This is a genomic window from Achromobacter sp. ACRQX (genome assembly GCF_022346505.1).
GTDB lineage: Bacteria > Pseudomonadota > Gammaproteobacteria > Burkholderiales > Burkholderiaceae_B > Achromobacter > Achromobacter animicus.
On record NZ_JAKRML010000021.1, the window covers coordinates 1 to 57,671 of the forward strand.

Sequence of the window (57,671 nt, forward strand, 5' to 3'; positions counted from 1 at the left end):
CGCCAGCCCCCCCCGAACGACCAGCTTCTCCGAGTCAGCCAAAAGCAGACCGAGCCAACTCCGACCCACCCGAGCCGTTCCCGACCCGATTTTTTCCGCTTTATTTTTAAAGACTTACCAAAGCACCGAGCCACAACTGACCCGAATCCCCGCAGAAAAAACCACTTTCCCGTTTTTCGAGCAATCCGTAATCAACGATCAGCCCCGAAACCATCAATTAAGCCTTTGATAAAAAAGAGAAAACCAGCATTCAAACAAACCCTGGCACGGACTTTGCAATTAACCGGATGTCATCCCCGATGACACACCGGCCAATAAGGCCATCACGCAAAAGAAACCAAACCAGGAAACAGCAAATGCCGACTCCCGCCTACATCAGCATCCAGGGCAAGACCCAGGGCAACATCACGCAAGGCGCCTTTACCGCCGACTCCGTCGGCAACGTCTACCAGGAAGGTCATGAAGACCAGATCCTGGTCCAGGAAATCGAACACCTGATCGCCACCCCCACCGACCCGCAAAGCGGCCAGCCTTCCGGCCAGCGCGTCCACAAGCCCTTCGTCTTCACCGCGCCCCTCAACAAGGCCACCCCCCTCATGTACCAAGCCCTCGCCTCCGGCGAAATGCTGCCCGAAGTCGAAGTCAAGTGGTACCGCACCTCCACCGAAGGCAAGCAAGAGCACTTCTTCACCACCAAGCTCGAAGACGCCACCATCGTCAACATCAACACCGTGCTCCCGCACGCCCAAGACCCCACCAAGGCCGAGTACACCCAGCTCGTCAAGGTCGCCATGGCCTACCGCAAGATCACCTGGACCCACGCCATCGCCGGCACCGAAGCCTCCGACGACTGGCGCAAGCCGCAAGAGGCCTGATCCCAGGTTTCTTAAATAACAAGGCCGGCGCATCACGCGCCGGCCTTGTCCGTTCTGATCCGACCTCGATCGACACGGGGCTAATCAACAGCCCCAAACGTCAGGAAGCCAATCATGAAACCCATCGTTCTTGTAGGTCATCGCCATAGCTGCCCCACTCACGGCACCGGCACCGTCGTCACCGGTGCAAGCGAAGCCATCGTCAACGGCCGCGCCGTCGCCCGCATCGGCGACCGCATCAGTTGCGGCGCAATCATTCAGACCGGCTCGCCCGGCACCATCATCGAAGGACAACCCGTTGCGCGCCAAGGTGACAAAACCAGCCATGGCGGCACGCTGATTGAAGGCGAGGCCGGCTGGCTGGTCGAATGATCCATCCAGGCGTGGCAGCGCGATCGCGTTGCCACGCATCCCTTACCGGACCACGCCTACCGGCACCCCCACCTGCCGAGCCACCCGCGCAGGCACGCCACCCGCCGAGGCAGCCTGCTTCCCGCCAGCCTTGCCCCCTGCACTCTGCCCTCCTGCATCGTTACCGCGCACGCCATCCTCTAGAAGCGTCTTCGGCAAGGCAAACCCCTTGAACAACGGCTGCGTGAACGGATTGTTCGCCTTCTCCGTACTGATGCGATAGCGCATACCGCCGTCCGGCGCAGCAAAGCTGATATCAACGCTCGAGCTCGTCGCACCGTTCAGGCGGGCCTGACTGAGCAGCCGGTATAGCGACCACGGACCGCGATATGCCAATCCGCTGCTGCTGCCCCCCGCATGCACCAACGTCATGCGGCTTTCATTGCTTGACGCCAACGTGTTCGGCCAGATCAACGCCGTACTGGTCGTCGGACCGTGGTTGTAAGTCACCAACTGCCCTTCCACGCTAAGCGAGCTGCTGCGCTTGCTCGGCGCCATTCCCAACGGCTCCACATGGAACTGCACACCCAACGTGCCGCGGCTATTGAAGAACGCGTCCCGGATCTTCTCGGCCGCTTCAAGCTGCGTCAGCACGTCATTGCGCACCAGATACCCGCCCAACCGCTCCGAGTACAACGCCTCAAGGTTGTCCTCGATGAACAGATTCAGGTACTTCTCGCGAAACTGCTGCAAACGCCCCTGCGGGCCGAAAAACGCCGTGAAATCGTCCAACGCCACTTCCTCACGGCTCGCCGGATTGAACGGATAACGATTCGCCAACCGCTCGCGATAAAAGCGATACACGTCGATGTCCCAACGACGCTCAAGCTCACGCAATGCCTCCACCAGAATCACCCGCGACGACTCGTCGGCCAACTTGCCCACCTGACGGTTCAGCGGTTCGGGCAGACCCGCAGCAATACGCTGCAGATTGCTGATCGGATCCGGCCCTTTCAACCCGAAGCGCTCCAGCACCACGTCAAGCGCCGTCTTGCCGCGGTCCGGGCTGTCGTGCACCGTGCGGACCTTGTCTTGCACGCTACCGACCGCCACCAAAGTTTCGTCCAGGTACGACGCCCGATCGCCCTTCGCCTGCAGCAGTTGGCTCATCGGCGCAAACGCCCGCGCAATCCCGAATATCGCGCCGGTTTCGTCCTTGCCAGCTGCCACCTTTTCCGCCACGCCAGAAGCCTGCGCAACCGCTGCGCCCTTCCCGTCGAGCGCGCCCGTGACTGCAGGGGTGTTGGCGCCAAGTTCACTGTTGTCGCGCACGGTTTCCACCAGCCGGCGCAACGGCGCCGCAGGACTCGTCACCGTGCCCAGCACATTGACCGCCTCGGCAAGATCATGAAAATCCCGAACCTCAAGCTGGTTGAGGTTGCGCTGCCAGGTGTCGATGTAATCACGGCCGTAGATGGCCTGGATGCGCTCGGCCAATGCGCGCTTGTCGGCCTCCGAATAATCGATATTGCGCCGCTCGCCCAACGCCCACTGATCGATCATCGCCAGTTCGGTCAGATCCTGGCTGTGCGGCGCGAAGTAATTGTGAAATCCCTTGGCCGTCAACAGCGCGTCGATACGGCCATCGGAAGCGGGCTGTCCCGTTTCTGCCTTGGCCGCAGCCGCCGGCTGATAGACCACATCAAAGGCCGGGCCGATTTCATTGCGCAGATCCAGCGGCGCCCTGAGAAATTCGCCCGCCTGACGGCGCATCGTCATGTACACGCGCTGCGGCAACGGAATCTGCCGCAGGTCGCGCTGCACGACGGACACGCGCTGCTGGAACTGCGGCAGCAGCGTGTCGGCATACTTCATCGCGTAGTCCAGATGCCGCATCAACGCACGCTGCACCTTGTCCTCGCCGGGGAAAGCCTGTGCCCACTGCCGCCCCATCCAACGCTCTACCACCGGCGGCCGGCGGTTGGGACGATCCTCAATCATGCGGTAAACGCGCAACGCCTCAAGCTGCGCATCGCTGTCGATCGAGGTGCCGTCAAGGTGCTCCATCACCCCATCGGCCAGCGCAGGCAGGAATCGCTGGGACAGCAGCGTCAAATAGGCCTGATCGACCTTCGGACCAATCTGCCATCCCTGATACAGACCCATGTCCGCCACAAGCGGCCACGCTTCCCGGTAATCGCCATACACCGCCACCGCGCTGCTGATCTGATCCAGCGGCTGAAGCAGATTGCGGCCTGTCGTGTCCAGCTTGCCGTCGATGGCGTGGGCGCTATAAGCGCGGCTGCGCTCCAGAACGCTCATGGCCTTGTCCCGGTTCACTGCGTAGTAGTGATACCAGCCGCCGAGGATCACCGCGCTGCCCAGCGACGCCACTCCGAAGCGCAAGGCCAGCGCGCGGCGCTTCTCGGCACGCACACGCGGGTTGTCGCCCGCCAGGCCGGATTCGGGATAGATGACGCGCTGAAAAAGCTGCTGGGCGAAGTAAACCATCGCGCGGCCGCTGGGATGCGTGGCCGGCACGGGCTCGCGGATATCGTAGTTCTGCGAGGCAGACGCCACGAACGCGTTGGTCAGCACGCCCTGCTGATAGACCGACGACAGAAAGACGCCACGCGGCAGCGCCGGCGTGATGTAGCGATCGCTGCCCAGCACATCGGTCAGGAATTCCATCAAGAGCGGCCGCATGCCGGTCAGCTGCCGCACCAGCGAATACAGGGCTTCCCGTTGACGCAATTCGCGGACGTCGGCCAACGCATCAAACACCTGCTCGTTCAGGCGCGTCAGGAACTCGTCGTACCGCGCGCCCAGTTCATCCCGCCACGCATCGTAACGCTGCACCGAGTCCAGCGTGAACGTAAACCCAAAGATGTCCTCGCGAGCGGACTTGGACAGCCGCGCAAACAGCGGCTCGAACCCTTCAAGCAAGTCGAATTTGCTCAGCACGACATACAGCGGCGGACGCGTGCCGAGCTGTCGGCTCAGTTCGGCCAGCCGCGCGCGCAGCAACGAGGCCAGCGCCTTGCGGTCGCTGGGTTGCTGATTCAGCAGCGTGACCAGGCTGACCATCAGCACCACACCATTGAGCGGACGGCGGCTGCGATTGCGCCCCAGCCAGCTCACAAAGCTATCCCACAGACGGGAATGAAGCGCCTCGGGCAGGAGCGCGGGTCCCGCAGCGTCTCCCGGCCTTGGCGCTTCCGTACTTCCGGACGCCGCAGACGCTTCAATTTCCGCCGTCACTCGCGGCTGGCTGATCAGTTCGCCTGGCGGGTCGATCAGCACCGCGTCATCGCCGATCCACCAGTCAATGCGATAGATCCGGTCCGGGTCGTCCTGCAGGCGCTGACTGCCCGCCTTGACCTCACCGGTCAACGAAAACGTCTGGCTAGACCGGTTGACGAAGCTGGTTTTGCCCGCGTTTTCCTGTCCCAGCACCAGGTACCAAGGCAGTTGGTAAAGCGCGTTGCGGCCCTTCAGGTTTGCCTGCAGCACGCTCAGGCTCTTGTCCAGATCCCGCTCCTGCGCCTGCACGTAGCGCAAGCAGGGATCGTCTTGCTGCTTCTGCGTCTGCGCCCGCTCGGCTTCCAGCGTCAGATTCCGTTTGCGCAGCCTGATGGCCCAGACCAGCAAGGGCAGCGCAATCAGCACGAGCGTGGCCAGCACGCGCGCGGTCAGACTTGCCAGCGGTTGGTATTCATCCCAGGTCCACATCGGCCCCAACCACCAGATGGCGGCCAAGGCGAGCGCCAGCATCAGCAGCAACGCCACTGGCATGCCCTGCTTTGTCCATTTCAGTAGGGGCTGGCCATAGCGTTTCACTTTCGACCAAATCTTAAACATGGGGTTGCTCCTGTTTCTTGCATTCGATTGCGGCGTTGACGTGGCGCCCCAGCAGGCCGAACAGACTGGGCTCCCATTGCGCCGCGGATGCGTCTTGCATGATCTGATGGGCGCGGGCATACAAGCCATCGGCCAGCCACGCCAAACCACGCGCGCCGAGCAGTTCGGCGGCGATCGTGATGACATGGCAACCATGGCGCGGATCTGCTGACGTCTTCTGGATGGCCTCCAGCCGCCTGAGCATCGATTCCACCCCTGTGGCTTCCAACACCTCGCGCAGCTCCTCGCGCAACGCCGGGTACTCATGGCCGGCGCCCAGCTTCGCGGTGTCCGCATCCGCCCCACTGATCCACGACTGCGTTTCGCCATCGACGAAAGCGCGGCCATCAGCAAATTGCAGCTTCACCAACGCGGGCAGCTTGGCCACAAAGCGCTCGGTGGACTGGCGGATCGCCTCGGCGACGTTCTGCATCTCCAGGCGGCGGGCGATACCGGCGGCCAGAAAGCTGCCGCGCAGCCAGTACGGCGACGAAGTGACACTTTTTTCGACGCGCTGCAGAAGCGCCGGATCGACCGCATTCGCTTTCAGCGCGTCCCAATAGGCCTCGGCGGTCTCGGCGGGAACGGCCATCAGCTCCGTCCGCATCGTGTCCTTTCGAGTCGATGGCGCAATGCTCAGGTGCGCCCACAAGGCGAAGCGGCGCAGCAGATAGCCGGTCGGGTCATAGGCGTCTTGCTGGTTGATGAGGTCCGCCACGGCCAACAGCGATCGGCGCGTTTCACGTTCGTTGCCCTGCGCCATGGCCATCGGCGTGAAGAAGGCCTCGGTGATCCCGGTGGGTTGCGCCGACAGCTCCATGTGCGCATCGGCCAGCTCCGGCGCGCGTGTCGCCTCCGCCTTCAGCCGTAGCTGCGCCTCCAGGCGAGTCAGCGTCGGCACGTCCAGCTTGGATTCGCTTGCACAGCCTTGCAGCGTGTCCAAGGCCCGTTGGCCAGATTTGTAGAACTCGTCGGCGTATCCCTTGCCGTCCAGTTTGGCCAGCGCCTCTCCCAGGCGCTCCAGCTGCTGGGACATCAGGCGCCGCTTGGCCGTCAACCCGGCCGCGCCCGGCTTCGGATGGCTGGTGCTCCAGTACCGGCTGGTCATGCCGGCCAACACGCCCGCCGCCTCGGCCCAGCCGCGCCAACCGCCTGAACGCATGCGAGCGGTCGCCAATTGCGCGGCAATGCGCAGGTGCTTGCACTGCGACTTCAGATACTGTCGCGATGCCGAATCCACATAGCTCCAGTCGATGGTCGCCTCTTGCAGCCCGCCGAGCTTCATCATTTCGCTTTCGACACCCTGGTAGGCGTTGTCTTCCTCGTCGAACTCGCCGGCCGGCTGATGCGGCGAGATGGGTGACAGGATGGCGTCGAGGTCCAGCGTGGGAAACGTGCTCACCAATGACAAGCCTCGCGTTGTTGCGCCATCAGCTCGTGAAGCGCCGCGGTGTCGAACGACAGCCCGTGAAACGCGGCATGGTCGCTTTCAAGCTGCATCTGCTGGGACGCGCGGGTCAGATGACGAAGCTGTTCGATCGCGACCAGGCCGCGACCCGCATCCGTGACCGTGCCGTCCTCCACGACCTGCCACGGCCGGCGGTCGGAAATCGGCCGCCCGTCCAACAGCACGCGGATGCTCACGCGGCTGACGTCCAGCGGCTCGGCGGTGATGAGCTGCAAGCGAGAAATGTTCTGCAGGCAACTGATTGCCAGCAGCGGCCGCGGCTCGCTGCCCGCCAGGGCCGGCGCCGAGATGACGACCTTGTCCTGGCCCGGTATGGCATCGCCGACGCGCAACAGCAGCACGCCGGCGTGATCTGCCTTGCGGCGGGATTCGTTGCGTTGCACCAGCCCGACAATGTCCGGCACCCGAACCATGGAAGGCGCGGTGGCCGATGCCTGGGCAGTCGGCGCCACGGTGGACGGTGTCGCCATTTCCGCAGCAGGAACGGGCGGTGTACCCGCTTCGGCGTCAAAACAGGCCAACCGTTCGATTGCCGACACGATGGTCCTGCAACTACGGCCCGCCGCCACCGCGTCCGTGGCCGCGTCGCCGCCCGCGAGCACGGCGGCAACCAGCAGGAGCGCCCCGAATGGCTTCATATTGCTTCCTCTCCAGTCAGATTCATATCAAGGCACTTGCGCGCCAAGGTGCGTTTGGGAATCCCCAGGCTTTGCGCGGCTACCCGACGGGAGCCCGCGGCCTGACGCAAGCGGTCTTCCAGCAGCAAGCGCTCGAACGCGGCTAGCGCGTCGGGAAGACTTTCGGTACGCCACAAGCGCTGCAGGCGGGCTTCGCCGGAGTCATCGATTACGGGTTTGTGCGCGCCATCTGTCAGCTCGACCAGCCGGTTGGTCTGGATGCGCTTGCCGGGCGGCGTTCGCTCCGCGGCCGCAAGCACAAGACTGCGCAGCTCGCGGACGTTGCCGGGAAACCGATGACGTTGGAGCTGTGCAATCGCGTTGTCGGAAATGCCGGCGACGCGGCCGGGGAATGCCCGGTTGTGCTCGAGCAGAATGTGCGCGACCAGCGCCGGAACGTCTTCAAGGCGCTCGCGCAGGGGCGCAATGTGCAGCGTCAGTTGGCAGACACGGAAATACAGGTCCTCTCGGAACCGCCCGTCCCGCACCAGTTCGAGCAAAGGCCGATGGGTGGCGCAGATCAGCCGAAAGTTGGACGGCAGCTCTCGCGTTGCCCCCACCGGCCGGTACTTCTTTTCGTTCAGCAGGCGCAACAGCGCGCCCTGCAGGCTCAGGGGCATATCCCCGATTTCGTCCAGAAACAACGTGCCGCCATCGGCTTCCGCGACCAGCCCCGTCCGCGCCTGCGTGGCCCCGGTGTAGGCGCCACGGGTTGCGCCGAAGAGTTCCGCTTCAATCAGGTCCTTCGGGATGGCCGCGCAGTTCACCGGCACGAACTTGCCCTTGCGCGCGGATGCCTGGTGGATCAGCCATGCGGCATGGTCCTTGCCCGAGCCCGTTTCTCCGGTGACCAGCAACGACAAGGATGAGTCGGCGAAACGCAGCATGTCTTCGCGCAGCCGCCGCGCAATCTGTCCGGTGCCGACAAAGCCGGTTGACAGCAGACGCCGGCGTCCGCGCGTCTCGGACTGCTGGTGGTGCATGGTCTGGCGCGTCTGCGTCAGCTCGACCGAACCTAGCCGATCGAGCAGACCATTCAAGACGGCGTCATACAAACTGCACAGTTCCTGCCACGCGGGGTCCGCCGTCCAGGACCTGAGCCCGGACGCCGTTCCCGCCAGGAATAACACCGCCACAGCCTTCTGACGCGCATCCAGCAGCGGCACCACCAGCCATGCCTCTGCGGCAGCGAGCCGCTCGCGGAGTTCCTCATAGCCGCCCGCGACGCCGAACATGCTGTCCAGACGCGCGACATGACGGGCCTGAGCGGTGGTCAGGCAGTGGGTGATGGGGTTGTCGAGATCGAGCAAGGAGTATGCCGGCAACAGGTCCAGCGCGACGCCATGACTGGCGATCGGCCGGATGCTGTCGCCGGCCGCCTCGCGCCAGTAGCAGACCCCGTAACGTATCCCCGGCGCCGAACAAACGGCTTTGAGGAATCGGTCCGCCAGGGACGCAATGCCGCTGGCCTGAACCAACGTCCGGGCGAGCGCGGCGGCGCCTTGAGCACTTAAGGACATCGCGCTTACTCCACCACGGCGTCGAAGGCCGCACCATTCCAGCTGATTGCGGAACGGCGGAAGCGCTGCCCGCTGGCCAGGCACTTCAGCACGGCCAGCGACAACGGCGGCAGCATGTCGCCGTCGATGCTGGCATCCAGCAGCCGTGCGCCATTCTGGTGACGCAGGCAACGCGCGCGCAATTCATCCCGTGCTGATGTCTCGATCGTCAATTGCGCGCTGTAGCGGTCGCTGAACTGTCTTTCGATGCGCTGCAGGCGGCTTTCGACGATCTCGGCAAGCGTGGCCTCGTCCAGATAGCAAAATGGCACGACCTGCATGCGCGCCAACAGTGCCGGCTTGAAGAATCTTGCAAGGTGTTCGCGCAGCGCCTCGGTGTCGAGGTCGGCAAGCGGGCCGCCGTCCTGATCGAAGCCCAGATTAGACGTCAGGAAGAACAGCACGTTCTGGCAGTCGATGCGACGGCCTTCGCCGTCGGCAAGCTCGCCTTTGTCGAAGGCCTGATAGAAGATGTTGAGCACCTCCGGGTGCGCTTTCTCGACTTCATCCAGCAGCACCACCGAATAAGGCCGCTTACGGATGGCCTCGGTCAGTACACCGCCTTCGCCGTAACCGACGTATCCCGGCGGGGCCCCCAACAGGCGCGACACGGTGTGCTTCTCTTGATACTCCGACATGTTGATGGTGGTCAGGAACTGCTCGCCGCCAAACAACGCGTCGGCGACGGCCAAGCCAGTTTCTGTTTTCCCCACCCCGCTCGGCCCCACCAGCAGGAAGGCGCCCATTGGCGTCCCGGGGCGCCGCAGATCGGCCATGGCGGTCAACAGGCGCCGGTGCACCGTGTCGATGGCGGCGTTCTGCCCCTTGACGCGTTGACGTAGCGTCTCGGGCAGCTTGTCCAGGCGGTGGAACTGGTCGCTGTTGATTGTGGCGGCGGGAATTCCGGTCCAGTCCGCAATCACCTGTGCAATCTGCTCGGCGCCCACGTCTGCATGCAACAGGGCGCCGCTGCGTTGAAGGTCGGCCAATTGCGCGACCAGCGCTTCCAGCCGCTGTGACGTGTCTTCCTGGATCTCGCCCGCGCGCAGGGAAATGATCTCGTCAATCAGCGTCTTCTGCCGCTGCCACGCGGCCTGCAACTGTTCGATGGAGTCCTGAATCTGCTGCCGCGCGACATCCAGCGCGGCCAGCCTGCCGGTATCCGGCTTTCGTCCGGCGCGGGCATCCCGCCAGAGCTGGTCGGCCTCGGCATCCACCTGCCGCAGTTCGTTTTCCAGTGAAGCGAGGCGTCGCGGTGATTCGGCCAACGCCGTCGCGACGCGCGCGCAGGCGGTGTCGAGCACGTCGATCGCCTTGTCCGGCAATTGGCGGCCAGAGAGATAACGTGCCGACAACGCCGCAGCAGCCTTTAGCGCATCGTCGGCGATATAGACCTGATGCGCGTCCTCATAAATGCCACGCAGGCCGCGCAGGATATGCACGGCCTGCTCCACGCTGGGCGCGTCCAGTTTCACCAGTTGAAAACGCCGCGTGAGCGCAGGATCCTTTTCGAAGTATTTTTTGTATTCGGACCAGGTCGTGGCGGCGATCGTGCGCAGTTCTCCGCGCGCGAGAGCGGGCTTCAGGAGATTCGCCGCATCGCTGCCGCCTGCCGCGTTACCGGCCCCGATCAGCGTGTGCGCTTCGTCGATGAACAGGATGATGGGCTTGGACGCATGCTTGACCTCGTCGATGACCGCCTTCAAGCGCTTTTCGAACTCGCCTTTGACAGAGGCGCCGGCTTGGAGGGCGCCTAGATCCAGCCCCCACAACGTCACGTCGCGCAGCGGCGCAGGAACGCGCTGCTCGACAATGCGCCGTGCCAGGCCCTCGACCACGGCGCTTTTTCCGACGCCAGCTTCACCCACCACGATAGGATTGTTTTTGCGGCGGCGCGAAAGAATGTCGATCATCAGATCGATCTCGGCATCCCGGCACAAAACCGGATCGATTTTGCCCGCGCGCGCCTGGGCCGTGAAATCTTGGCCGTATTTGCTGAGCGCGCTGTCGGAGGCCGCCGTTGCCGATTGCGTTGGCGAGGAATCTTCCAGGACGGGCGCTTCCGACGAACCGGCCAGCAATTCGCGAAAACGTTTGCGCAGCGTTTCGCGATTAATCGATTCGAACAACCGGATCGCGGGAAACGGCAGGTATCGCCCCGGATTCAGCAACGCGGCCAGCAGCAGCGCGCCAGTCCGTATTTCGGTTTGCTCCAATTCCACCGAGCTTAATAGCCAGGCGTCCTGCATCAGTTCGAGCAGCAAGGGGGAAAACGAGGGATATGCATGCCCCAGCCCTGCGTCGAGTTTCGGAAACGTGCTGGCTAATGCCTCACGCAACGCATCCAGATCGAATTCCGTATTTGCCAGAACGCAGCGCACATCACATTTTGGCTGTTCCAGAAATTTATAGAGCAGGTGGGCAACCGTGACCTCTGCGCCGTGCTGGCGGATGCAGAGACTGCCGGCTTCCTCAAGCGCGTGACGCGCCACCGGGTGCAATCGGTCAAGCAAGGCAGACAGATCAACGGAAATCATGCCGGATATTCCTCGTGGCCATGGGTTTTCTCACCATTTATGGTTTAAGCGCTACAGAAACCGAGCGCATTAAGAAACCACAGCCAGAGGAGCGCATCAATCGGACTAATTCGAATATCAGCCGGCCGAATTTCTTTTCTTATTGCCGCGCATATTTCCCATATGAATCCGAACAATCCCAACAGCTTTTCGAACTTTTCATATGTTCGAAGCTTTAACCCGCGGATCAGAATAGGCAGCTTTTTTTCTTCATATCTCCATGCGCTAGCGTCGTTTGAATATCTAAAAGGAGTGACCCATGGCATCGAAAGTTGGTTCAGTTGCACCAAAAGAACGGATCAATATCCGCTATATCCCCGCCACAGGCGACGAGCAAGAGGAAATTGAACTCCCGCTCAAAGTGATGGTGCTCGGAGACTTCAAGGGGCATGCCGACGAAACGCCGCTGGAAGATCGCCCCGCTGTCCAGATCAATAAGGACACCTTCAACGAAGTCATGGCCGAAGCCGGCCTCAGCCTCAAAGTCGACGTCCCGGCCACGCTCGAAGAAGGCAGCGAAAGCGACACGCTCAGCGTCAACCTGCAATTCAAGAACATCAAGGATTTCGGTCCTGACGCGATTGCCCGCCAGGTCCCCGAACTGAAGAGCCTGCTGGAACTGCGCGAAGCGCTCGTAGCGCTGAAGGGCCCCATGGGCAACATCCCGGCGTTCCGCAAGCAGATCCAGACCTTGCTGGGTGACGACAGCGCACGCGGCAAGCTGGCCCAGGAACTCGACCAACTCCTGGCGGCGCCGCAGGCGTGATGCCCGGCACCGTCTCAACCGCACTCTTCAGGTTTTCAAGGACGCACCGATGACCAAAGCCCAAACCGCCGAGATCCAGGAACACGCCGCCAGCCAGCCCCCAGGGGGATTGCTGGCGCAAATCATGGCCCAGACCCGCATCGAGCCCAGCCAGGAGGGCTATGCGGTCGCCGAGCGCGGTGTCGCCGCATTCGTGTCCGAGATGCTCAAGTCCGACTCCCGCGAGCAACCGATCAACAAGCAACTAGTGGACCAGATGCTTGCCGCGATCGACCGCAAGCTCAGCAAGCAGATGGACGCCATTCTTCATCAGCCGGAATTCCAGCAGCTTGAATCCATCTGGCGCGCCTTGTTCGACTTCGTGCAGCGCACGGACTTCCGCGAAAACATCCAGGTCGTGTTCGTGCCGGTCACCAAGGACGAACTGCTGGAAGACTTTGAAAGCGCTGCCGACATCACCCGCAGCGGCTTGTACAAGCATGTGTACACCGCGGGCTACGGCCAGTTCGGCGGCCAGCCGATCGGCTGCATGATCGGCAACTACAACTTCGGTCCCTCCGCGCCCGACATCAAGCTGCTGGGCTACCTGGCCTCCGTCGGCGCCATGGCGCATGCACCGTTCCTTGGCGCGGCCGGACCCGAAATGCTCAACCTGGAATCCTTCGAAGAGCTGCCCAACCTGAAGGAAGTCAAAGACATCTTCGAAGGCCCGCGCTTTGCCAAGTGGCGCAGCCTGCGTGAATCCGAAGACTCGCGCTACCTGGGCCTGACCATGCCCCGCTACCTGCTGCGCCAGCCGTACGACCCGCTGGAAAACCCCGTGCGCAGCTTCGCCTACGAAGAAGCCATCGACGGCGATCACCGCAACTACTTGTGGGGCAACACGGCATTCCTGATGGGCAGCCGCGTCACCAACAGCTTCGCCAAGTTCCGCTGGTGCCCGAACATCATCGGCCCGCAGTCCGGCGGCGCGGTGGAAGACCTGCCCATGCACCTGTACGAATCCTTGGGACAGCTGCAGGCCAAGATCCCCACGGAAGTCCTGGTCTCCGACCGCAAGGAATTCGAACTTTCCAGCGAAGGCTTCATTCCGCTGACTATGCGCAAGGACAGCGACAACGCCGCGTTCTTCTCGGCCAATTCGGTGCAAAAGCCCAAGGTGTTCCAGAAGACGCCCGAAGGCCTGGCCGCGCAGACCAACTACATGCTGGGCACGCAGCTTCCCTACATGTTCATCATCAATCGCCTGGCGCACTACATCAAAGTGCTGCAGCGCGAGCAGATCGGCAGCTGGAAGGAACGTCAGGACCTGGAGCGCGAACTCAACAACTGGCTGCGCCAATATGTCGCCGACCAGGAAAGCCCCACCAGCGACGTCCGAAGCCGCCGTCCGCTGCGCGCCGCCCGGGTCGTCGTGCAAGACGTGGCCGGCAATCCTGGCTGGTATCAGGTTGCACTGTCGGTTCGCCCGCACTTCAAGTACATGGGAGCCAGCTTCGAACTGTCGCTGGTCGGCCGCCTGGACAAGGACTGACAGGGAGCTGAGCCATGCCCCGGTCCCCAGGGCGCGGAAGCCTGTTCGAACGCCTCGATCCGGACCTTCCGCCGCGGCGCACCCGCACCCGCCAGGAAATGGCGGCCGAGCGTATCCGCGCCATCAAGCGCCAGTTGGAATGGATCCTCAATTCCCGCCAGGGCAGCTCGCAGAGCAGCCCTGGTTTGGGATTGCGCGATCTGAACGACGCGGCCATCGGCGCCGTCGACCTGCGCCAACAGGTCTGTCTGGACATCCACGCCGCGGTGGCCGCCTACGAGCCACGCGCGCGCGTTGTCGAAGTCAGGCCGCTTCCCGGGACGGACGCGTCGCTGAACCTCGGCTTTCGGCTGGTCTGCCGGGTGCCGGTGAACAACCTGGAAGAGCAGGTGGAAATCAGCCTGCTCTTTCACCATCAAGGCCGACAGGTCAGGGTGACCTAGCACGTAGCCATGGGAGGCTGACCGGATGCCACTGAAGGGAAAATTCCGCGAGGAACTGGATTACCTGCGCCGCTTGCGGCGCGTCTTCGCACGCAACAACCCGCAGCTGGCGCCGTTTCTTGGCGAGGAAGCGACCGACCCCGACGTCGAGCGCCTGATGGAAGGCTTTGCCTTCCTGACCGCAAAGCTGCGCCTCAAGATCGAGGACGATTTTCCTGAATTGACGCATTCGATGCTGCAGATGCTATGGCCCAACTATCTGCGGCCCCTGCCCAGCGCCACCATCATGCAGTTCGAACCCACCGACCATTCCATCACCGGCCGCCAAACCGTGCCGCGCGGCACCGGCATTCAGTCGCGGCCCGTGGACGGCGTGCAGTGCCGGTTCCGCACCTGCCAGGACGTGTCAATATTCCCGTTCGACGTCGCGGACGTCAATGACGGCCATTCGCTCGAAAAGTCGATTGTCCGCGTCGACCTCGCCACCCTGAGCCAGAACCCGCCCAACACCTTTGGCTGCGACAAACTGGATTTTTATCTGAGCGGCAGCGATTACACCGCGCAGACGCTCTACCTGTGGCTGGCGAAGTACCTGGGCGAGATCCGCATGGAGTCCGCAGGTACGGTGCGCCACATACCGGTCAGTCAGATCGGCTTTCCCGGATTCCATTCCGACGCTGCATTGCTGCCGTACCCCAAGAACGCCATGGATGGCTACCGCATCCTCCAGGAATATTTCCTCTTTCCCAGGCGCTTCTACTTTTTCTCCCTGACGAACCTGCTCGAATTTTGGCCGGACCAGCCCACGACAAACGTGCGCATCGAGTTCCACTTCACGCGGCCCATGCCGGCGGACGTGCGCGTACGCAAGGGCGACATCGCGCTGTACTGCACGCCCGCGGTAAACCTGTTCGAACACGATGCCGAACCCATCCGCCTGACCGGCAAGGCTGCCGAGCACCGCCTCATGCCCGGCGGGCAGCGGGCCGATGCGTACGAAATCTTCAGTATCGACAAGGTCGATGGATGGAAGAACGGCAACAGCGCGCAACCCGGCGAATGGCTGCGCACCTACGAACCCTTTGAATCGCTGCGCCATCAGATCGAACACGAACGCGGCCGCACCACGCTGTATTACCGCACGCGCCTGTCGTCATCCCTGGTCGATTCCGGCGTCGAGCACCGCATCGCCTTCGTGCGCGGAGACGATCACCACTACATCGGGCGGGAAGAGGCGGTGTCGCTCGCGCTGACGTGCACCAACCGCGATTACCCGCTGGCGCTGGGCGTGGGCGATATCCGCGAGGGGTTGCGGGACACCCCGGCGTTTGTCCGCTTCAGAAACCTGACCACGCCCACGCCGCCGTACCGTCCGGTCCTGGATGGCGATCTGCACTGGAGCCTGATCTCCAACCTCTCGCCCACTTACCTGTCGCTGCTGTCGGCCGAACCGCTGAAGGCGATCATCGGCAACTACGACTTCTCGGCACACCACGATATTCAGCGCGCGCGCACCACGCAAAAGCGCCTGGACGGCCTGCAGGAAGTGGTCAGCGAGCCCATTGACCGGATGTACAAGGGCCTGCCGATCCGGGGCACCCGCACCCTTTTGAAGCTGGACCAGAACGGCTTCTCCTGCGAGGGCGATCTCTACCTGTTCGGCACGGTGCTCAGCCACTTCCTGTCGCTGTACGCCAGCCTGTCGTCGTTCCACGTGCTGGAAGCGATCAACACCACCAATCAGGAGCACTACGCATGGCCCATGCGCAGCGGCACGCAGCCCCTGATCTAAGCGACGCATTGCTGGCCGAGGCCAAAAGGCATGACTTCTTCTGCCTTCTGGAACGCCTGCATGCGCTGCACGAGGACGATCTGGAATCGCCCGACAGCTTCGATGCCGATCACCAGCGCGTCCTGCTCGGCAATCACGCCGGGCTTGGCTTTCCGGCCTCCGACGTCGCCCTGGCCGAACGGCTGGAAAATCACGTTCCGCACCAGTACCGGGTGCAGGCCACGTTCTTCGGCATGCACGGCACGGATTCCCCGCTGCCCAGCTATTACCTGGACCGTCTGGCCTACGAGGCCGGCCAAGGCGTGGGCATCCGCCCGGCATTCCTGGACTTCTTCAACCATCGCCTGCTGACGCTGCTGCACCAAGCCTGGCGCAAATACCGGTACTACATCCGCTTCCGGCGCGGTGCGGACGATCAGTTCTCGCGGCGGATCTTCGCGTTGATCGGCCTGAAGCATGACGCGACCCGCGGCGACACGCCAATCGCCTGGAGCCGGCTGCTGAGCTTCGCAGGCGCCGTGGTCCTGCGCAGCCGCTCGCCGACCATGCTGGCCGGGCTGATCGCGCATTGCTTTGATCTGAAGGACGTGCAGATCCGCGATTTCGAACTGCGCCACACACTCATCGACGACTCCGACCGCATCCGGCTCGGCCGGCGCAACGGCCAGCTCAGCGAAAGCTTCCAGATCGGCGACAGCGTCCGCACCCGGCACTGCAGCTTCGTCATCGTGATATCGGGCCTGAGCCAGGACCGCTTCCGTGAGTTCCTGCCGGCAGGTGAAAACTTCGAACGCTTACGTCAGCTTGTCGTGTTCCTGCTGCGAGACCCGGTGCCCTGCGACCTCGAACTTGGCCTGCGTCAGGACGAAGTTCCTCCCTTCAATCTTCGGCACGCCGACGGCACCCAATTGGGCTGGACCAGCTTTCTTGAACAGCCGGCCACGACCCTCCCGCCGCCCGTCAAAGTCACCCTGCGCACATGAAACCCACACCCTCCAATCATCGCCTTGCCCTGGTGGTCGACAATCCGCAAGCCCTGCAAAAGGGCAGCCAGCCCCGGTGCATGTTTGACACCGCCGGCGGCACGATCGGCGCTCACGGGGCGGACTGGATCCTGCATGACCGGTCCGGCCGCGTGCAGTCCATCCACTGCGAAGTCCGCTACGAAGACGGCAGTTACTTCGTCATCGACCGCTGCGGCCAGACGAGAGTGAACGACCAGACGGATCCGCTGGGCGCACTCGTCGGCGCCCGGCTGCGCGGGGGAGACATCCTTCATGTCGGCCCCTATCGCCTGACGGTCAACCTGGATGACGAGACCTTCAACCTGCCCGACCCTGCCCGGCACCTCGCTGAACATGATGTGACCGAGCTGCTGGGGACGTCGAATGAACCTATCGACGCCCTGCCCCCACACCGCAACGATGTCCCTGCGCCAAACCAGACCCACGAGCATGGCTGGCGGGAATTCGACGCCTTGTCGGAGACGCCGCCGCAGGGACGCCTTGATCCCTTGCTGGCGCTTGAAGAGGCGGCTCGCTCGGATTCCGCCTTGTCCAGCGACGCCGCTGTGCTGGATTCCCGCCACTACGGACAAACCCAATTGGCCGCGCAGGCCGACCTGTCCACCACCCGATTCGAAGCCGTATCCGGCTCCCCTTTGCATGCCTTCGGAGATCCCCCCATGTCGGGACACCCCCCTTCTTCTGCAGCCCCTGGCGCTTCCGATCAATGGATCCAGAGTCAGTTCAATCAGACTGGCGATGCGGCCGGCCTTGTGGGACCGCTGGTCGAGGGTCTGGGCGCGCCAGTGGGTGCGTTGGACCCGCACGCCGCGCATGCCTTGCTGTTCGAGGCCGGCACCACCCTCGCCGCGCTCATCCGCGGACTCGCCGCGCTGAACCGCACGCCGGAAGGCCAGGGACTGGCGCTGGCCAAACGCACCCTGCAGCCCATCGAAGACAATCCGCTGCGTCTCGCGCAGACCTACCCGGAGACCGTGCGCGCGCTCTTCTCCCGGGACCGCAGCATGGTTCACCTGTCGCCTACCGCCGCCGTCGAGGAATCGCTGGAGCAGATCGGCGAACAGCATCGCGCGATGCTGACGGCAGTTGCTGCGGGCCTGAACGCATTGCTGCAGGCATTCGCGCCCGACCAGCTTGAACGCCGCTTCGCCCGGTACCGGTCCGGCCAGCACCCCGAGGCGTTGCCCGGCGATTGGGCGTGGCAGATGTACCGGCATTACTACGAAGAGCTCAAATCCAGCCGGCAGCAGGGGTTCGACAAACTGTTCTGGGAAGTCTTTGACCAGGCCTACGACCAGGCGCTGCGCAAGGAAGAACCATGAGGCCAGCAGTTGGACTCTTGTGCATCGTGGCGTTGCTGTCCGGCTGCACCACGGTCGGCAACGTGCTCACGAAGACGGGTCAGGTCCTGATGGATCCGAGCATTCAGGTGGGCCCGCCCGAAGATCAGCCGACGCAAGTGGCGCTGAGTCTGTACGCCGCCAAAGACGTAAATCCCAACCCCGTGGCCGAGCCGGACGTCGATCCGGCTTCGTCTATGTCGGATGAACGGTCGTTCTCGGTCAATGTGCAGGGCGAATCCCGCGAAGACCTGGTCCACAGTCTGCAGACGTTGCTAGATCACTTGCATCAAGAGGCCTCGACGGCAGCGGCATCTGAAGACCGGCCAAGTACGTTGGTCAGGTCCGGATTCACCAGAACATTCAAGCCGCGCTCCGTCGCCGTCAGTAGCGCGCTTGAACGCCTGTGGGCAGACAGCGTGGCGACGAGCCGGGCCCCCTTTCCTGTGCAATGGCACTTGCGCAAAAGTGAAGACGCGCAGGATTCGGCTGCCGGGATCGGCATTGGCGCGACCAGTCCCGATCTCGATGTCGCGTTGGGCCAATATCGCGATGGCATACCCCTTGCGCCCGCCGCAGCGCTTGCGGTCCAGGATCACGTCAACGCCACGCCCATCGCCTTTCGCGTGATTCAGCTCAAGGACGATTCGCTGCTTGAGAACGCCGATCCCGACCTGGTCCGCAGCGCCCCGAAAAAGGCGCTGGGAAGCACGTACATCACGGCCGACGACTACATGCTCGCGCCCGGTCAATTCAAGTTCATCAACTATCACGAGCTGGACGAAGACACCCATTACGTCGCCGTTGTCGCAGCCTTCAACGCACCCGACGCGCAACGTTGGTACGACGTTTTCCGGGTCGAACCGCGCAGCCGCAAGTACGCCTTGCTGGTCACCCTGCAAGACACCCGCGTCGCCATCACCGACGAAAACCACCGGCCCGAAAAGACCTCCCCGCGCGCCCGCATTCAAGCGAGAAAACAGCCATGACCAGCCGCAATCCCGTCGTTTGGGGCGAAGGGCAATTCGTCAAACCCCAGCATTTCCAGCAGACAGACCGGTACCTTGAGCACTACATCAACGTGCGTATGGGCAGCCGGTACTGCTATGGCTTTTCCGAGCTGGAGCTGAATCAGGAGTTCCTGTCGTTCGGCAAGATCTCCATCGTGCGAGCCCGCGGCATCATGCCCGACGGCACCGCCTTCAACATTCCGCGCGACCAGCCGCCGCCCGAACCGCTGTCGATTCTGGACGCAACGGCCGCCAACCAGACGGTCTACCTGACCTTGCCGCTACGTTCGGACGGCATATCCGAGGTCCGCTGGCCTGATACGCTGGGCAACGCCCGCTACATCCATCGCACGGAAGACATCCGCGACACCCATAGCCATCAGGGCAATCACACGCCCATCGCGCTGGCCGTGCCCAACCTGCAACTGGCGCTGGAACGAGACGACCGCAGCGCCTTCACCGGCCTGGCGCTGAGCCGCATTCTGGACCGCCGCCCCGATGGCAGCCTGTTGCTGGACAGCGACTTTCACATCACGGGCATGTATCTGCAGGCCATCCGGCCGCTGGCGCATTTCATGGAAGAGATCGCCGCGCTGATGCACGAGCGCGCGAAAAGCATCGCGCACCGGATCGGGTCTCCGGGCCAGTCCGGGGTCGCGGATATCACCGACTTCAACCTGCTGCAGGCGCTGAACCGCTGGCAGCATCTGTTCCGACACCTGGCCCGCGACCCGGACGTTCGTCCGGTCGATGCATATCTCGCCTGCGGCCAGGCGTGCGGTGAGCTGACCACCTTCACCGACGAGGGCCGGCTGCCGCAGGACTACCCCGCGTATCAGCACGACTCGCCGCAGACCTCGTTCCGTATGCTGAAGGAGACCCTGCGCCGGGTCCTCAGCACCGTGCTGCAGCCACGCGCCGTGTCGCTGCCGCTGGACATGCAGGGTCACGGCGTCTACACCGCGCAAATCCACGACCCCAGCCTGCTGCAGAGCGCCGACTTCATCCTGGCGGTCCGCGCGCGCATGCCGCTGGAGCAGATGCGGCAACAGTTCGTGCGCCAGGCCAAGGTGGCGTCGCATCAGCTGCTGCAGGAGCTGATCCGCCTGCAACTGCCCGGGGTTCCGTTGATGACGTTGCCCGTCGCGCCGCGCCATCTGCCGTTCCATGCCGGCTTCACCTACTTCCAGCTCGACCGGTCGCATCCCCATTGGCAGCGTTTGATGCCGCAAGGATCAACTGGCTTCGGCTTCCACATTACCGGCGACTTCCCGGAGCTGGAGCTGCAGTTCTGGGCCATTCGGAGTCAATGAGATGAGCCAAACCATAATGGTCGGCAACGACCGTATCGACAATCCTTCCAAGGGTTCCGCCCTGCCCGACGTGCCCGACGATTTCATGCGCGCGCCGCGTGATCCCATCGTTCATGACCCCGAAAGTGTCCTGTACGACGGCGTCTTTCGCATCAATGCGGACGAGGACCTGCAGTTTCAATTGCGCGGCCATAGCATCAACCCGCTGGTGGACATCGCCCAGCCGCTCTTCGGTCTGGTGATTCGACTACGCCGCATGATGGACCTGCCGCAGGAAGATGTCAGCCGGCTCTATGAGAACGTGCGGGACCATATCACTGCGCTGTCCGAAGAAGTCCGGCAGCTTGGCTACGACGGGGCGACGCAACTGTCATTCCGCTATGCCCTGTGCGCCTTCATCGACGAGGCGGTGATGGCCACGCCGTGGGGGGTGGGATCGCGCTGGAAGGGCCGGTCACTGCTCAGCTACCACCACAACGAAACCTGGGGCGGCGAGAAGTTCTTTACGGTGCTGGCGCGCATGCAGATGGACGCGGCCAAATACCGCGATGCGCTCGAGTTCAAGTATCTGTGCCTGTGCCTGGGTTACCAGGGCAAGTATGGCCAGCAGCACAACAACAAAGACACGCTCAACGCCATCATCACCAAGCTGCATGAGCAGCTTCGGCAACTGCGAGGAGACGCGCCCGAACGGCTGGTGGACGCACCCGCCAACATCGCCAGGCTTCGTCGCAAGCTTCACCGCCAGTGGCCGCTGTGGACGCCTTGGGCGGTGGCGGCGGCCGTTATCGCCGGCGCCTATCTGTACTTCTCCCTGAAACTCGGCGCCGCCACGCAGATGGTGCTGGATTCGCTAGAGAGCATCCTCAAGCAGTGACCTGGCTCGCACCGAAACGGAGATAAAGACACCATGCCCACGCAATCTGATCTGCGCTTTACATTCGCCATCGGCGACGAGTCCTTTGAGGTGGTCGAATTCACGCTGCAGGAGGGGTTGTCGGAGACCTTCCTGCTGGAAGTGGACCTGGCCAGCGGCAACCCCGCCATCGATTTCGGCGCAGTTCTGGACCGCGCCGCGTTGCTTACGATCTGGCACGGCCCCACGCCCGTGCGCTACGTGCACGGCGCGGTCTCGTCGTTCGTTCAGGGCGACACGGGCTTTCGGCGTACGCGCTATTCCGCCATCGTCGAGCCGCGCCTGGCGCGCCTCAAGCTTAGTTCCGACTGGCGCATCTTCCAGTCGCTTAGCGTCCCGCAGATCACCGAGGTTGTGCTCAAGGCGCATGGTCTTACCCAGGATTACGAGCTGCGTGGCACCACCGAACATCTGGCGCGCGAATACTGCGTGCAAGCGGGCGACACGGACTACGACTTTGTCGAACGCATCATGCGCGAGGAAGGCTTCTTCTATTCTTTCCGACATAGTGCCGAAGGCCATCAACTTATCCACAGCGACCGCCTGTTCATTCACGGCCGCGTGGGCGACGAGCCAGTGCAGTACAACCCCACACCCGGCGGCGACCAGCCGCAGCCAGCGCTGCGGCGATTCTCCTACACCGAGAACGTGCGCACCGCGCGCCAGACCCAGCGCGACTACACCTTCCACCATCCGCGCTACACCCACCAGCACAGCCGTGACGGACGGGATCTGGACCATCAAGGCCGCCGCTACGAACGCTATGACTACCCGGCCCGCGCAAAATTCGACGAAGCCGGCAGGCCTTTCGCGGAGAACCGCCTGCGCGGCCATCGCCGCGATTCGCGCGTCGCTTTCGTTGAAGGCAATGACCCGCGGCTCCAGCCGGGCATTTCATTTAGCCTGACCGGTCATCCGCGCGAAGACCTGAACCGCGGCTGGCGCCCGGTGCGCATCGTCCACCGTGGCATCCAGCACACAAGTCAGGCCGAGGAAAGCGCACAGGCCCAGCTGGGAACGCACTACAGCTACGAGGCGGAGCTGGTCCCGGACGACGCCGAATGGCGCGCGGAACCGCTACCCCGGCCGCGCATCGACGGTCCGCAGAACGCTGTGGTGGTCGGCCCGCCCAATGAAGAGATCTATACCGACGAATACGGCCGAGTGAAGGTCCAGTTCCCCTGGGACCGGCTAGGCACGGAGGACGAATACAGCTCCTGCTGGATTCGCGTCTCGCAGAACATCGCCGGCGCCACTTGGGGCCACATGGCCATCCCGCGCATCGGTCAGGAAGTCATCGTCTCTTACTTCGACGGCGACCCCGACCAGCCCGTGATCACCGGCCGCGTCTACAACCGCCTGCAATTGCCGCCCTACGAACTGCCGCGCCACAAGACCAGGATGACGATCAAGAGCAAGACCCACAAAGGCGAGGGATACAACGAACTGCGTTTTGAGGATGAGAAGGACCAGGAAGAAATCTACGTCCACGCGCAGAAAGACCAGAACATCCACGTCAACAACGACGAGTCGACGTTTGTGGGGCACGACCGCAGCGAGCAGGTCGAGAACGATGAAACCATCACGATCGGCCACGACCGCAAGGAGACCGTGGGCAACGACGAACAGGTCAACATCGGCCAGGACCGGCGGCACGACATCGGGCGGGACGACTTTTTGACCGTGGGGCGCAATCACACGATCTACACCACCAAGGACCGTACCGAGGAAGTGGGCAATAACCGCCGCGACAAGACCGCGGCGAATCATTGGGTGAGTATTGGCGGGCACCAGGAACTCACCGTCGAAGGGCATTCGGAACTGCAGGCCGGACAGGCGATCCGGCAGCGCACGACGGCTTACGAGGTGCAGGCGGCGGAGAGTCTGACGTTGAAAGGGCCGGGGGGAACGATACGGATCGATGGAGCGGGAATCACGCTTGACGGGATCGCCATCGTGATCAAGGGGCCGATGAGCCAGAAGGGGGGTGGCGGTGGTAACCCGTTTTCGATCCAGGGTAGGCCTGTGGCGGGAAAGCCCATCGATCGCCTGTGCGGTCGCCGTCCCGACGGTACATGCCCCTTATCCGACTGCCGCTGCCTGGGAGGGCTTGCGCGATGACGCTTCCCAAAGCTCCGCCCTGGATCACGTCACTGGGCAAGGACATCACAGAGGAAACGCTTCCTCGCGCGCCATCTCGTTATCTGCTGCTGATGACGGTGCCGCTGCAAAACTGGGCCTACCGGCCTGTTCCGCAAGAGGGCGAATATCGCCCTGCGTATGCGCCGGGCGTATTGGATTTAGTCAAGGAGTTCGATCCCCTGCCCTGGCATGCCTGGGTCTGGCAAGGTACGCCACTGGATGAACAATATGACCGAGGCCCGCTGCTGGTTGACGCAACGAACCAACCCTCGCTGATGCAACATGCATTTACGCACTGGGCGCCCGCTGGCGGCGCGATGTTCATCGGTTCGGCAGCCGATCTCAGCGATCTGGCGGCACACCTTAGCGGGTTGGTGCAACTAGACCTGTCCTGTGAGGGCGAGGCCACCCTCGACGTCCAACCGCATCACCTGGCCGCCTGGCTCGAAGCGTTGGACGATGACCATCGCGCTGCGTGGCTCGGACCGATCAGCACTTTGCTTTGGCGCGCCACTTGGGGCCCCGCTTACGACTGGCGCCGCCTTGACCGGGACGCTTCTGGATATGTTGGCGGCAAGACGGTGCCACTGACGCTGCGCCCTCACGAGCTCGCCCGCTTTGACGCCAACACCCGGGAACACTTCGTGCAAAGTCGCGTCTACGAAGTGCATTCGATTCCCGATCACAGCGGCCGCAGCCTCGAAGAGATTCGCCGATGGGTCGAGCAGCTGCTTCAACTGGGCGACCGTCTGAACTTTCACGATGAAGCTGTCGCGACCCAATACATCAGCTTGCTCGCCCATGATCCATGGCTGCTTCAGAGCGATGAGGCGCGCGGCATTCTCAACGACTTGACTGAGTCTCCTCAGGCGCGCCTGCGTCAGTTGGAATCGCTGGTACGCGCACGGGGAGCCCCCCGTGGCTAAGACGACTGTCGGCGGCGCCATTTCAGCACCGGCGTGCAGCGCACGCATTCCGATCCTTCCCGTCCGATATGCGATTGTCCCGAACGCGGACGGCGCTTCCCCGTACCGGTATGCCGCGTCCGGCTTCAAGCTGGAAGCCGCCTTCCCGCGCCTGCAATTGTCGTCGTATACCTTGCGCGCCATTCGCCCGGGATACGTCTATGTCTTCATGAAAGGGGCCAAGGGCGAAAAGCTTGTCATCCACGAGTACGACGGTGAAGGTCATTATCAGGAACTGACCTACACCGGACTGGAGAACTACGGCAGGAAGGATAAGTACAAGGCGGGGGCCCGCATGGGGTGGGTGTGGGCAGACACCTGCCCCACGACTGCAGCGGAGGTGTGGATAGGCTATAGCCCGCACCTCTGGACCAATGACATGACGGCCAGGATTTCTGCAGATCCCGCGGTGCGGCGGCTTCACATGCGTCCGCTGGACATGGCCGAACTGACCTCGGGCGACAAATCGCCTTCCGGCCAGCCACATGTGCTGCCGGCGGATGCGTTGACCCAGTGGGTCGAGGACTTCAAACCACGCCAGGAGCGTTTGCCGCTCGAATGGAGCAGCCATGCCAGCAAGGATGATCTGCCCATTGGCACGTTTCTGGCACAACGACATCACTATCGGTTTACGCAAGCGCGGGTGCCCGCGGTCGTGGTGCTCAACGACGCAGAGGGACTATGCCAGGATCTCAGCCTGTCCGTCGCCGCGTATCAGCATCAGACACGCGACCTGATGCCCGCCGAACATATCCATCCGGCCACCAGCACGGACAACGCGGGGTACGACGCGAGGGGGTTTCCAGAGGCGTTTAGCCGGGACGTGGAGGTCTTGAGCGCCAAGAGCCAGAGCTACCACGACCGAAATCTGACGGCTTTGCTACTTGAAAAGACCTTGCGCACCATGTACCCGGGCGACAAGCATGCGCCAGCGCAGTTGGCAAAGTCGCGCTATGAGTATCAGCAAAAGCAGGTTGGCCACCACCGGCGCCTCTCTCCCTCCGAAATGGCATTCGAGGTGCTTACGAACGAGCGCGTTTCGCCCGAAGGCAGCCGTCTAGAAAAGCGAATCGACAAGGCCAAGTATCGCGGATTCCTGGCGGAGCGCGACGAGGTGGAGAGCCGACTGGGACGTCTCCACGCCATCGTGGCCAAGGCCAGCGAAGATCACGATCATTGGCTTGCCACTGCCGAAGCCGCGCATGAGAACGATCCGAACAGCCTTGCGGCTCCCCTGACCGCTTACGATCGCAACAACCGAATATCAGCGATAGGACTGGAAGTGTCCCTGTCCATGCTGATTCATCCCATGAGCCAATCATTGCCCGGCACCGAGGACCACTGCCCTCGATTCATGCGGTTGAATGCGTGGATCGACAAGGATGACAGCCCGATTTACACCGCGTTGGCGCCATTCAACACCTTCAAGGAAAAAGCCGATGCGGTCGGGTCCTTGCTGGGCGCCGCGGATTACCTCATTGAGGATCTGGCGGGACGCTTTCCCGCCACGGCTGGCGTCACCGACCTGACAGCACAAACGGTGACCACCGTGGTGCTCAAACGCATGCACGGAAAAACCCGCCGGGGTGCCAGCCGCACCCTGCGGCAGCAAGTACTTGCTGCCGCTGAGGAGGCGAATGCAAGCAAGGCCATGGGCTTGATTGGCGCTCGCTACCGCATCACCGACGAGGTGGTACGCGCGGATGCCTTCAGCAGAGAAGTCGACAAGCTCATCGAATCTGGCATGGCGAAGGTCGAAGAGATAAAGAAGGTTCGCGTGCACGGCAGCCGCACGGTGACCATTGAGGAGACTTTGACACGGCGTGTGAAGCCGAATGTTGCATCGCTGGTCAACACGACGGGCGGAGGAGCGTTGAATGCAGGCATGCTCTGGTTCAACATCGTGAGCCTTAGGACCGCCTATGCCAACATGCGGAGCGATCCGACTTTCGAATACGCGGCCGGCTTCGCGTCCGCGCTTTTCGGGTTGGCGGGCGCCGCAGTGGCTGTACTGGTCAGCGCGCGGGCTTCGCACAAAGTCATGATGTTGCGAGTCAGTGCGACTGCGCCGGGAATGGCGTTTGGGAATGGCCACATTCGGCTTATCAGCAGCAATTTGTTTACTCGGCTGGTGGGTTATCCAGCCATCTTTCTCGGATTCTCGTCCGACGTTCTGAAGGCCATCCGCCAAGCGCAACAAGGGGACATGGCAGCCGCCAGCCTCACATTTGCAGGAGGGGTAGCAGCAACCCTCGGAGGAGTCGCGCTCTTGGAAGGAACCCTGGCTATCGCCGGGGCAACGGCTGTCATCCCCTTCGCCGGCTGGGCCGCCGCGGCATTCGCTCTACTTGGCGCAGGCGTCCTTGCGATAGGCCTTGAACTGCATGCCCGCGCGAAGGAGCGCGTCCATCGACCTATTGAATTATGGGCCGCGCGAGGCACGTTCGGTTCAAGGCAGAACGACGGGGAGAAACGGAAGGGAATCAATCTAGACCAAAACGATCAACTGCCGCCTTATTCCGATGTACGAGAAGAGGTCAAGGCTTGGTACTCCGCCAATTTCGCGCCCGTATTACTTGACGGACACCAAGCAAAATTGCTGGGAATCACCGACGTAGACAGTCGCTGGCACGAAAACACCGCGTGGTCGATACCCAACTGGGGGCAGATTACAACCGATAGCGTGCCGAAAGAATCTAGCGTTGCGGAGTTCACCGTATTGCTTCGAGGCTATATCACTGGACAAAGTGACTGGAAGTACAAACTGAGCGCTTCGGACGCTGGCCATGAGAGCGCTGCCAATCCCGCCACAACCACTTTTTATTTCACACCTGATGGCCTGGTAATCAACTTGAAGACTAAAGCAAAGAACCAGTACGGCGTCGAATTAACAATTGAGTACCAGCCCAATCAAGGATTTGATGATAGCGCCGTCGCATCCACAACTTTTCAATTAATGAGCTGATTTATGGCAATTACTTGGTTGTTTTCACAGCACGAGAAATCAATATCAGGTCCTGCGATCAACGACCAACTGGCGAACATGGATGCAGAGGTCCTTTCTCTGCGCAATCCGTGGGCGGTTGATTCCGTCTTCATGGGAAAGATGTATGTGGCCGTTAACACACTTGCAACTCTGTTTTTGATATGGATGTACTTCAAAATCCCATCGTCCTCTACAAACTCATCGGAAAGGCAGCTATTTGTCCTAGTTTTTGTATCGGGCGGCGTGGTTCTATTCATTTTTTTTGCCTTGCTGACTTGGTACCGTATTTTCCACATTACCCGATTATCAAATTTCTACTTCAACCGCAGACTCAAAAAAGTTTATTACCAACGCAACAAGACCCTTATCCAGTTCGACTGGGCGCAGACTGAGGGTGGCGTATTCGTACGCAATGAATTTGGCGGCGCTGGATTTACCACCAACTTTGCCCTCGCCTTCGGCCCCAAGCCTGCGGCCGATCAAGAGAAGGACCGTGTCGTCCTCTGGGTCGACAGTAACAACAGCAGCGACCCAGACCCGCGATACGTCGCACAGGTGTGGGAATACATCCGGCAGTTCATGGAAGAAGGCCCCGACAGGTTGCCCGCGCCGGAAGAGCCCAACTGGTGGTACGCCCCGCTCCACCGTATCTGCATGACCCCAGCCGAAGCCTGGCGCCACTACGCGCCTTGGCGCACAGGCGAACCGGGCGAGCTGCAAGGCAAGAAAAACTGGCTGCTGCCCATGTGGTTTGTGCTCTTCCCCTACAACATGTTCTCCGCGCTGTGCTGGTACACGGTGTGCCGCGTCTTCAACGTCCGCGGTGCGCCGCCACCGCCAGAAGCGTTCGGGCGCTAGGCGATGCCGCGCATTGCGCGGCGCCTTTCACGCGACAACACCGATGGCCCGTGATCGCTATCCCCTACGAGCCAAACACCGCAGCGCCACCCGATACCCCACAAACACATAAAACCCCGAAGAGTTCATCACCAGCCAGGCGCCCAATCCGCCAAGCACCGCAACCACCGGCCCCACGGCCCTGACGTCGCCCTGCGTCCAGGCGATGCCGCCGAAACTCCCCACCACAATCAACCCGATACAGACCCGCTTCAACAGCACCACGCCCTGCACCCGTCCCGCCATCATCAGCACCATCCCGATCGCTAGCGCGAGCGCGGTTCCCGCGCACACCGCCACCAGCGCGAACGCCGCCATTGCCGGTCCGACGAAACGCAGCAGCAGGCTCAACAGTTCAATCCCGACGCCCAGTCCGCCCGCCATCACCAGCACGGACAGCACCAGCGGCGACCACGTTCCAGGCGGCGCGCGGCCCTCTTCCGCTTCCATTTCCGCGACGAAGCGATGCATCGACGCCACCGTCCCCGGGTCCTTGCCCGCGTTCAGCGCCGCTTCCAGCCGCTGGCACTGTTCGATCAGGGCATTCAGGCCGGAGGCGGGCGCGGGAGTCATAGCCGGGTCACTCCTGGCGCGTGCTCGGCGACCGTATTTCTCAGCGCCGCCATGGCCTCTTCAACGGCAACCGGCCGGAACGCATCCTCGCGCCAATACATCGCCACCGAGCCGAATCCGGACAGCCTTACGGGGATGATGCGCATCGCCCGCATCTGCGAAAACCGCAGCGCGGCACGGTGCGACGCGACGCCGATCATGTCGCTGTTGTTGATGAGGGTCAGGTTGACCGTCACCGAGTTCGACTCGATATGGTCCGGCGGTGGCGCCTGGCCTGCTGCGGCGAGCGCGGCGTCCACCGCGTTGCGGATGGGCGTGCCTTTGGGCCACAGAATCCAGCGATAGGACAGCAGATCCTGCCAGCTTGGCTGCTCCACCGCGAACAGCGGATGGCGGGGCCGCGCCACGAGATGGATGGGCTCCAGGTAAAGCGCCTCGAAGCGGATCGCCGGATCGTGATGCTCGGGCGCGGAACGTCCCACGACAATGTCCAGATCCCCTTGCGCCAGCTGCGCCAGCAGGCGATCCGTCGTGCCCTCCACCAGCTTGACGCGCGCCTGCGGCATGCGCTCGAGCAGCTTCATCACAGCCAGCGGCACCGTGTCGGACGCGGACGCGCCCGATGCGCCGATCACGACGCGCCCACCGCCGCCCTCGCGCAGCGCCGCCATATCGGCACTGGCGCGATCCAGTTGCGATTCCACGCGCTGCGCATGTGCGATCAGCACGTCGCCATGCGGCGTGGGGCGCAGTCCGCGCGCGTGGCGCTCGAAGAGCGGCAGTCCGATGTCGTCTTCCAGATCCTTCAGCCACTTCGAAAGACCCGGCTGCGTCGTATTGAGCATGGCGGCCGAGTGGCTGATGTTGCGGGTCTGGGCCAGGCTGAGCAGCATCTTCAGATTGCGCAGCCGCAGGCGGTGGGTCCAGTCCATGCAGGCCCTCTTGGTGGGAGGTTTGTCTCGTATGTATATGGTTATTGGTATGGATAATAAGATAATTTCATTTCAAACTGCATAGCTCCTGCTCGCATAATCGTCTCCATACCAGGACCAGCTGCGAACCCACGCGGCGGCCGCCCGTAGAAGCCGGCAATAGCCGGACATACAGGAGACAACCATGCACGACGGTCATTCCACCGGCGCGGACAGCGCTGCCTCGGACCGCGCCCTTTACTACGCGCGCATCGCCAAGAAACACATGGCGCCTCTGTGGGAGTCGCTGCACAACCTGGTGCCCCGCCAGCCCGCGCCGCGCTGTGTGCCGGCGCTGTGGAAATATGACGATGTGCGCGACGACGTCATGGCGTCCGGATCGCTGATCACGGCGGAAGAAGCCGTGCGCCGGGTGCTGATTCTGGAAAACCCTGGTCTGCCGGGCCAGGCCAGCATCACGCAAAGCCTGTACGCAGGACTGCAACTGATCCTGCCCGGCGAGATCGCACCAAGCCACCGTCACACGCAATCGGCCCTGCGCTTCATCGTGGAAGGGCGCGGCGCCTATACCGCGGTCAACGGCGAACGCACCACCATGCACCCGGGCGACTTCATCATCACGCCATCATGGACCTGGCATGACCACGGCAACGCGGAAACCGTCGAAGGCGGCGAGCCCGTGGTCTGGCTGGACGGCCTGGACATTCCGCTGCTGCGCTTTCTGGACGCGGGCTTTGCAGAGAACTATCCGTCCGCCACCCAGCCCGTCACGCGGCCCGAAGGCGACAGCATGGCCCGCTTTGGCCACAACATGGCGCCCGTGCGTCACCAGGTTTCGAGCGGCACCTCACCCATCTTCAACTACCCGTACGAACGCAGCCGCGAAGCGCTGGATGCGCTCTACCGTCACGGTGAACTCGACCCGTGGGACGGCGTCAAGCTGCGCTACCTGAATCCCGCCACGGGTGGCTACCCCATGCCCACGATGGCCACGTTCATGCAGTTCCTGCCCGCGGGCTTTCAGGGTAAGACCACGCGCACGACCGACTCCACGGTCTACAGCGTTGTCGAGGGCCGCGGCACCGCGCGCATCGGCGACCAGGAATTCCATTTCGGACCGCGCGATGTTTTCGTCGCGCCGTCCTGGATGCCTGTGCAGCTTGCCGCGCTGGAAGACGCCACGCTCTTCAGCTATTCCGACCGCCCGGTGCAGGACGCGCTGGGCCTGTGGCGCGAAGAACGCGTCGCCTGACCGGCGCGTGCCGATCACCCACCTCGCGCGCCTGACTCTCGATCCCGTCTTCAAAGGATGCTCCATGTCGTTTGTGTTTGCCCCCGCCTCCCCCGTCGCCGTGCCCATCGCCGGCAGCCAGGACAGCTTTCCCGTACGCCGCGTTTATTGCGTTGGCCGCAACTACGCCGCCCATGCGCGCGAAATGGGCTTTGACCCCGACCGCGAACCACCGTTCTTCTTCTGCAAGCCCGCCGACGCCGTCGTGCCCGTTGCCGAAGGCAGCACGCTTTCACTACCCTACCCGCCCGAAACGGCCAACCTGCATTACGAGATCGAACTCGTCGCGGCTATCGGCAAGGGCGGCGCCAACATTTCCGTCGACGAGGCCCTGCAGCACATTTATGGCTACGCCGTCGGCCTGGACATGACGCGCCGCGACCTGCAGATGAAGATGCGCGAGGCCGGCCGCCCGTGGGAACTGGGCAAGGCTTTTGACCAGAGCGCGCCTATCGGCCCGCTGCATCCCGCGCAATCGGTAAAGGACATCGAGAAGGCCGGCATCTGGCTGCAGGTCAATGGCGCGGACAAGCAGCGCAGCGACATCGGCAAGCTGATCTGGTCCATTGCCGAAACCATCGCGTACCTCTCCAAGTACTTCCGTCTTGAAGCCGGCGACCTCATCTACACCGGCACGCCCGAAGGCGTGGGGCCCGTGGTGCGGGGCGACCGGATGGTCGGCGGCGTCGACGGCCTGGGCACGCTCAGCGTGCAGATGGTGTGACGATGCGCACCGACACCGATGTCATCATCGTCGGCGCGGGCGTCGGCGGCCTGGTGCTGGCGCTGAGCCTGCATCAGGCAGGCATTTCCTGCCGCGTTTTCGAAGCCGTGCGAGAGATCAAGCCGCTGGGCGTGGGCATCAATCTGCTGCCGCACGCCACCCGCGAACTGGATGAATTGGGCCTCTTGCCCGCGTTGGACGCCATTGCCGTGCGCACGCGTGAGTCCGTGTTCTACACGCGGCACGGCCAGTTCATCTATGGCGAACCGGCGGGCACCGACGCCGGTTACGACTGGCCCCAGTACTCCATCCACCGCGGCGACCTGCAAATGGCGTTGCTGGATGCCGTGCGCGAACGTCTGGGCCAGGACAGCGTCGTGGTGAACGCGCGCTGCACGGGCGTGACGCAGGACGCCGACAGCGTCACGGCCAGCTTTCAAGACAACGACGGCAATGCGCTGCCGTCCGTGCGCGGCCGCATTGCCGTCGGCTGCGACGGCATTCACTCGGTATTGCGCAAGCAGCTCTATCCGCAGGAAGGCGCCCCGCGCTACTCCGGCGTGAACATGTGGCGTGGCACGACGCGCTGCAAACCCTTTCTGTCGGGCGCGAGCATGGTGCGCGCCGGCTGGCTGTCCACCGGCAAGATGGTGATCTACCCGATTCGCGACAACATCGACGCGGACGGCAACCAGCTCGTGAACTGGGTCGCCGAGATCGAAGCCGAGCAACCTGCCGTGCGCGACTGGAACCGCAGCGGCAGGCTCGAGGACTTCTTTCCGGCCTTTGCCGACTGGCACTTCGACTGGCTCGACGTGGCCAAGCTGATTCAGGACGCAGACTCGATTCTGGAGTACCCCATGGTCGACCAGGATCCGCTGCCCACGTGGACGCAGGGCCGCATGACGTTGCTGGGCGACGCGGCCCACCCGATGGTGCCGCGCGGCTCGAACGGCGCGGGCCAGGCCGTGGTGGACGCCCGCTACCTGACCGGCCAGTTCAAGCGCCTGGGCCTGACGCCCGATGCCTTGCAGCAGTACGACCGCGCCCGAGTCGAAGCCACGACGCGCGTCGTTCTGACCAATCGCAGCAACCCGCCGGACGCGATCCTGCGTGAAGTCCACGTGCGTTCGGCGGACAAGCCTTATACGCGGATCGAGGACGTCATCAGCCGCGAGGAATTGGAAGGGATTTCCCGGCGCTACAAGCAGGTGGCGGGCTTTGACCCGGTCGCCTTGAAGGAGCGCGCGCCTTACGTGTAGCAGTAGCCGGACCTCAGTGCCCTGGCGAGCGGGTCCCAAGACCCGCCGCCCTTCAAAGCCGGCGCATGACCGGCGACAAACAAGGAGACAACCCATGTTGAAGTTGCTACGTGTTCTGGCTGCCGCGGCGCTGTCCTTTGCGGCCGCGGCGAGCCACGCCGCCTGGCCCGACCGCCCCATCACGCTGGTGGTGCCCTTCACACCCGGCACCGGCATCGACCTGATTGCCCGCCAGTTGGCGGCCAGCTTGCCGCAGACGCTGGGCCAACCCGTCGTCGTCGAGAACCTGGCCGGCGCCAGCGGCAATATCGGCAGCGAAAAGGTCGCGCGCGCCACCCCCGATGGCTACACATTCCTGGTCACGGTCAACACGTTCGTCATGAACAGCAGCCTCTACAAGGGCAAGCTGCGCTTTGATCCGCAACAGGACTTTGCGCCGGTCGGCCTGACCTCGTGGGGCTCGCTGCTGCTGGTCACGCATCCGACCAATCCCGCCAACACCGTCGCCGACGTGGTGCAGGCGGCCAAGGCCGCGCCGGGCAAGCTGAGCTACGGCACCCCCGGCGTGGGCACGCCCCATCACCTTTCGATGGCGCTGTTTCTGGACCGCACCGGCGCCAGCATGCTGCACGTGCCGTACAAGGGCACGGCGGGCGCCGTCACCGACATGCTCGGCGGACGGCTCGACTACATGTTCCTGCCCGTTCACGTGGCGCTGCCGCAGGTGAAGGGCGGCAAACTCAAGGTGATCGCCACCGGCAGCCCGAAGCGCCTGCCGCAACTGCCGGACGTGCCCACGCTGACGGAAGCCGGACTGCAGGGCGCCGACGTGGACATGTGGTACGGGGTCCTGGCGCCCAAAGGCACGCCGCCTGCCATCGTCGACCGCATGAACCAGGCGATCAACGCCATCTTGCAGACGCCCGCGACCGCCACGGCATTCGATGCGCAGGGCATGGTGCCGGCCACGTCAACGCCTGCCGATTTTGGATCCCTCATCGCCCGTGACGCCAAGCGCTGGGACGACGTCGTCGCCCGAACCGGCATCACGGCCGAATGAGTGTTTCCGGCACCAAAGTTCCTGCCCTGAACGTCCCTGAAAGATCCGCCCAAGGCCAACCGTCCTCACGAAACGCCCCACCCATGCAACTGCACAACTTCTTCAACAGTTCGACCTCCTACCGCGTGCGCATCGCGCTTGCCCTAAAAGGTCTGTCCTACGAATACCTGCCCGTGAACCTGCGCAAGCAGGAGCAGCGAGCACCAGACTATGTGGCGCGCAATCCTTCGGCCGGCGTGCCGCTTCTGATCGACGGCGATGTGCAGCTTTCGCAGTCGCTCGCCATCATCGACTACCTGGACGCCACGCATCCCGAGCCGCGGCTGATTCCGGCCGACGCGCTGGCGCGCGCGCGCGTGCTGGAGCTGTCCCACGCCATCTCGTGCGACATCCATCCGGTCAACAACATGCGCATCCTTCGCTATCTGCAGGAAGTGCTGGGCGCGACGGACGCACAGAAGAACGCCTGGTATCACCACTGGATCCGCGAAGGCCTGACGGCAGTGGAAGCGCTGCTGGCGCGTCACGGACACGGCGCGTACTGCTTTGGTGACGCGCCCACGCTGGCGGACTGCTGCCTGGTGCCGCAGGTGGCCAACGCGCAGCGCATGGGCTGCGACCTGTCCGCCTATCCGCGCATCCTGCGCATCGTCGAACACTGCAATGCGCAACCCGCCTTCCAGCAAGCCGCGCCTGCACAGCAACCGGACTACACCCAGTGAGCAAAGAACCCGACACCCACGGCGCGCCGCTGCGCGAGTACACCGATCCGGCCTATCGCCCGCTGTGCGCCAATCTGGCCGACGTGCGCGCCAATATCGACCGGCTGGACGACGAAATCGTGCGGCTGATCGCCGAACGCGCGATGTACGTGAAGGACGCCGCGCGATTCAAACGCGACGCCTTTCAAGTGAGCGCGCCCGCGCGTCAAGCCCAGGTATTTGAAAAGGCCCGGGCGCTCGCCCAGCGCCACAACCAGGGCTTCTCCAACCTGGAGCAGGTGGTGGACGCCACCTATCGCGCGATGGTCGCCGCCTTCATCGCCAATGAACAGACCTACTTCGACACCATGAAGGACGTGGGAGACACGCATGCTTGAAGCTTCGACCTTGCAGCCTGGCCGCGCAGTGGCGCGACGCATTGCGGCACTAAGCCTTGCCGTGCTGGCGACGCTGGCCGCCACCGCCACCGCCACCGCCGCAGATGCCTGGCCCACGCAGCCGCTCAAGGCAGTGGTGCCGTTCGGTCCAGGCTCAAGTCCGGACCAGGTGGCCCGCATCGTCACCGAAAAGGCGGGCGCAATCCTCGGCCAGACCATCGTTGTGGAAAACAAGCCGGGCGCCAGCGGCAACATCGGCACATTCGCCATCGCCAACGCCAAGCCCGACGGCTACACCTTCGGCGTGTCGATCACCGGCCCGCTGGTGAACAACACGCTGCTGTTCGACAAGCTGCCCTACGCGCCCGCCACGGACCTGGCGCCGCTGACGCTGGCGGTGCATCAGCCCAACGTGCTGGTCGTCCCAGCCTCCGCCGGCATCGGCAACATTGGACAGTTGCTGGACGCGCTGAAGAAGAATCCGGACAAGTACAACTTCCCGTCGCCGGGCGCTGGCACGGTGTCGCATCTGGCGGTCGAACTGCTGCTGCAGCAGATCGGCGCGCGCGCCACGCACGTGCCCTACCCGTCGTCGCCGGCAGCGCTGACGTCGCTGCTGTCGGGCGACACCCAGTTTGCCGCGCTGCCGCCCATTGCGGTGATGCCGATGGTGAAGGATGGCCGGTTGAAGGCGCTGGCGGTGACGTCGTCCAAGCGGTCCGCGCTGCTGCCCGACATTCCGACGCTGGCGGAAGTGGGGGTGCAGGGGATCGAGGGTTCGGCGTGGATCGGCTTTGTGGTGTCGTCCAAGGCGCCGGCCGATGTACAGAAGAAACTGTCCGACGCACTGATCCAGGCGATTCACGATCCCGAGGTCGCCAAGCGGCTGCAGGCGCAGTTCATGGATCCGGTGGGCGATACGCCCGCGCAATTCCGCGGCTACATGGATGACGAATTGAAGCGCTGGGAGCCCCTGATCAAGAAGCTGGGGATCAAGGGCCAATAACTGTGCCAATAAGCGACCAGGAAGTGGGCCAAGAAGTGGGCTAAGAAGGACGGCGCACGCCGGCTGCAATGAACGCAAGGAGAGTCAGATGGTCATCACCGAACCCGCCCGTCAGGTGCCGCTGTATGGCGAGTACGAGGTCGTCGTCCTGGGCGGCGGCCCCGCCGGGGTGCTGGCGGCCGCCAGCGCCGCGCGCAACGGCGCGAGCGTGCTGCTGGTGGAGCGCTACGGCTTCCTGGGCGGCATGGGCACCGCCGCGGGCGTGTCCAACTTCTGCGGATTGCACGCGAACATCCACGGCGACATCCGGCAGGTGGTGCACGGCATGACCGACGACCTGCTGGACCGCATGCGCGCGATGGACGGGCTGAACGATCCGCACCTGATCCTGGGCAAGATCCACGCGCAGGCCTACGACATATCGGCCTTCAAGTGCGCGGCGGATGGCTTGGTGCAGGACAGCGGCGCGCAGGTGCTGTTTCATGCGCTGGCCACGGGTCTGACGCGTGACGACGCGGGCCGCGTGGACGCCCTGTTCCTGGAAACCAAGTCCGGCCGCTGCGCCGTTCGCGCAAAGATCTTCATTGATTGTTCGGGCGACGCCGATATTGCGCACTGGGGCGGTCTGCCGTTTGAAAAAGGCGACGCCCACGGTCACATGCTCTACCCGACGCTGATGTTCAAGGTGGGCAATGTGGACGGCGCGCGCGCGCAAGAGGCCTGGAAAACCATCCCGGCGCTGATGGACGACGCCGCCGCCAGCGGTGAATTCACGTTTCCGCGCAAAGGCGCCATCGTGCGGCCGCAAAAGCACGATTACGAATGGCGCGTCAACGTCACGCAGCTTGCCAATGCGGACGGCAGCGCGGCGGACGGCACCGACGCGGATTCCCTGTCGGCAGGCGAGCTTGAAGGCCGCCGGCAGATCATGAACTATCTGGCGTTCCTGCGCGCCAAGGTGCCCGGTTTTGAGCAGGCCTACGTGCTGGACATCGCGCCGCAGCTGGGCATCCGCGAAACGCGCCGCATCGTCGGCGAGGCCGTGCTGACGCAGGAGCACGTACTGGGCTGCGCGGATTTTCCGGACAGCATCGGCGTGAACGGCTGGCCGTTGGAAATGCACACGGCGGGCGACGTGAAGTGGGTGTGGCCGCCCATCCCCGAATCGCGCGGCTACAACCAGCTGCCGTTTCGCATGATGGTGCCGCGGCGCGGACCGGGCGTGGCCAGCAACGTGCTGGTGGCTGGCCGCTGCGCGTCGATGACGCACGAGGGGCAGTCGGCGGCGCGCGTCAGCGGCAGCTGCTTCGTCATGGGCGAAGCCGCCGGCACCGCATCCGCGATGGCGCTGCGCGACGGCATTGCGCCCGGCGACGTTTCCATTTCCGCGCTGCAGGCGCAATTGAAGCAACAGGGCGCCTTCCTGGGCGGCCACGACTGAACCGCGAGATTCCGACATGACTACGAACCAGGCGGCAAACCCGAAGACGCAAACCGTGATCGTCGTGGGCGGCGGCATTGGCGGGCTGGCGGCTGCGCTGGCGCTGACGCGGCAGGGCATTGCCGTGCAACTGCTGGAGCAGGCCGCGCACATCGGCGAGATCGGCGCCGGCATCCAGCTTGGCCCCAATGCCTTCGCGGCGCTGGATGCCCTGGGCGTCGGCCGCACCGCGCGCGAGCGCGCGGTATTCACCGACCACATCATCATGATGGATGCGGTGGACGCCAGGGAGGTCGTGCGCGTCGACACCGGCGAAGCGTTCCGAGCACGGTTTGGCGGCCCGTATGCGGTGATTCATCGCGCCGACATCCATCTGTCCATTCTGGAGGCCGTGCAGCAGGACCCGCTGATCCAGTTCCGCACGTCTACGCAGATCGCCAGCATGACGCAGGACGATCACGGCGTGGAAGTCGTGGACACGCATGGCAACCGCTACCGCGCTGACGCGTTGGTGGGCGCAGACGGCGTCAAGTCGGTGATCCGCGAGCGCATGGTGGGCGATCCGGCGCGCGTCACAGGTCACGTGGTCTACCGCGCGGTGGTCGAAGAAGAGAACATGCCCCGGGAGCTGCGCATCAACGCCCCGGTGCTGTGGGCCGGGCCGCATTGCCACCTGGTGCACTATCCGCTGCGCGGCGGGCAGCAATACAACCTGGTCGTCACCTTCCATAGCCGCGAGCAGGAAGAATGGGGCGTGCGGGAAGGCAGCATGGACGAGGTGCTGTCGTACTTCCAGGGCATACACCCGACGCCGCATCAGATGCTGGACCGTCCGACGTCATGGAAGCGCTGGGCGACCGCCGATCGCGAGCCGGTGGAACAGTGGGGCGAGGGCCGCGTCACGATCCTGGGCGATGCCGCGCATCCCATGACGCAATACATGGCTCAGGGCGCCTGCATGGCGCTGGAAGACGCCGTGACGCTGGGCGAGGCCATCAGGCAGTGCGAGCACGACTTGCCCGCCGCCTTCCGGTTGTACGAATCGGTCCGCATCCCGCGCAGTGCGCGCGTGGTGTGGTCGACACGCGAAATGGGCAGGCTCTATCACGCGCGCGGCGTGGAGCGCACCGTGCGCAACATGCTGTGGACGGGGCGCAGCCAGGCCCAGTTCTATGACGCATTGCAGTGGCTGTATGGGTGGAAGGTGGAGAACTGCCTGGCGGGAAGCGCGCCGCAATAGACGGCGCGGCAATAAAGGACGCAGCAAAAGATGCAGAGAATGACGCAGCAATAGTTGCAGCAAAAGACACAGCAGGGAAAACGCCGCTTGCCAAAGAGCACGCGGCATACAAGCATCAGTACAAGAGGAGACAACCATGCACAAAAGCACCATCCGCGGCGCAGCCGCCGTCATGCTGTCATTGGCCTCGTACGCGGCCAGCGCCCAGCAGAAACCTGTGGATATCGGATTCATCGGCACGCTGTCCACGCCTGCCGGCTACATCGGCGAAGACGAGCGCGACGCCTTCATGCTGGCCGTCAAGGAAGGCGGCGGCAAGCTGGGCGGCGTGCCGGTCAACGTGCGCGTCGAAGACGACGCGCTAAAGCCCGCCAACGCCAAGCAGATTGCCGACAAGATGGTGCAAGGCGGCGTGCGGCTGTTCACCGGCATCAATTTCTCGAACGTCATGGCCGCCGTCGGGCCTACCGTGCTGAACGCCGGCGCCTTCTACGTCAGCCTGAACGCCGGCCCGTCCAACTTCGCCGGCAAGGCCTGCAACCCGAATTACTTCTCGGTGGCGTTCCAGAACGACTCGTACGCCGACACCGCCGGCATGGCGGCCAATGAGCTGGGCGCCAAGCGCGTGGTCATCATGGCCCCGAACTACCAGGCCGGCCGCGACGCCATCGCCGGCTTCAAGCGCACCTACAAAGGCGAGATCGCCGACGAGATCTACACCAAGCTCGAGCAGGCAGACTTCTCGGTGGAGCTGGCGCGCATCCGCTCGCTCAATCCCGACGCCATCTTCCAGTTCCATCCGGGCGGCGCGGGCATCAACCTGACCAAGCAGTTTGCCAACTCGGGCCTGGCGGACAAGATCAAGATGATCACGCCCATCTACTCGATGGACGACCGCATGCTGGCCGCCACCGGCACCGCGGGCAAGGGCTTCTACCTGAGCTCGCTGTGGAGCGCCGACCTGGACAACCCGCAGAGCAAGCATTTCGTCGAGGCCTTCACCAAGGCCTACAACCGCGCGCCTACCGCCTACGCGGCCCAGGCCTACGACACCGCCAATCTGATCGGCTCCGCCTTGAAAGCCGTGGACGGCGACATCACCGGCAAACCCGACGACTTCCGCAATGCGTTGCGGCGCGCGGACTTTCCCAGCGTGCGCGGCAAATTCAAGTTCGGGCCGAACCAGCATCCGATCCAGGACTGGTATCTGCTGCACATTGAAGCGGGTCCCGACGGCAAGCTGGTCTACAAGAACCTGAAGGTGCTTGCCCGCGACCACACGGACGTGCACGCCGCGGACTGCAAGATGCCATGACGCGGCACAAGGCACGCGGCGCCGGGCTCGCCGGCGCCGCGCGGCCTAGCCATTCAGGCTCTCCCGAGAAGGAGTCGCAATGCTGATGTTCCTGGAGCAGGTCCTGAACGGCCTGCAGTACAGCGCCTTGCTGTTTTTGTTGTCGGCGGGATTGACGCTGGTGTTCGGCATCATGAACGTCATCAACCTGACGCACGGTTCGTTCTACATGGTGGGCGCGTTCTGCGCGGCCAGCGCGGCGGCGTCCACGGGCTCGTTCGCGGCCGCCCTGCTGGCTGCGCTGGCCGGCGCGGCGCTGTACGGGCTGATCGTCGAACTGCTGGTCATCCGCCACCTGTACCGGCGCGATCACCTGGATCAGGTGCTAGCCACGCTGGGGCTCACGCTGTTCACCAATGAACTGGTGACCGTGCTGTTCGGCCGCAGCCCGCCCTTCATGGACATCCCGCCTTTTCTGTCGGGATCCGTCGCGCTGCTGCCCGGCCTGAACTATCCCGTCATGCGGCTCGCCTTCATTGGTGCGGGCGCGCTGGTGGCGGTGGGCCTCTGGTTGCTGATCTCGCGCACGCGGGTCGGGATGCTGGTGCGCGCCGGCGCCGACGACGGCGAGATGGTCGACGCGCTGGGCGTGAACATCCAGCGCCTCTTCACTTTGATCTTCACGCTGGGCGCCCTGCTCTGCGGCTTTGCGGGCGTCATGGCCGCGCCTTTGCTGGCAGTGGAGATCGGCATGGGCGAGCGCATTCTCATCACCACCTTCGTCGTCATCGTGGTGGGCGGCGTCGGCTCCGTGCGCGGCGCGCTGGTGGGGTCGCTGATGATCGGCATGACCGATGCGCTGGGGCGCGCCTACATCCCCTTCTGGATGTCGCGCCTGCTGCCGCCCGAGCTCTCGGACTCCGCGAGCTCAAGCCTCGTGTCCGCCAGCATCTACATCCTGATGGCCATCGTGCTGCTGTTCAAGCCGCGCGGACTGGTGCCGGCCCAGCGCTAGGAAAGATATTCATGACCAGACCAACTTCAACGAATCCCGCTGCCGGGCCGCTATCTGACGCCGGCGGCGCGGGCGCATCGGTGTCCGACACCCGAGGCGGCGCCCCAAACCGTGACGGCGCGTCGAGGGTGTCAGACACCTCCTCGGCTGGCAGACCGCGCATCACCCGCAGCGTCGTCGTCAACGCGATCGGGCTGTTGCTCTTTGTGCTGGTGCCGGCCATCGCGCAGGCCACGGGCGAGAGCTTCCTCGTCAACCTCATGACGCGCTTTCTCATCTACGCCATCGCGGCCGTCAGCCTGGACCTGATCCTGGGCTACGGCGCCATGGTCAGCTTTGGCCACGCCGCATTCTTCGGGCTAGGCGGCTACGTCATCGGCATCGCTGCCTACCACGTCAACATGGGCGAGACGATCTTTGGCTGGAGCGGCAGCAATGCCGCGCTGGTCATGTGGCCGCTCGCCGTCGCGGTTGCCGCGCTGGCCGGGCTGGTTGTGGGCTTTCTGTCGCTGCGCACTTCCGGCGTGCAGTTCATCATGATCACGCTCGCCTTCGGGCAGATGCTGTATTTCATCCTCGTCGGACTGATGATCTACGGCGGCGACGACGGCCTGTCGATCGATGCGCGCAACACGCTGCCGGGGCTGAACGTGAACGATCCGGCTAGCTTCTACTACGTGTGCCTGGCGCTCATGACCCTTTGGATCATCGTGTGCCGGCGCATCGTCAATTCGCCCTTCGGCATGGCACTGCAGAGCATCAAGCAGAATCCGCGCCGCAGCATCGCCCTGGGCCTCGCGCCGCTGCGCTATCGCCTCACGGCGTTCGTGCTGTCGGCTGCCGGGACCGGGCTTGCCGGCGCGCTGTGGGCCAATTACGCGCTCTTTGTCAGCCCGGACATGTCCGCCTGGCAGAAGTCCGGCGAACTCATGGCCATGGTCATCCTGGGCGGTATGGGTTCGATCTTCGGCCCGGTGCTCGGCGTGGCCGTGTACCTCGGCCTGGAGCAGGTCGCCACCGGCTGGACGGAGCACTGGATGCTGATCCTGGGACCCGTGCTGGTGCTGGTGGTGCTCTTCGGCAAACGCGGCGTGTACGGCTGGCTCGTGGGAGGCAAGCAATGACCCACCCTAAACTGGAGATCCGCGGCCTGCAGAAATCCTTTGGCGCGGTACACGCCACGCAGGGCGTCGACCTCGCGGTCCGGCCCGGCGAGCTGCACGCCCTCATCGGCCCCAATGGCGCGGGCAAGACCACGCTGCTATCGCAGATCAGCGGTGAAATCCTGCCCGATGCCGGCAGCATCTGGCTCGACGGCGCCGACATCACGCGCATGCCTGCCTATAAGCGCCCCGCCGCGGGCCTGGCCCGTTCGTTTCAGATCAGCCAGCTCTACCCCGACTTCAGCGCCGAAGACAACGTCGCGATGGCCGTGCAGGCGCACAGCCCGGGCGGCTTCAATCTCTGGCGCAATGCGCGGCGCATGGCCCGGCTGCGCGAACCAGCGCGCGATGCGCTCGAACGTGTCGGTCTGGCCGGACGCGCCGGCGTGCGCGTGTCCGCGCTGGCGCACGGTGAAAAGCGCCAGCTCGAAATCGCCATGGCGCTGTCGCTGGACGCCTCCGTGCTGTTGCTGGACGAACCGATGGCCGGCATGGGCGCCGAGGAATCGCAACGCATGACGGCGCTGCTCCAGACCTTGAAGGGTCGCTACGCCATCCTGCTGGTCGAACACGACATGGACGCCGTCTTCGCGCTGGCCGACCGCGTCACCGTGCTGGTCTACGGCAAGACCATCTTCACAGGCACGCCCGACGAGGTGCGCCGCCATCCCGACGTGCGCGCCGCCTATCTGGGCGAGGAGGACTGATGCTGCAAGTGAACCAACTGCAAGGCGGCTATGGCGCCAGCAAAGTGCTCTTTGGCGTCGACCTGGACATCGCGCCTCGGCAAGTTGTCTCGCTGATCGGCCGCAACGGCATGGGCAAGACCACGACCGTCAAGACGCTGATGGGCATGCTGCCCGCGCAGGGCGGCGCCATCCTGCTCGACGGCAAACCGATCACCGGAATGGCCCCGCACCGCATCGCGCAGTTGGGCATCGGTCTCGTCCCCGAAGGCCGCCGCGTGTTTGGATCGCTAACCGTCGAAGAAAACCTCGTCGCCACCGCCCGCAACACGCACGCAGGCTGGCACGTCGGCCGCGTCTTCGACCTGTTTCCGCGCCTGAAAGAACGCCGCACCCAATCCGCCCGCACGCTATCCGGCGGCGAACAGCAGATGCTGGCTGTCGGCCGCGCGCTGCTCATCAACCCGCGCCTGCTCATCCTGGACGAAGCCACCGAAGGCCTCGCGCCCCTGATCCGCCAGGAAATCTGGAACTGCCTGCGCCGCTTGAAGGAAGAAGGCCAGACGATTCTTGTGATCGACAAGAACCTCAAGGAAATGGCGACCCTGGTTGACCGCCACCACGTGTTGGAAAAGGGTCGCGTCGTCTGGCAAGGCAGCCCCGCCGAACTGGCCGCGCAGCCCGGCCTGGCGCACCGCTATCTGGGGGTCTAGGCGCAGGCCGCTAGTCCTGTGACTCGCAAAAGCTGAGCCGATTGCCAAACGGATCGATCACCGCCATCACGCGCCCCCATGGCATCTCTTCGATGCCGGGCCGCATGTAGGCATACTTCCTGGCGCTGACTTCCGCGTGGAATTCATCCACGCCCTGCATCCGCACGAACACGGCCGACCCCGGCGTCGCGTCGCCATGATGCTCGGACAGATGCAGCACCAGATCCCCGCGATGCACCTGCGCATACAGCGGAAACCCCGCCTCGAAACGATGCTCCCAGTCCCAGGTGAACCCCAGAAAATCCAGGTAAAAGTCGCGCGCCTTTTCCACGGAGAAAATGCGCAGGATTGGAATGGCGGCTTGAAGGTGCATGGCGGGGCCTTGGTAGTATGCGAAAAATCCAGCATAGAACAGAAGCCCACACATGCCCATCGCCACCCCAGACTCCTGGAAGCACCTGCCCGCGCCGGCGCAGCGTGAACCGCTGCATTTTCAGGGGCGTTTTACCGCCGACGAGTACGCCCGCTTGCAACAGGGCTTCGTGCCGAAGGAGATGGAAGACAAATGGTTCATCTACCTGCACGACGGCTGGCTGCGTTTGCATCGCAGTTGGACCGGCAACTGGATTTATGCACTGCGGCTTGAGCAGGACGGCGATGCATGGACGGTGACCGATTCGTGGGTGAATCGTGATCCGGAGCAATACCGGCTTACCGATGCGGAGTATGACCGGGATTCGCTGCGGAGGATGCTGCAGTGGCTGATCAAGGGGCCGGCGGTTTGATGCGCATCGATTGATCGACGTGCCGCTGAGCATATTCAGCGCCTTACCAGGCGCGTGGCGATGCGCCGTATCGCGCCTTGAAGATCTTGCTGAAATGACTGAGGCTTGAGTAGCCCAAGTCGCCCGCCACCTGCGTGACGCTCATGCCGCTGCGCAGCAGGTCCGAGGCGCGAACCAGCCGCGCGTCGCTCAGATAGGCGTGCACCGAACGGCCGACGTTTTCGCGCATCAATTCCTGAAGCCGCCTTTCGGACAACCCCACCATCCGCGCAACGCGCCCCGGCGGCCACTGTTCCGAGCAGCGTTCCCGCAGCAGGCGGCAAGCTTGCTGCACCTGCTGGCGCTCCTCCGCGGCGGGCCCCTTCAGCACTTGCGGCACGGAAAGCAATTCCACGAAGGCGGCCAGCGTCTCGAGCGACTTGGCGCGGTACCAGATCCGGCGCGCCTCGGGCGCCGTCGGCGCGTCGCGGGAAATGTCGGTGGCCAACGTCAGCAGGCTGGCCGGCGCGTCCAGCATTGCGACCAACGATCCGTGGGTCGGCACGCTGACGTCGTGGCGAAACCGTTGGGTCAGCAGGGTGATGGGCGCCGAGTCGCCTGCCCGGGCGAGCGCATCAGGCGTGTATCGGATATCCAGCATCCGGACGCGCCGATTCGCGTAAAGGTGCGTGGTCCAACCCAACGGCTGTTCGTGGTTGAAGAGCAGCGCCGCGCCCCCGGTCACCTTCAGCGGTTTGCCGCCGTCCAACGCCAGCACGGCGTCGCCCTCCAGCCATACCTGCATGCCGAACACCGGCGCGCCCGGCGCAGGAATTGTCAGCGCCGCCGATGGGCAGCCGTCCAGCACCACCACACTGACGCCTTCCTCGACGCGCACCACGCACTGGATGACGTTTTCCCAGTCTTGCGTCGCGGGCACGGTGGGAAGTGTCCCTCGCCACCATTCGTGAGGCTTGGCGGGAGCGGTATACGGGTCAAGCGAGAGCTCAGCAGACATGGGAAACAGGCGCAATTGCGCCAAGTGCAGCAAAACCGTCAATTGGCGCCGCGAAATCGTCAGACATCCGGCGGGTGTTCTGGAATCATGCCGTCGCACAAGAATGATTCTTGTTAATTATAAATTGATCAGGTGGTAACCCCGTGTCCTTCTCCGTCAAGCCGTTGCCGTTGGCATTGCTCGCCGCCTTTGCGGCGTCCGCGTCCGTCGGCGCGCAACCCGCTCCTTCGGCGGCCGCCGATGTCTCCACGTTGTCGCCGGTTGTGGTGCAGGGATCGAGCGATGCGTCGCCGACCTCCGGCGCCGACTTCGTCGCCACGCGCAGCCGGTCCGGCACCAAGTCGGACGCGGCCCTGATCGACACGCCCCAGACCATCAACGTCATCACCCGCAATGAAATGGACTGGCGCGGCGTCACCTCGCTGGCGCAGGCCGTCCGCTACACGCCAGGCATCTTCGCCCAATACGGCGACAACGACGTGCGGTATGACTGGCTGACCATCCGCGGATTCACGCCGGCGCGCTATCTGGACGGCCTGCTTCTGCCCTTCGGCGCGCGGGGATACGCGCAGCCGCGCATCGACACCTATGGCCTGGAACGGATAGAGATCCTGAAGGGACCGTCGTCCGGCCTCTACGGCCAGAGCGCCCCGGGCGGGCTGGTGAACATGACCAGCAAGCGACCCACCGCCGAGCCGATCAATGAAGTCGTCCTGCAGGCGGGCAGCTTCAACCGCTACCAGGGCTCCTTCGACTTTTCCGGTCCGGCCGACGACGAAGGCAAATTTCTGTATCGCCTGACCGGCACCTTGCGCGATAGCGATACGCAGTACCAGCACGTCGACGATGAACGCCAGTTCATCGCGCCCAGCTTCACCTGGCGCCCGTCGTCCGACACCAGCCTGAATCTGAACGTGCAGTACCAGAAGATCACCAGTAACGGCGGCGGCGGCGCGCCCGTGCTGCCGGTCATCGGCACGCTGGAGAGAAGCAGCGCCGGCTACATTCCGCGCGACCGCTTCGCGGGCGAACCCGGCTACGACATCTTCACCAACGAGCAGACCATGGTGGGCTACACGTTGGACCACCGCCTGAACGACACCTGGAGCGTGCGGCAAAGCGCCCGCTACACCAACGTGGACACCAACACCCGTCGCGTGCAGATCGGCGCGATGGCGTCCGAGACCCAGGCGATCCGTTACGCGTGGGCCTTTCCCGAGACATCGCATGCGTTCCAGATCGACAATCAGGTGAACGCCAAATTCACGGCCGGCCCCACACGCCACGACCTCACCTTCGGCCTGGATTACCTGCGGGAAAAATCCCGCTACAACGAAAGCAGCCTGGGGCTGATGCTGCCGCCGGCGTCGCCGCTGTTCGACGTATTCAACCCCGACTACGGCACGCCCGTGACGCGCCCGCCCACGGCCACCAAGATCAACATGACGCGCAACCAGTTGGGCGTGTACGCGCAGGACCAGATCGAACTTGACCGGTTGCTGTTCACGCTGGTGGGCCGTTACGACTGGACCGAAGGCACCACCGATACCGGCGCCCGCGGCAGCGCCGGGCAGTGGGCATGGAACTCGCGCGATGCCGACGCCAACCGCTTCACCGGCCGGCTCGGCGTCACGTATCGCTTTGACAACGGTCTGGCGCCCTATCTGAGCTATTCCACGTCCTTCCAGCCCGTCACCGGCGTGATGCGCGACGGCTCGGCGCTTAAGCCGACGACTGGTGAGCAGTACGAGGCCGGCATCAAGTTCCAGCCCAACGGCTACGCCAGCTTCGTGACGCTGTCGGCGTTCCAGATCAACCAGAACAACGTCAGCACGCCGGACCCGGTCAATACCAGCTTTGTCGTGCAGACCGGCCAGGTCCAGGTGCAGGGGCTGGAGCTGGAGGGCAAGGCCAGTTTCGACAACGGCCTGGATCTGACGATGTCGTACGCGCTGAGCGACAGCGAGATCACCAAGAGCAACAATCCCGCGCAGCGCGGCAATCAGCTCAACTTTGTGCCGCGCCATCAGGCGGCGCTGTGGGCAGACTACACGTTGCGCGACGGCCCGTTGCAAGGCGTGGGCCTGGGCGCCGGCGTGACGTACCGCGGCGGCTTCTATGGCGATCTGAACAACAACTACGCCATCCCGGCCGTGACATTGGTCGATGCGGCGATCCGCTACGACTTGGGTCGCGCCAGCCCCGCCCTTGCCGGCGCGCAGGTCGCGTTGAACGTGTCCAACCTGTTCGACAAGCGTTACGTGGCCAACTGCCTGGGCACGGCCGTGAGCTGCTACTGGGGCGCAGAACGCTCGGTCATGGCGACGTTGCGCTATCGCTGGTAATACCCGGCATCCCGGGCGGTCGGCCTCAATTGCGCTTGCTGATCGCCCTGGCTGCCCGGATCACCAGCGGCCCCAGTTCCTCCCGCGCACGCGCCAGCGACCAGCGCGGCTTCGGCACGGATATGTTGACCGCACCCAGCGGATCGCCGTTGTCGCCATAAATCACCGCCGCGACATTCAAATCCCCCGCGAAGAACTCTTCGTCGGCATAGGCGTACTGATCCCGTCTTGCCTCGTCGATCAACGCGCGCAGCCGATCGACGTCGGTGGTGGTGTGCGGCGTGTACTTCGCACACGTCACGTTGCGCAACCTGAGATCGAGTTCATCCGGCGGCAGCAACGCCCATAGCGCGCGCCCCGACGCGGTCGCCACGCAGGGAATCTGCGTGCCCACCGGCAGGTACTCGGGAATGTGCCTGGCCGGCGCGACGCGCATGACGAACACCATGTTGTCGCCGTCGGGCACGGCCAGATTGACGATCTCGCCGCACTCCTGGTTGACCTGATGCAGCACCGCATGCGCATGCTGGAACAAGGGCTGCCGGTAGAGATAGCTGTAGCCAAGCCCCACGGCCTTGACCGTCATGCTGTAGCGCTTGGTGCGCGGATCCTTGAACAGGTAGCCGGTCTTTTCCAGCGTGTAGGCCACGCGCTGGGCCGAGCCGATGGTGATGCCGTTTTCGCGGGCCATCTCCTGAAGGCTCAAAGAGGCGTGCCCCCGGAAGGACTCGAGCACGGCGAGCCCTTTTTCCAGCGACTGGATCAACAAGGCGGAAGGTTCAGACATTCGGATTCGATTTGGGTAGCAGGGACGGAGTTTGCCCGCGGAAAGCCGGAAAGTCCGGCGGCCTAGGGAAACCCTTACGTTGTAGCCGGACCCGGCGAGCAGTATAAAAATACTCGCCGTTATCGTTATACGTAGATTGTTATCGAACAGCGATATTTAATCAATCCGGATCTTCATGCAACCGCATCCGCCTCAAACGCCGGCGCCCTCCGCCGCTCAAATGCCCGCTTCAGCTTCTGGCCCGTCCGACACGGCGCTGCCCGCCTCGGTCCACGTCGCCATCGTTGGTGGCGGCATCATCGGCATCAGCACCGCCTATTCCCTCGCGCGCGCCGGACTGCGGGTCGCGGTGTTCGAGAAAGGCACGCTGGCCTGCGAACAGTCGTCGCGCAATTGGGGCTGGGTGCGCACGCTGGGCCGCGATCTGCCGGAAGTGCCGCTGGCGCAGCGCGCCAACCGGCTATGGGCAGAGATCCAGGAAAAGGTGGACGTGGGTTTCCGCCGCAGCGGCATCTTCTACCTGCAGGAAAACGACACGGACGCGGCCGGCCATCAGGCTTGGATGGACGGGGCGCGCGCGCATGGCGTCGATGCGCGCCTGCTGGATCGCCGCACGGTGCAGGACATGCTGCCGTCGACGGGACGCGCCTGGACGGGCGCGATGTACAGCCCGACGGACGGGGTCGCCGAACCGCAGATGGCGACGCGCGGCATCGCCTCGTTGGCGCGCGCCGCGGGCGCACACATTGTTGAGCACTGCGCCGTGCGCGGCGTGGAGCGCAGCGCGGGCCGCGTCAGCGCCCTGATCACGGAGCACGGCCGCGTTGCCACGCAGGCGGTGCTGGTGGCGGCCGGCGCCTGGTCGCGGCTCTTTTGCGGCAATCTGGGCGCCGACTTCCCGCAGTTGAAGGTGCGTGGATCCGTGCTGCGCACGACGCCGCTCGACGCGGGTCCGCAGGCGGCGATCAACGGCAAGGACTTCACCTGCCGCAAACGTGCCGATGGCGGCTATTCGGTGTCGCAGTTCGGCGCGTCGATGGCGGACGTGGTGCCCGACACCTTCCGCCTCATGCCGCATTTCTTCAGCGCGTGGCGGGCCAACAGCAGCTTCGTGCGGCTGCGTTTCGGCAAGCGCTTCTTCGAGGAACTGAAGATCCCGAACCATTTCCCGGCCGACCGCGAATCGCCTTTCGAGCGGCATCGCGTGCTGGATCCATCGCCGTCCAGTCGCGGCGTGGCGCAAGCCTGGCGCCGGCTGGTTCACGCCTTTCCCGCATTCCGCGAAGCACGTATTGCGCAGTCCTGGGCCGGCTACATCGATGTCACGCCCGACGCGATGCCTGTCATGGACTCGGTGCCCGGCCTGCCGGGGCTCTACCTTGCTTCCGGTTTCTCGGGCCACGGTTTCGGCATCGGTCCGGCGGCGGGCGAGTTGATGGCGCAGTTGATCCAGGGCCAAACGCCCGCCATCGACCTGCACCCGTTCCGCTACGGCCGCTACGGGACCTGACGGGCACGCATTGAAATCATGCATACAACAAAAGGGGAGTTCTTCCATGGATAGTCACATCGCCGATCTGCATCGCCGCACCACCGTCGTCGACGGCCTGGTCTTCTTCAGCGACGGCAGCACCCGCGACATGCTGGCCGGCGGCGTCAGCGCCATCAACGTCACCGTCAGCGACATGGGCGCGGACTTCGAGCAGGCGCTGCGCGACTGCATGGCCTGGCGCCAACGCTGCGCTGCGCCGGACTCGTCCTGGCTGCTGGTGGAAACAGCCGACGACATTGCGCGCGCCAAGCAGACCGGCAAGCTGGGGCTCATCATGGGCTGGCAGAATGGCAAACCCCTCGGCGACCAGATCGATCGCGTGGCGTTGTTCCATGAACTGGGCATGCGCGTCATCCAGCTGACCTACAACGAGGCCAATCTGCTGGGCGACGGTTGCCTGGAAAAGCGCAACGCCGGCCTGAGCGATCTGGGCGTGAAGATGGTTGCGGAGATGAACCGCGTGGGCATCGCCATCGATCTCAGCCATTGCGCGCCTCAGACCTGCCTGGACGCCGCCCGGCACAGCACCAGGCCCGTGCTGCTGACCCACGCCAACGCCAACGCCGTGATCACCCGGCCGCGCAACAAGTCGGACGACGTCATCAAGGCGGTCGCCGCGACGGGCGGCGTGGTCGGATGCAGCATCCATGCCTACCTGAGCTGGCGCGGCGATCCCCGCCAGCAGCCGCTGCTGTCGGACTTCGTCGCGAACGTGAAGTACATCGGCGAACTGGTCGGCTATGAACACGTGGGCATCGGCACGGATTTTCCGTCGGTCGACACCTACGAGGCCGTGCGCCATGTGATGGTGATGTCTCGCACCAAGTACGCCAAATCGGGCGGCGACTTTTCTGATGCCTTTGGCGATGTGATGGAAGCGCGCTACCCCGTCGAAACGCCGACGCCGGCGCAGTTTCCCGCATTTACCCACGCGCTGCACGAGGCCGGACTGACGGACAGCCAGATCGCCGGCGTACTCGGCGGCAACTTCCAACGCGCGTTCGCGCAGGCCTGGGCCACTGCCTGATTCGAATGGAGAACATCATGATCCCGCGACTGCTCCGCACCCTGACCGCCGCGCTGGCTTGCGCGGCCCGCGCGCCGCGCGCCCGCGCGCCGCGCGCCCTCGCGCTTGCAGGCGCTGTTCTGGCAGCGCCCCTGGCCACGGCCGCGCCCTTCCCCGCGCAGCCGATTCACATCATCGTGCCCTATCAGGCGGGCGGGTCCACCGACACCGTGATCCGCAAATTCGCCGAGCTGGCCGCGCCCGAACTGGGCCAGGCCATCGTCATCGAAAACCGCGGCGGGGCCGGCGCAACCATGGGCGCACGCGCCATCAAGACCGCGCGTCCCGATGGCTACACGCTGGCCGTCCTGCCCAGCCCGGTCTATCGCATGCCGCACATCCAGGACATGGGCTACGACCCGACACGCGATTTCACCTACGTCATGATGCTCAGCGGCTACACGCTGGGCGTGGCGGTGCCCGCGGGCTCGCCGCACAAGACGTGGGCAGATTTCATCCGCTATGCGAAACAGCATCCGAACGAAGTCACCTACGGCACGGCCAGTGTCGGCAGCGCGTCCAACGTGATGATGGAAGACATCGCCGCCCGCAACGGCGTGACCTGGCGCCACATCCCGTACAAGGGCGAATCCGAAGTGCTGACGGCGGTGATGGGCGGACAGGTGACGGCATACGCCGGCTCGACGACCGTGCAGCCGCAGGTGCAATCGGGAAAGATGCGCATGCTGGTGACCTGGGGCGAACATCGCAGCACCCAGTATCCGGACACGCCCACGCTGCACGAACTTGACGGCACGCCGCCCGCCAACGCGCCGTTCGGCATTGCCGGTCCCAAGGACATGCCGCCCGCCGTTGTCGCCAAGCTGCATGCCGTCTTCAAGCAGGTGGCCGAATCCGAGGCCTTCAAGCAGATCCTGACGCAATACGGCCAGGAACTGGTCTACATGGACGGCAAGGACTACGCCGCCTATGCCGCGCAACAGTACGCGCTGGAAGCGGAGATCGTCCGCAAGCTGGGGCTGGCCGCGAACAAATAGGCCGGCCCGTTCCGGCTGCGCCGCCGCAGCCGGGCCTCACGCATCAAGGCGGCGCGGGATCCGACAACGGCCGGGATCTGCAAGGGCACCGGCCAGCAAGAAGCATCCAGGAGTCATCCATGATCATTCGAGCACTCGCCACACGTCCCGCGCGCCGCCGCGCCCTCGCTGCCTTGTGCGGCCTTGCAGGCCTGTTGGCCGCCGTACTGCCCTTTGCGGCGTCGGCCCAGGCGTGGCCCGCCAAGCCGATACGCATGATCGTCGGCTACCCGCCGGGCGGCGGCACGGACACCGTGGCGCGCATGCTGGCGCAGCAACTCAGTCAGGAGATCAAGCAACCCGTCGTGGTCGAGAACCGCGCGGGAGCCAGCGGCACCATTGCCACCCAGCAGGTCGTGCGGGCCGAGCCCGACGGCTACACCGTGCTGTTCGCCACGGCGTCGCCGCTGACCGGGGCGCCGCTCACGGTCAAGGACCTGCAATACGATCCCATGAACGACCTGATCCCCGTCACCCTGGTCGGCGGCGGCCCCTTCATCCTGGTCGCGAACCCGGCCTTTCCGCCCAACACGCTGCCTGAACTGGTTGAATACGCGCGCAGCCGTCCCGGCGAGATCAACTACGCGTCGCCGGGCATCATGACCGCCAATTTCTTTTTCTCCGAGCAACTGAACGTGGATGCCGGGATCAAGACCACGCATGTCCCCTACCGCGGCAGCGCCGCGCTGTTGAACGACGTCATCGCCGGCCAGGTGCAGTACACGCTGGACACGCCGGGCACCACGCTGACCTTCATCCGCAACGGCAAGCTGAAGGCGCTGGCGATCTTCAGCGAAAAGCGCCTGAACCGGGCGCCCGAGATTCCCACCGCCAAGGAAAGCGGCTATCCGAATCTGGTGGGCGGTTCCTGGTATGGACTGCTGGTGCCCAAGGGCACGCCGCCGGAGATCGTCGACGGCCTGTACAAGGCCACGAAGTCCGCGTTGTCCAGCGCGGACGTGCGCAGCGCCATGGAAGGACGCGACGTGATCGTGCAAGGCACCTCGCCCGACGAATTCAGCCGCTTCCTGCACGCCGAGTTCAAGCGCTGGCAGGACGTGACGCAAAAGCTGGGCATCACCCCGCAATGACCGATTGAGCCCGCGCAGGCACGCTAGCCCCCTCTTCCGACCGGAGTCTTCGATGTCCCATTCCCCCTACGCCCCGGACCTGACCGCGGGAAGCGCCCCCACCTCCATGCGCCCCGCGCTCGCCGGGCTGAATCACATGATCTCGGCCGGCCACTATCTGGCCACGCAGGCCGGCATGGACATCCTGCAGGCCGGCGGCAACGCCGTCGACGCGGGCGTGGCGGCCGGCATTGCATTGGGCGTGGTCCAGAGCGACATCGTCAACTTCGGCGGCGTCGCGCCTATCCTGGTCTATCAGGCCAAGGCGCACAAGGTGTGGAGCATTTCCGGGCTTGGCTATTGGCCGCAGGCCGCGCGGCTGGAGACGTTTCTGGAAAAGCACGGCGGCACGATCCCGGCGGGCGTGCTGCGCACCGTCATCCCGGCGGCGCCCGACGCGTGGATCACCGCGCTGGAACGATTCGGCACCATGCGTTTCGGCGAGGTCGCGGCCGGCGCCATCCGGCTGGCGCGAGACGGCTTCGTCATGTATCCGCTGATGGCCGAAGTGCTGGCAGAGAACCAGAAGAACTACGCGCGGTGGGCCTCCAGCGCGGCCATTTATCTGCCCGGCGGCAAGCCGCCCGAAGCGGGTTCGCTATTCCGCCAGGCCGACCTGGCGCGCAGCATCCAGTACATGGCGGACGAAGAGCGCGCGCATTCCGGAAACAGCCGCCTGGCGGGCCTGGCCGCCGCGCGGCGCGCATTCTACGAGGGCGACATCGCTGCGGCGATCGTCAAGTATCACCGCGAGGAAGGCGGGCTGATCACCCACGAGGACTTGCGAGGCTTTGCTGTGGAGGTCGAGCCGGCGCTGTCCACCGACTTCAACGGCACGCAGGTGCACAGCTGCGGTTTCTGGTGCCAGGGCCCTTCGCTGCTGCAGATGCTGAACATCCTGGAGCCTTGCGACTTGCGCGCGCTGGGCCACAACTCCGCCCCCTATGTGCATCTGCTGACCGAAGCCATCAAACTGGCCTTCGCCGACCGCGAGGTGCATTACGCCGATCCGCGCCATGCGCGGGTGCCGCAAGCGGCGCTGCTGTCAAAGGACTATGCGCGCGCGCGGCTGGGCATGATTGCCCTGGATCGGGCAGGCCCCGACATGCCGCCGGCGGGCCGGCTTCCCCACGCGCGGGACATCGACCTGCGCGAGGCCGGGCCCGTTGACATGGCGCGCACGGATCCGCGCCTGGATACGTCTTATGTAGCGGTCGTCGACAAGGACGGCAACGCGTTTTCGGCCACGCCCAGCGATGGCTCCTACAACGTGCCCGTCATTCCCGGCACCGGCATCTGCGCGTCGGGACGCGGCAGCCAATCCTGGGCCGAGGCCGGCCATCCCTGCGCCATCGGACCGGGCCGCAGACCGCGGCTCACGCCCAACCCCTCGCTGGCCATCCGGCCCGGCCAGTACGTCATGCCTTTCGGCACGCCGGGCGGCGACGTGCAGTGCCAGGCCATGCTGCAGACGTTCCTGAACATGGAGGTGTTCGGCATGGACGTGCAGCAGGCGGTCGAGGCGCCGCGCTTTGCCAGCTTCAGCTTTCCGTCGTCGTTCGAGCCGCACAACGCCATGCCGGGCCGGCTGATGATCGAAGACCTGATCCCGCGCAGCGCGGGCGACGCGCTTGCAGAAATGGGCCATACCGTGAAATGGTGGAACGGCCATAGCTGGCGGGCCGGCGCCGTCTGCATGGTCCGGCACGATCTGGATAGCGGCGTGCGCTGGGGCGGCGCGGACCCGCGCCGGCCGGCTTACGCGATGGGCTGGTAGGCATGCGCGGCGGCTGGCATCAACAGAAAGCAAAACGCCCGTCAGGAAAGCATCCCGGCGGGCGTTGAAACTGCGTCGCAACAGGCATCCGATTAAAGACGCCCGTTGCCAGCGCCATCAATTCAGGCTGGCGCCCGAGATCTTCACGATCTCCTGATACTTCGCCATCTCGGCCTTCACGAACGCGGCGAACGCCTCAGGCGTCATCGAGCCCGCCTCGGAACCCATCGTCAGCAGACGCTGCTTCACATCGGGCTGCGCCATCGCGTCGGCATACGCCTTGTTCAGCTTGGCCACCACCGGCGCCGGCGTGCCGCCCGTCGTGAACACGCCAAACCACGTGCCCAGGTCAAAGCCCTTCACGCCCGATTCTTCAACCGTCGGCACGTCAGCCAGCAACGACGAACGCTGCGCCGTCGTCACGGCCAGCGCCTTGACCTTGCCGTCCTTGATCAGCGGCGCCGACGCCGCCAGGTTGTCGAACATGAAATCCGACTGGCCGGACAGCAGCGCCAGTTGCGCCGGCGCCGCGCCCTGATAGGGGATGTGCTCGACGTTGATGCCCGCGCGCGCCTTCAGCAGCTCGCCCGACAGATGGCCCGCGCTGCCGTTGCCGCCCGAACCGTAGTTCAGCTTGCCCGGGTTCTTCTTTGCGTAATCGATCAGGTCCGCCAGCTTCTCGATCTTGTTCTTTTCGGCGAACTCCACATTCATCACCAGCACGTTCGGCACCGCCGCCACGATCGTCACCGGCGCGAAATCCTTGACCGGGTCGTAGGGCAGGTTGGCGAACAGCCACGGATTGATCGCGTGCGTGGCCACCGCGCCCATCACCAGCGTGTAGCCGTCAGGCTGCGCTTTCGCCACCAGGTCCGCGCCGATGTTGCCGCCCGCGCCCGAACGGTTTTCCACGATCACCGGCTGACCCAGCGAGCCGCGCACCTTCTCGGCCAGCATGCGCGCCATCGTGTCCAGCGGGCCACCGGGCGGGTAAGGCACGACGAAGCGGATCGGCTTCGTCGGGAAATCGGCGGCCTGAGCCAACGCCGGGGCGCTGAAAGGCAGGGTCGCGGCCAGCGCCACGGCGCCTTGCAACAGGGCGCGGCGCACGGCGCTGCGGGGGGTATTCGACATGGTGTGTTCTCCTCACTCCGGATCAATGGCGGTCAGTAGCATACCCCACCGGCGTGACGGAGGTAACAAAGGGCTACCGGCAAGAACGCCCGGAATTCCCGGGATTGGCAGCCCGCACCAATGAAAAACCGCCCGAAGGCGGTTTGGCGGATCAGTGCAGGATCTGGCTCAGGAAGAGCTTGGTCCGTTCGTTCTGCGGGTTGTCGAAGAACTCGTCCGGGTTGTTCTGTTCGATGATCTCGCCGCGGTCCATGAAGATCACCCGGTTGGCGACCTTGCGCGCGAAACCCATTTCGTGGGTCACGCAGATCATCGTCATGCCGCTTTCCTGGGCCAGGCTGACCATCACGTCCAGCACTTCCTTCACCATTTCCGGATCCAGCGCCGACGTCGGCTCATCGAACAGCATGATCTTGGGGTTCATGCACAGCGACCGCGCGATCGCCACACGCTGCTGCTGGCCGCCCGACAACTGGCCCGGAAACTTCTTGGCCTGTTCCGGAATGCGCACCCGCTCAAGGTACTTCATTGCGGTGGCCTCGGCTTCCGCACGCGGCTTCTTCAGCACCCACATGGGTCCCAGCGTCAGGTTTTCCAGCACCGTCAGGTGCGGGAAAAGGTTGAAGTGCTGGAACACCATGCCCACGTCCTTGCGGATCGTCTCGATGTGCTTCAGGTCATTGGTGAGCTCCGTGCCGTCCACGATGATGTGGCCCTTCTGGTGCTCTTCAAGGCGGTTGATGCAGCGGATCATCGTGGACTTGCCCGAACCCGAAGGTCCGCACACCACGATGCGCTCGCCTGGCGCGACGTCCAGGTTGATGTTGCGCAACACGTGGAACTGGCCGTACCACTTGTTCACGTCCTGCAAACGAATAATGGCATCCGACATGCCTGTACTCCCGTAAGTATCGCTTTGCGCGCCCGCCTTGCGGCGGACGCGCGGCAAATTGCTAGCGTGCGTGACCCGTGGCCAGGCGTTTTTCCAGCGCCTGGCTGTATTTGGACATGGAGAAGCAGAAGACGA

50 protein-coding genes (1 of these 50 running past the window's edge) are annotated in these 57,671 nt (G+C 64.2%); 37 read left to right on the top strand and 13 right to left on the bottom strand.

Annotation, left to right across the window (positions count from 1 at the left end; genetic code table 11):
• From MHZ91_RS18415 to MHZ91_RS18425, 3 genes are all read left to right on the top strand, one after another.
• A partial coding sequence (locus MHZ91_RS18415; RefSeq protein ID WP_239215090.1) for a hypothetical protein occupies positions 1-229 on the top strand: 229 nt, incomplete at its 5' end.
• A gap of 127 nt (positions 230-356) precedes the next feature.
• The gene (locus MHZ91_RS18420; protein WP_175122245.1) at positions 357-875 is read left to right on the top strand and encodes an Hcp family type VI secretion system effector; all 519 of its coding nucleotides are present in this window, start codon (positions 357-359) and stop codon (positions 873-875) included.
• A gap of 114 nt (positions 876-989) precedes the next feature.
• Positions 990-1,247, top strand: coding sequence for a PAAR domain-containing protein (locus MHZ91_RS18425; RefSeq protein ID WP_175137975.1), 258 nt, complete (start codon positions 990-992; stop codon positions 1,245-1,247).
• Positions 1,248-1,289: 42 nt separating this feature from the next.
• On the opposite strand, the gene tssM is transcribed toward MHZ91_RS18425, so the two are convergent.
• The 5 genes from tssM to tssH are packed head-to-tail and all read right to left on the bottom strand — an operon-like array spanning position 1,290 to position 11,367.
• Positions 1,290-5,087, bottom strand: coding sequence for a type VI secretion system membrane subunit TssM (gene tssM, locus MHZ91_RS18430; protein WP_239215092.1), 3,798 nt, complete (start codon positions 5,085-5,087; stop codon positions 1,290-1,292).
• The gene (tssA, locus tag MHZ91_RS18435) at positions 5,080-6,528 is read right to left on the bottom strand and encodes a type VI secretion system protein TssA (protein ID WP_239215094.1); all 1,449 of its coding nucleotides are present in this window, start codon (positions 6,526-6,528) and stop codon (positions 5,080-5,082) included. Before tssA ends, tssM begins: the two co-directional genes overlap by 8 nt.
• On the bottom strand, positions 6,525-7,232 hold the full coding sequence (vasI, locus tag MHZ91_RS18440; RefSeq protein ID WP_218342733.1) for a type VI secretion system-associated protein VasI: 708 nt from the start codon (positions 7,230-7,232) through the stop codon (positions 6,525-6,527). Before vasI ends, tssA begins: the two co-directional genes overlap by 4 nt.
• Positions 7,229-8,791, bottom strand: a complete 1,563-nt coding sequence (locus MHZ91_RS18445; protein ID WP_239215096.1) for a sigma 54-interacting transcriptional regulator — start codon at positions 8,789-8,791, stop codon at positions 7,229-7,231. The genes vasI and MHZ91_RS18445 overlap by 4 nt, the downstream gene beginning before the upstream one ends.
• A 5-nt stretch (positions 8,792-8,796) precedes the next feature.
• Complete coding sequence (gene tssH, locus MHZ91_RS18450; protein ID WP_239215098.1) at positions 8,797-11,367, bottom strand: type VI secretion system ATPase TssH; 2,571 nt, start codon at positions 11,365-11,367, stop codon at positions 8,797-8,799.
• A 298-nt stretch (positions 11,368-11,665) separates the two neighbouring features.
• Here tssH and tssB point away from each other — a divergent pair, with 298 nt between their 5' ends.
• The 13 genes from tssB to MHZ91_RS18515 are packed head-to-tail and all read left to right on the top strand — an operon-like array spanning position 11,666 to position 28,496.
• A complete protein-coding gene (gene tssB / locus MHZ91_RS18455) occupies positions 11,666-12,172 on the top strand; it encodes a type VI secretion system contractile sheath small subunit (protein WP_105240884.1) in 507 nt (168 codons plus the stop codon).
• Between the two features lie 49 nt (positions 12,173-12,221).
• Complete coding sequence (gene tssC / locus MHZ91_RS18460; RefSeq protein WP_239215099.1) at positions 12,222-13,706, top strand: type VI secretion system contractile sheath large subunit; 1,485 nt, start codon at positions 12,222-12,224, stop codon at positions 13,704-13,706.
• A 14-nt stretch (positions 13,707-13,720) separates the two neighbouring features.
• Entirely contained in the window at positions 13,721-14,149 is a 429-nt protein-coding gene (gene tssE / locus MHZ91_RS18465) for a type VI secretion system baseplate subunit TssE (RefSeq protein ID WP_175122238.1), read from the top strand.
• Between the two features lie 25 nt (positions 14,150-14,174).
• Complete coding sequence (gene tssF, locus MHZ91_RS18470; protein WP_239215100.1) at positions 14,175-15,941, top strand: type VI secretion system baseplate subunit TssF; 1,767 nt, start codon at positions 14,175-14,177, stop codon at positions 15,939-15,941.
• Positions 15,905-16,924, top strand: a complete 1,020-nt coding sequence (gene tssG, locus MHZ91_RS18475) for a type VI secretion system baseplate subunit TssG (protein WP_239215101.1) — start codon at positions 15,905-15,907, stop codon at positions 16,922-16,924. The genes tssF and tssG overlap by 37 nt, the downstream gene beginning before the upstream one ends.
• Positions 16,921-18,288 (top strand): type VI secretion system-associated FHA domain protein TagH, encoded by a 1,368-nt coding sequence (gene tagH / locus MHZ91_RS18480; protein WP_239215102.1) that lies wholly within the window; start codon positions 16,921-16,923, stop codon positions 18,286-18,288. Before tssG ends, tagH begins: the two co-directional genes overlap by 4 nt.
• Before the next feature lie 26 nt (positions 18,289-18,314).
• Positions 18,315-19,295, top strand: coding sequence for a type VI secretion system lipoprotein TssJ (tssJ, locus tag MHZ91_RS18485; protein ID WP_239215103.1), 981 nt, complete (start codon positions 18,315-18,317; stop codon positions 19,293-19,295).
• Complete coding sequence (gene tssK, locus MHZ91_RS18490; RefSeq protein ID WP_239215104.1) at positions 19,292-20,629, top strand: type VI secretion system baseplate subunit TssK; 1,338 nt, start codon at positions 19,292-19,294, stop codon at positions 20,627-20,629. Before tssJ ends, tssK begins: the two co-directional genes overlap by 4 nt.
• Position 20,630: 1 nt before the next feature.
• Positions 20,631-21,506: a type IVB secretion system protein IcmH/DotU gene (gene icmH / locus MHZ91_RS18495; protein WP_239215105.1), complete on the top strand. Its 876-nt coding sequence runs from the start codon at positions 20,631-20,633 to the stop codon at positions 21,504-21,506.
• A 33-nt stretch (positions 21,507-21,539) separates the two neighbouring features.
• Entirely contained in the window at positions 21,540-23,666 is a 2,127-nt protein-coding gene (locus MHZ91_RS18500) for a type VI secretion system Vgr family protein (protein WP_239215106.1), read from the top strand.
• Positions 23,663-24,613, top strand: a complete 951-nt coding sequence (locus tag MHZ91_RS18505; protein WP_239215107.1) for a DUF4123 domain-containing protein — start codon at positions 23,663-23,665, stop codon at positions 24,611-24,613. Before MHZ91_RS18500 ends, MHZ91_RS18505 begins: the two co-directional genes overlap by 4 nt.
• Positions 24,606-27,617 (top strand): T6SS effector BTH_I2691 family protein, encoded by a 3,012-nt coding sequence (locus MHZ91_RS18510; protein ID WP_239215109.1) that lies wholly within the window; start codon positions 24,606-24,608, stop codon positions 27,615-27,617. The genes MHZ91_RS18505 and MHZ91_RS18510 overlap by 8 nt, the downstream gene beginning before the upstream one ends.
• Before the next feature lie 3 nt (positions 27,618-27,620).
• Positions 27,621-28,496 carry a DUF6708 domain-containing protein gene (locus MHZ91_RS18515; protein WP_239215111.1) on the top strand — a complete coding sequence of 292 codons (876 nt, stop codon included), beginning with the start codon at positions 27,621-27,623 and terminating at the stop codon, positions 28,494-28,496.
• A gap of 57 nt (positions 28,497-28,553) precedes the next feature.
• On the opposite strand, the gene MHZ91_RS18520 is transcribed toward MHZ91_RS18515, so the two are convergent.
• Positions 28,554-29,108 (bottom strand): hypothetical protein, encoded by a 555-nt coding sequence (locus MHZ91_RS18520; protein ID WP_239215113.1) that lies wholly within the window; start codon positions 29,106-29,108, stop codon positions 28,554-28,556.
• On the bottom strand, positions 29,105-30,040 hold the full coding sequence (locus tag MHZ91_RS18525; protein WP_105240897.1) for a LysR family transcriptional regulator: 936 nt from the start codon (positions 30,038-30,040) through the stop codon (positions 29,105-29,107). Before MHZ91_RS18525 ends, MHZ91_RS18520 begins: the two co-directional genes overlap by 4 nt.
• A 184-nt stretch (positions 30,041-30,224) precedes the next feature.
• Between MHZ91_RS18525 and gtdA the strand changes: the two genes are divergently transcribed.
• From gtdA to MHZ91_RS18595, 14 genes are all read left to right on the top strand, one after another.
• Positions 30,225-31,292, top strand: a complete 1,068-nt coding sequence (gene gtdA, locus MHZ91_RS18530; protein ID WP_175122225.1) for a gentisate 1,2-dioxygenase — start codon at positions 30,225-30,227, stop codon at positions 31,290-31,292.
• A 64-nt stretch (positions 31,293-31,356) separates the two neighbouring features.
• Positions 31,357-32,055 carry a fumarylacetoacetate hydrolase family protein gene (locus MHZ91_RS18535; protein WP_239215115.1) on the top strand — a complete coding sequence of 233 codons (699 nt, stop codon included), beginning with the start codon at positions 31,357-31,359 and terminating at the stop codon, positions 32,053-32,055.
• A gap of 2 nt (positions 32,056-32,057) precedes the next feature.
• Entirely contained in the window at positions 32,058-33,317 is a 1,260-nt protein-coding gene (locus tag MHZ91_RS18540) for a flavin-dependent oxidoreductase (protein WP_239215179.1), read from the top strand.
• Between the two features lie 94 nt (positions 33,318-33,411).
• Positions 33,412-34,377 carry a tripartite tricarboxylate transporter substrate binding protein gene (locus tag MHZ91_RS18545; protein ID WP_239215117.1) on the top strand — a complete coding sequence of 322 codons (966 nt, stop codon included), beginning with the start codon at positions 33,412-33,414 and terminating at the stop codon, positions 34,375-34,377.
• 83 nt (positions 34,378-34,460) lie between these two features.
• Positions 34,461-35,099 carry a maleylacetoacetate isomerase gene (maiA, locus tag MHZ91_RS18550; RefSeq protein ID WP_175184840.1) on the top strand — a complete coding sequence of 213 codons (639 nt, stop codon included), beginning with the start codon at positions 34,461-34,463 and terminating at the stop codon, positions 35,097-35,099.
• A complete protein-coding gene (locus MHZ91_RS18555; RefSeq protein WP_218342718.1) occupies positions 35,096-35,476 on the top strand; it encodes a chorismate mutase in 381 nt (126 codons plus the stop codon). The genes maiA and MHZ91_RS18555 overlap by 4 nt, the downstream gene beginning before the upstream one ends.
• Positions 35,469-36,482, top strand: coding sequence for a tripartite tricarboxylate transporter substrate binding protein (locus MHZ91_RS18560; protein ID WP_239215119.1), 1,014 nt, complete (start codon positions 35,469-35,471; stop codon positions 36,480-36,482). Before MHZ91_RS18555 ends, MHZ91_RS18560 begins: the two co-directional genes overlap by 8 nt.
• 88 nt (positions 36,483-36,570) lie before the next feature.
• Positions 36,571-37,923: an FAD-dependent oxidoreductase gene (locus tag MHZ91_RS18565; RefSeq protein ID WP_239215120.1), complete on the top strand. Its 1,353-nt coding sequence runs from the start codon at positions 36,571-36,573 to the stop codon at positions 37,921-37,923.
• A gap of 16 nt (positions 37,924-37,939) precedes the next feature.
• Positions 37,940-39,163 carry a 3-hydroxybenzoate 6-monooxygenase gene (locus MHZ91_RS18570; protein WP_239215121.1) on the top strand — a complete coding sequence of 408 codons (1,224 nt, stop codon included), beginning with the start codon at positions 37,940-37,942 and terminating at the stop codon, positions 39,161-39,163.
• 136 nt (positions 39,164-39,299) lie between these two features.
• A complete protein-coding gene (locus tag MHZ91_RS18575) occupies positions 39,300-40,478 on the top strand; it encodes an ABC transporter substrate-binding protein (protein ID WP_218342715.1) in 1,179 nt (392 codons plus the stop codon).
• Positions 40,479-40,557: 79 nt separating this feature from the next.
• The gene (locus MHZ91_RS18580) at positions 40,558-41,472 is read left to right on the top strand and encodes a branched-chain amino acid ABC transporter permease (protein WP_175122216.1); all 915 of its coding nucleotides are present in this window, start codon (positions 40,558-40,560) and stop codon (positions 41,470-41,472) included.
• Between the two features lie 161 nt (positions 41,473-41,633).
• Complete coding sequence (locus MHZ91_RS18585) at positions 41,634-42,596, top strand: branched-chain amino acid ABC transporter permease (protein ID WP_218343277.1); 963 nt, start codon at positions 41,634-41,636, stop codon at positions 42,594-42,596.
• Entirely contained in the window at positions 42,593-43,342 is a 750-nt protein-coding gene (locus tag MHZ91_RS18590) for an ABC transporter ATP-binding protein (protein WP_239215122.1), read from the top strand. Before MHZ91_RS18585 ends, MHZ91_RS18590 begins: the two co-directional genes overlap by 4 nt.
• A complete protein-coding gene (locus tag MHZ91_RS18595; protein ID WP_239215123.1) occupies positions 43,342-44,034 on the top strand; it encodes an ABC transporter ATP-binding protein in 693 nt (230 codons plus the stop codon). Before MHZ91_RS18590 ends, MHZ91_RS18595 begins: the two co-directional genes overlap by 1 nt.
• Positions 44,035-44,044: 10 nt before the next feature.
• On the opposite strand, the gene MHZ91_RS18600 is transcribed toward MHZ91_RS18595, so the two are convergent.
• Entirely contained in the window at positions 44,045-44,407 is a 363-nt protein-coding gene (locus MHZ91_RS18600) for a glyoxalase superfamily protein (protein ID WP_239215124.1), read from the bottom strand.
• 52 nt (positions 44,408-44,459) lie between these two features.
• On the opposite strand from MHZ91_RS18600, the gene MHZ91_RS18605 reads away from it, so the two are divergent.
• Positions 44,460-44,819, top strand: coding sequence for a hypothetical protein (locus MHZ91_RS18605; RefSeq protein WP_239215125.1), 360 nt, complete (start codon positions 44,460-44,462; stop codon positions 44,817-44,819).
• A gap of 43 nt (positions 44,820-44,862) precedes the next feature.
• Here MHZ91_RS18605 and MHZ91_RS18610 read toward each other — a convergent pair whose 3' ends face one another.
• Positions 44,863-45,816, bottom strand: coding sequence for an AraC family transcriptional regulator (locus MHZ91_RS18610; protein ID WP_239215126.1), 954 nt, complete (start codon positions 45,814-45,816; stop codon positions 44,863-44,865).
• Positions 45,817-45,959: 143 nt separating this feature from the next.
• On the opposite strand from MHZ91_RS18610, the gene MHZ91_RS18615 reads away from it, so the two are divergent.
• Entirely contained in the window at positions 45,960-48,161 is a 2,202-nt protein-coding gene (locus MHZ91_RS18615; protein WP_239215127.1) for a TonB-dependent siderophore receptor, read from the top strand.
• A 25-nt stretch (positions 48,162-48,186) separates the two neighbouring features.
• On the opposite strand, the gene MHZ91_RS18620 is transcribed toward MHZ91_RS18615, so the two are convergent.
• A complete protein-coding gene (locus MHZ91_RS18620; protein ID WP_175139560.1) occupies positions 48,187-48,948 on the bottom strand; it encodes an IclR family transcriptional regulator in 762 nt (253 codons plus the stop codon).
• 220 nt (positions 48,949-49,168) lie between these two features.
• Between MHZ91_RS18620 and MHZ91_RS18625 the strand changes: the two genes are divergently transcribed.
• From MHZ91_RS18625 to MHZ91_RS18645, 5 genes are all read left to right on the top strand, one after another.
• Positions 49,169-50,458, top strand: a complete 1,290-nt coding sequence (locus MHZ91_RS18625) for an FAD-binding oxidoreductase (protein ID WP_239215128.1) — start codon at positions 49,169-49,171, stop codon at positions 50,456-50,458.
• A 46-nt stretch (positions 50,459-50,504) separates the two neighbouring features.
• Complete coding sequence (locus tag MHZ91_RS18630) at positions 50,505-51,527, top strand: dipeptidase (RefSeq protein ID WP_239215130.1); 1,023 nt, start codon at positions 50,505-50,507, stop codon at positions 51,525-51,527.
• 17 nt (positions 51,528-51,544) lie between these two features.
• The gene (locus MHZ91_RS18635; protein WP_239215132.1) at positions 51,545-52,564 is read left to right on the top strand and encodes a tripartite tricarboxylate transporter substrate binding protein; all 1,020 of its coding nucleotides are present in this window, start codon (positions 51,545-51,547) and stop codon (positions 52,562-52,564) included.
• Between the two features lie 119 nt (positions 52,565-52,683).
• Positions 52,684-53,694 carry a tripartite tricarboxylate transporter substrate binding protein gene (locus tag MHZ91_RS18640; RefSeq protein ID WP_239215134.1) on the top strand — a complete coding sequence of 337 codons (1,011 nt, stop codon included), beginning with the start codon at positions 52,684-52,686 and terminating at the stop codon, positions 53,692-53,694.
• Between the two features lie 52 nt (positions 53,695-53,746).
• Entirely contained in the window at positions 53,747-55,510 is a 1,764-nt protein-coding gene (locus tag MHZ91_RS18645; protein WP_239215136.1) for a gamma-glutamyltransferase family protein, read from the top strand.
• Between the two features lie 117 nt (positions 55,511-55,627).
• On the opposite strand, the gene MHZ91_RS18650 is transcribed toward MHZ91_RS18645, so the two are convergent.
• The 3 genes from MHZ91_RS18650 to MHZ91_RS18660 form a co-directional block, all read right to left on the bottom strand.
• Entirely contained in the window at positions 55,628-56,644 is a 1,017-nt protein-coding gene (locus tag MHZ91_RS18650) for a tripartite tricarboxylate transporter substrate binding protein (protein WP_175139554.1), read from the bottom strand.
• Between the two features lie 151 nt (positions 56,645-56,795).
• Positions 56,796-57,536 carry an amino acid ABC transporter ATP-binding protein gene (locus tag MHZ91_RS18655; protein WP_056559723.1) on the bottom strand — a complete coding sequence of 247 codons (741 nt, stop codon included), beginning with the start codon at positions 57,534-57,536 and terminating at the stop codon, positions 56,796-56,798.
• A gap of 61 nt (positions 57,537-57,597) precedes the next feature.
• Positions 57,598-57,671 carry the final stretch of an amino acid ABC transporter permease gene (locus MHZ91_RS18660; protein WP_239215138.1) on the bottom strand. Its footprint extends 1,027 nt past the window's final position, so 74 of the gene's 1,101 nt are visible here — the last part of the coding sequence; its start codon lies beyond the right edge, outside the window; it ends in the stop codon at positions 57,598-57,600.

What these genes read in the sequence shown, in the direction of transcription:
- MHZ91_RS18420 (WP_175122245.1), top strand. Translation starts at nt 357, where the DNA reads ATGCCGACTCCCGCCTACATCAGCATCCAGGGCAAGACCCAGGGCAAC.
- MHZ91_RS18425 (WP_175137975.1), top strand. Translation starts at nt 990, where the DNA reads ATGAAACCCATCGTTCTTGTAGGTCATCGCCATAGCTGCCCCACTCAC.
- tssM (WP_239215092.1), bottom strand. Translation starts at nt 5,087, where the DNA reads ATGTTTAAGATTTGGTCGAAAGTGAAACGCTATGGCCAGCCCCTACTG.
- vasI (WP_218342733.1), bottom strand. Translation starts at nt 7,232, where the DNA reads ATGAAGCCATTCGGGGCGCTCCTGCTGGTTGCCGCCGTGCTCGCGGGC.
- MHZ91_RS18445 (WP_239215096.1), bottom strand. Translation starts at nt 8,791, where the DNA reads ATGTCCTTAAGTGCTCAAGGCGCCGCCGCGCTCGCCCGGACGTTGGTT.
- tssH (WP_239215098.1), bottom strand. Translation starts at nt 11,367, where the DNA reads ATGATTTCCGTTGATCTGTCTGCCTTGCTTGACCGATTGCACCCGGTG.
- tssB (WP_105240884.1), top strand. Translation starts at nt 11,666, where the DNA reads ATGGCATCGAAAGTTGGTTCAGTTGCACCAAAAGAACGGATCAATATC.
- tssC (WP_239215099.1), top strand. Translation starts at nt 12,222, where the DNA reads ATGACCAAAGCCCAAACCGCCGAGATCCAGGAACACGCCGCCAGCCAG.
- tssE (WP_175122238.1), top strand. Translation starts at nt 13,721, where the DNA reads ATGCCCCGGTCCCCAGGGCGCGGAAGCCTGTTCGAACGCCTCGATCCG.
- tssF (WP_239215100.1), top strand. Translation starts at nt 14,175, where the DNA reads ATGCCACTGAAGGGAAAATTCCGCGAGGAACTGGATTACCTGCGCCGC.
- tssG (WP_239215101.1), top strand. Translation starts at nt 15,905, where the DNA reads ATGGCCCATGCGCAGCGGCACGCAGCCCCTGATCTAAGCGACGCATTG.
- tagH (WP_239215102.1), top strand. Translation starts at nt 16,921, where the DNA reads ATGAAACCCACACCCTCCAATCATCGCCTTGCCCTGGTGGTCGACAAT.
- tssK (WP_239215104.1), top strand. Translation starts at nt 19,292, where the DNA reads ATGACCAGCCGCAATCCCGTCGTTTGGGGCGAAGGGCAATTCGTCAAA.
- icmH (WP_239215105.1), top strand. Translation starts at nt 20,631, where the DNA reads ATGAGCCAAACCATAATGGTCGGCAACGACCGTATCGACAATCCTTCC.
- MHZ91_RS18500 (WP_239215106.1), top strand. Translation starts at nt 21,540, where the DNA reads ATGCCCACGCAATCTGATCTGCGCTTTACATTCGCCATCGGCGACGAG.
- MHZ91_RS18505 (WP_239215107.1), top strand. Translation starts at nt 23,663, where the DNA reads ATGACGCTTCCCAAAGCTCCGCCCTGGATCACGTCACTGGGCAAGGAC.
- MHZ91_RS18515 (WP_239215111.1), top strand. Translation starts at nt 27,621, where the DNA reads ATGGCAATTACTTGGTTGTTTTCACAGCACGAGAAATCAATATCAGGT.
- MHZ91_RS18520 (WP_239215113.1), bottom strand. Translation starts at nt 29,108, where the DNA reads ATGACTCCCGCGCCCGCCTCCGGCCTGAATGCCCTGATCGAACAGTGC.
- MHZ91_RS18525 (WP_105240897.1), bottom strand. Translation starts at nt 30,040, where the DNA reads ATGGACTGGACCCACCGCCTGCGGCTGCGCAATCTGAAGATGCTGCTC.
- gtdA (WP_175122225.1), top strand. Translation starts at nt 30,225, where the DNA reads ATGCACGACGGTCATTCCACCGGCGCGGACAGCGCTGCCTCGGACCGC.
- MHZ91_RS18535 (WP_239215115.1), top strand. Translation starts at nt 31,357, where the DNA reads ATGTCGTTTGTGTTTGCCCCCGCCTCCCCCGTCGCCGTGCCCATCGCC.
- MHZ91_RS18540 (WP_239215179.1), top strand. Translation starts at nt 32,058, where the DNA reads ATGCGCACCGACACCGATGTCATCATCGTCGGCGCGGGCGTCGGCGGC.
- MHZ91_RS18545 (WP_239215117.1), top strand. Translation starts at nt 33,412, where the DNA reads ATGTTGAAGTTGCTACGTGTTCTGGCTGCCGCGGCGCTGTCCTTTGCG.
- maiA (WP_175184840.1), top strand. Translation starts at nt 34,461, where the DNA reads ATGCAACTGCACAACTTCTTCAACAGTTCGACCTCCTACCGCGTGCGC.
- MHZ91_RS18560 (WP_239215119.1), top strand. Translation starts at nt 35,469, where the DNA reads ATGCTTGAAGCTTCGACCTTGCAGCCTGGCCGCGCAGTGGCGCGACGC.
- MHZ91_RS18565 (WP_239215120.1), top strand. Translation starts at nt 36,571, where the DNA reads ATGGTCATCACCGAACCCGCCCGTCAGGTGCCGCTGTATGGCGAGTAC.
- MHZ91_RS18570 (WP_239215121.1), top strand. Translation starts at nt 37,940, where the DNA reads ATGACTACGAACCAGGCGGCAAACCCGAAGACGCAAACCGTGATCGTC.
- MHZ91_RS18575 (WP_218342715.1), top strand. Translation starts at nt 39,300, where the DNA reads ATGCACAAAAGCACCATCCGCGGCGCAGCCGCCGTCATGCTGTCATTG.
- MHZ91_RS18580 (WP_175122216.1), top strand. Translation starts at nt 40,558, where the DNA reads ATGCTGATGTTCCTGGAGCAGGTCCTGAACGGCCTGCAGTACAGCGCC.
- MHZ91_RS18590 (WP_239215122.1), top strand. Translation starts at nt 42,593, where the DNA reads ATGACCCACCCTAAACTGGAGATCCGCGGCCTGCAGAAATCCTTTGGC.
- MHZ91_RS18595 (WP_239215123.1), top strand. Translation starts at nt 43,342, where the DNA reads ATGCTGCAAGTGAACCAACTGCAAGGCGGCTATGGCGCCAGCAAAGTG.
- MHZ91_RS18600 (WP_239215124.1), bottom strand. Translation starts at nt 44,407, where the DNA reads ATGCACCTTCAAGCCGCCATTCCAATCCTGCGCATTTTCTCCGTGGAA.
- MHZ91_RS18605 (WP_239215125.1), top strand. Translation starts at nt 44,460, where the DNA reads ATGCCCATCGCCACCCCAGACTCCTGGAAGCACCTGCCCGCGCCGGCG.
- MHZ91_RS18610 (WP_239215126.1), bottom strand. Translation starts at nt 45,816, where the DNA reads ATGTCTGCTGAGCTCTCGCTTGACCCGTATACCGCTCCCGCCAAGCCT.
- MHZ91_RS18620 (WP_175139560.1), bottom strand. Translation starts at nt 48,948, where the DNA reads ATGTCTGAACCTTCCGCCTTGTTGATCCAGTCGCTGGAAAAAGGGCTC.
- MHZ91_RS18625 (WP_239215128.1), top strand. Translation starts at nt 49,169, where the DNA reads ATGCCCGCTTCAGCTTCTGGCCCGTCCGACACGGCGCTGCCCGCCTCG.
- MHZ91_RS18630 (WP_239215130.1), top strand. Translation starts at nt 50,505, where the DNA reads ATGGATAGTCACATCGCCGATCTGCATCGCCGCACCACCGTCGTCGAC.
- MHZ91_RS18635 (WP_239215132.1), top strand. Translation starts at nt 51,545, where the DNA reads ATGATCCCGCGACTGCTCCGCACCCTGACCGCCGCGCTGGCTTGCGCG.
- MHZ91_RS18640 (WP_239215134.1), top strand. Translation starts at nt 52,684, where the DNA reads ATGATCATTCGAGCACTCGCCACACGTCCCGCGCGCCGCCGCGCCCTC.
- MHZ91_RS18645 (WP_239215136.1), top strand. Translation starts at nt 53,747, where the DNA reads ATGTCCCATTCCCCCTACGCCCCGGACCTGACCGCGGGAAGCGCCCCC.
- MHZ91_RS18650 (WP_175139554.1), bottom strand. Translation starts at nt 56,644, where the DNA reads ATGTCGAATACCCCCCGCAGCGCCGTGCGCCGCGCCCTGTTGCAAGGC.
- MHZ91_RS18655 (WP_056559723.1), bottom strand. Translation starts at nt 57,536, where the DNA reads ATGTCGGATGCCATTATTCGTTTGCAGGACGTGAACAAGTGGTACGGC.